This is a genomic window from Shewanella sp. T24-MNA-CIBAN-0130 (assembly GCF_040310185.1).
GTDB classification, from domain to species: Bacteria; Pseudomonadota; Gammaproteobacteria; order Enterobacterales; family Shewanellaceae; genus Shewanella; species Shewanella psychromarinicola.
Genome location: NZ_JBEOPP010000018.1, coordinates 1 through 57671, shown reverse-complemented (window position 1 = coordinate 57671; position 57671 = coordinate 1). Strand labels below are relative to the sequence as shown.

52 protein-coding genes (1 of these 52 running past the window's edge) are annotated in these 57671 nt (G+C 41.3%); 35 read left to right on the top strand and 17 right to left on the bottom strand.

Annotated elements, in window-relative coordinates; all coding sequences use genetic code 11:
- A protein-coding gene (locus AAEZ02_RS09750; protein WP_351088490.1) for a sigma-54 interaction domain-containing protein crosses the window boundary here: on the bottom strand, positions 1-330 show its beginning. Its footprint begins 993 nt before the window's first position; only the first 330 of its 1323 coding nucleotides appear in the window; the start codon lies at positions 328-330; its stop codon lies beyond the left edge, outside the window.
- A gap of 293 nt (positions 331-623) precedes the next feature.
- Between AAEZ02_RS09750 and AAEZ02_RS09745 the strand changes: the two genes are divergently transcribed.
- Positions 624-1274, top strand: coding sequence for a Tll0287-like domain-containing protein (locus AAEZ02_RS09745; RefSeq protein WP_124011456.1), 651 nt, complete (start codon positions 624-626; stop codon positions 1272-1274).
- 267 nt (positions 1275-1541) lie between these two features.
- Complete coding sequence (locus tag AAEZ02_RS09740; protein WP_101031599.1) at positions 1542-2411, top strand: MBL fold metallo-hydrolase; 870 nt, start codon at positions 1542-1544, stop codon at positions 2409-2411.
- Positions 2412-2492: 81 nt separating this feature from the next.
- On the opposite strand, the gene AAEZ02_RS09735 is transcribed toward AAEZ02_RS09740, so the two are convergent.
- The 5 genes from AAEZ02_RS09735 to AAEZ02_RS09715 form a co-directional block, all read right to left on the bottom strand.
- Positions 2493-2897, bottom strand: coding sequence for a rhodanese-like domain-containing protein (locus AAEZ02_RS09735; RefSeq protein WP_124011454.1), 405 nt, complete (start codon positions 2895-2897; stop codon positions 2493-2495).
- A 15-nt stretch (positions 2898-2912) separates the two neighbouring features.
- Positions 2913-3662, bottom strand: coding sequence for a sulfite exporter TauE/SafE family protein (locus AAEZ02_RS09730; protein WP_206191805.1), 750 nt, complete (start codon positions 3660-3662; stop codon positions 2913-2915).
- 17 nt (positions 3663-3679) lie between these two features.
- A complete protein-coding gene (locus tag AAEZ02_RS09725; protein WP_351077688.1) occupies positions 3680-4549 on the bottom strand; it encodes an MBL fold metallo-hydrolase in 870 nt (289 codons plus the stop codon).
- A gap of 57 nt (positions 4550-4606) precedes the next feature.
- On the bottom strand, positions 4607-5248 hold the full coding sequence (locus AAEZ02_RS09720) for a peroxiredoxin (protein ID WP_124011452.1): 642 nt from the start codon (positions 5246-5248) through the stop codon (positions 4607-4609).
- Between the two features lie 671 nt (positions 5249-5919).
- Entirely contained in the window at positions 5920-6516 is a 597-nt protein-coding gene (locus AAEZ02_RS09715) for a response regulator transcription factor (protein ID WP_101031591.1), read from the bottom strand.
- A gap of 178 nt (positions 6517-6694) precedes the next feature.
- Between AAEZ02_RS09715 and AAEZ02_RS09710 the strand changes: the two genes are divergently transcribed.
- From AAEZ02_RS09710 to AAEZ02_RS09690, 5 genes are all read left to right on the top strand, one after another.
- On the top strand, positions 6695-8551 hold the full coding sequence (locus AAEZ02_RS09710; RefSeq protein ID WP_124011451.1) for a sensor histidine kinase: 1857 nt from the start codon (positions 6695-6697) through the stop codon (positions 8549-8551).
- Positions 8552-8801: 250 nt separating this feature from the next.
- Complete coding sequence (phsA, locus tag AAEZ02_RS09705) at positions 8802-11084, top strand: thiosulfate reductase PhsA (RefSeq protein WP_351122887.1); 2283 nt, start codon at positions 8802-8804, stop codon at positions 11082-11084.
- A 28-nt stretch (positions 11085-11112) separates the two neighbouring features.
- Positions 11113-11685 carry a 4Fe-4S dicluster domain-containing protein gene (locus AAEZ02_RS09700; RefSeq protein WP_124011449.1) on the top strand — a complete coding sequence of 191 codons (573 nt, stop codon included), beginning with the start codon at positions 11113-11115 and terminating at the stop codon, positions 11683-11685.
- Positions 11682-12623, top strand: a complete 942-nt coding sequence (gene nrfD, locus AAEZ02_RS09695; protein ID WP_101031583.1) for an NrfD/PsrC family molybdoenzyme membrane anchor subunit — start codon at positions 11682-11684, stop codon at positions 12621-12623. The genes AAEZ02_RS09700 and nrfD overlap by 4 nt, the downstream gene beginning before the upstream one ends.
- Positions 12624-12909: 286 nt before the next feature.
- Positions 12910-13830, top strand: a complete 921-nt coding sequence (locus AAEZ02_RS09690) for a LysR family transcriptional regulator (RefSeq protein ID WP_101031581.1) — start codon at positions 12910-12912, stop codon at positions 13828-13830.
- A gap of 53 nt (positions 13831-13883) precedes the next feature.
- On the opposite strand, the gene AAEZ02_RS09685 is transcribed toward AAEZ02_RS09690, so the two are convergent.
- Complete coding sequence (locus AAEZ02_RS09685) at positions 13884-14804, bottom strand: YjjW family glycine radical enzyme activase (protein ID WP_351122883.1); 921 nt, start codon at positions 14802-14804, stop codon at positions 13884-13886.
- Complete coding sequence (locus tag AAEZ02_RS09680) at positions 14797-16368, bottom strand: YjjI family glycine radical enzyme (RefSeq protein ID WP_351077700.1); 1572 nt, start codon at positions 16366-16368, stop codon at positions 14797-14799. Before AAEZ02_RS09680 ends, AAEZ02_RS09685 begins: the two co-directional genes overlap by 8 nt.
- A 416-nt stretch (positions 16369-16784) precedes the next feature.
- On the opposite strand from AAEZ02_RS09680, the gene AAEZ02_RS09675 reads away from it, so the two are divergent.
- Positions 16785-17537, top strand: coding sequence for a TorF family putative porin (locus AAEZ02_RS09675; protein ID WP_351122880.1), 753 nt, complete (start codon positions 16785-16787; stop codon positions 17535-17537).
- 198 nt (positions 17538-17735) lie between these two features.
- Positions 17736-18461, top strand: coding sequence for a two-component system response regulator TorR (gene torR / locus AAEZ02_RS09670; RefSeq protein WP_101031573.1), 726 nt, complete (start codon positions 17736-17738; stop codon positions 18459-18461).
- Here torR and torT read toward each other — a convergent pair.
- Positions 18458-19522, bottom strand: a complete 1065-nt coding sequence (gene torT / locus AAEZ02_RS09665; RefSeq protein WP_351122877.1) for a TMAO reductase system periplasmic protein TorT — start codon at positions 19520-19522, stop codon at positions 18458-18460. The two genes, torR and torT, sit on opposite strands and share 4 nt — an antisense overlap.
- Before the next feature lie 69 nt (positions 19523-19591).
- On the opposite strand from torT, the gene torS reads away from it, so the two are divergent.
- Positions 19592-22642 carry a TMAO reductase system sensor histidine kinase/response regulator TorS gene (torS, locus tag AAEZ02_RS09660; RefSeq protein ID WP_351122874.1) on the top strand — a complete coding sequence of 1017 codons (3051 nt, stop codon included), beginning with the start codon at positions 19592-19594 and terminating at the stop codon, positions 22640-22642.
- 206 nt (positions 22643-22848) lie between these two features.
- On the opposite strand, the gene torD is transcribed toward torS, so the two are convergent.
- The 5 genes from torD to AAEZ02_RS09635 form a co-directional block, all read right to left on the bottom strand.
- Positions 22849-23490: a molecular chaperone TorD gene (gene torD, locus AAEZ02_RS09655; protein WP_372491434.1), complete on the bottom strand. Its 642-nt coding sequence runs from the start codon at positions 23488-23490 to the stop codon at positions 22849-22851.
- 99 nt (positions 23491-23589) lie between these two features.
- Positions 23590-26082, bottom strand: coding sequence for a trimethylamine-N-oxide reductase TorA (gene torA / locus AAEZ02_RS09650; RefSeq protein WP_124011441.1), 2493 nt, complete (start codon positions 26080-26082; stop codon positions 23590-23592).
- A gap of 12 nt (positions 26083-26094) precedes the next feature.
- A complete protein-coding gene (gene torC, locus AAEZ02_RS09645) occupies positions 26095-27273 on the bottom strand; it encodes a pentaheme c-type cytochrome TorC (RefSeq protein ID WP_124011440.1) in 1179 nt (392 codons plus the stop codon).
- Between the two features lie 40 nt (positions 27274-27313).
- A complete protein-coding gene (gene torE / locus AAEZ02_RS09640; RefSeq protein WP_101031561.1) occupies positions 27314-27484 on the bottom strand; it encodes a trimethylamine N-oxide reductase system protein TorE in 171 nt (56 codons plus the stop codon).
- A gap of 370 nt (positions 27485-27854) precedes the next feature.
- Complete coding sequence (locus tag AAEZ02_RS09635; protein ID WP_124011438.1) at positions 27855-28820, bottom strand: alpha/beta fold hydrolase; 966 nt, start codon at positions 28818-28820, stop codon at positions 27855-27857.
- Between the two features lie 471 nt (positions 28821-29291).
- Between AAEZ02_RS09635 and AAEZ02_RS09630 the strand changes: the two genes are divergently transcribed.
- The 19 genes from AAEZ02_RS09630 (at position 29292) to AAEZ02_RS09540 (ending at position 49440) form a co-directional block, all read left to right on the top strand.
- Positions 29292-29672 (top strand): hypothetical protein, encoded by a 381-nt coding sequence (locus AAEZ02_RS09630; protein ID WP_351122871.1) that lies wholly within the window; start codon positions 29292-29294, stop codon positions 29670-29672.
- 86 nt (positions 29673-29758) lie between these two features.
- Positions 29759-30193 (top strand): DUF2057 family protein, encoded by a 435-nt coding sequence (locus tag AAEZ02_RS09625; protein ID WP_351122868.1) that lies wholly within the window; start codon positions 29759-29761, stop codon positions 30191-30193.
- Between the two features lie 128 nt (positions 30194-30321).
- The gene (locus AAEZ02_RS09620) at positions 30322-30792 is read left to right on the top strand and encodes a MerR family transcriptional regulator (protein ID WP_351122865.1); all 471 of its coding nucleotides are present in this window, start codon (positions 30322-30324) and stop codon (positions 30790-30792) included.
- On the top strand, positions 30792-33038 hold the full coding sequence (locus AAEZ02_RS09615; protein ID WP_351122862.1) for a heavy metal translocating P-type ATPase: 2247 nt from the start codon (positions 30792-30794) through the stop codon (positions 33036-33038). Before AAEZ02_RS09620 ends, AAEZ02_RS09615 begins: the two co-directional genes overlap by 1 nt.
- A gap of 10 nt (positions 33039-33048) precedes the next feature.
- Complete coding sequence (locus tag AAEZ02_RS09610; RefSeq protein WP_101031547.1) at positions 33049-33399, top strand: cupredoxin domain-containing protein; 351 nt, start codon at positions 33049-33051, stop codon at positions 33397-33399.
- Between the two features lie 982 nt (positions 33400-34381).
- Entirely contained in the window at positions 34382-34783 is a 402-nt protein-coding gene (locus AAEZ02_RS09605) for a hypothetical protein (RefSeq protein ID WP_233768526.1), read from the top strand.
- Positions 34780-36159, top strand: coding sequence for a TolC family protein (locus AAEZ02_RS09600; RefSeq protein ID WP_233768525.1), 1380 nt, complete (start codon positions 34780-34782; stop codon positions 36157-36159). The genes AAEZ02_RS09605 and AAEZ02_RS09600 overlap by 4 nt, the downstream gene beginning before the upstream one ends.
- 22 nt (positions 36160-36181) lie before the next feature.
- Entirely contained in the window at positions 36182-37876 is a 1695-nt protein-coding gene (locus AAEZ02_RS09595) for an efflux RND transporter periplasmic adaptor subunit (RefSeq protein WP_351122859.1), read from the top strand.
- Positions 37876-41004, top strand: a complete 3129-nt coding sequence (locus AAEZ02_RS09590; RefSeq protein ID WP_335687721.1) for an efflux RND transporter permease subunit — start codon at positions 37876-37878, stop codon at positions 41002-41004. Before AAEZ02_RS09595 ends, AAEZ02_RS09590 begins: the two co-directional genes overlap by 1 nt.
- 619 nt (positions 41005-41623) lie before the next feature.
- Positions 41624-41989: a hypothetical protein gene (locus AAEZ02_RS09585; protein WP_351122856.1), complete on the top strand. Its 366-nt coding sequence runs from the start codon at positions 41624-41626 to the stop codon at positions 41987-41989.
- A gap of 139 nt (positions 41990-42128) precedes the next feature.
- A complete protein-coding gene (locus AAEZ02_RS09580; RefSeq protein WP_233768523.1) occupies positions 42129-42488 on the top strand; it encodes a DUF411 domain-containing protein in 360 nt (119 codons plus the stop codon).
- Positions 42472-42645 (top strand): DUF411 domain-containing protein, encoded by a 174-nt coding sequence (locus AAEZ02_RS09575; protein ID WP_351122853.1) that lies wholly within the window; start codon positions 42472-42474, stop codon positions 42643-42645. The genes AAEZ02_RS09580 and AAEZ02_RS09575 overlap by 17 nt, the downstream gene beginning before the upstream one ends.
- Entirely contained in the window at positions 42642-44690 is a 2049-nt protein-coding gene (locus tag AAEZ02_RS09570) for a copper resistance system multicopper oxidase (protein ID WP_351122850.1), read from the top strand. The genes AAEZ02_RS09575 and AAEZ02_RS09570 overlap by 4 nt, the downstream gene beginning before the upstream one ends.
- Before the next feature lie 10 nt (positions 44691-44700).
- Positions 44701-45414, top strand: a complete 714-nt coding sequence (locus AAEZ02_RS09565) for a copper resistance protein B (RefSeq protein WP_351122847.1) — start codon at positions 44701-44703, stop codon at positions 45412-45414.
- A 51-nt stretch (positions 45415-45465) separates the two neighbouring features.
- Positions 45466-45888 (top strand): copper resistance CopC family protein, encoded by a 423-nt coding sequence (locus AAEZ02_RS09560; RefSeq protein ID WP_351122844.1) that lies wholly within the window; start codon positions 45466-45468, stop codon positions 45886-45888.
- A 15-nt stretch (positions 45889-45903) separates the two neighbouring features.
- Positions 45904-46800 (top strand): CopD family protein, encoded by an 897-nt coding sequence (locus AAEZ02_RS09555; RefSeq protein ID WP_351077728.1) that lies wholly within the window; start codon positions 45904-45906, stop codon positions 46798-46800.
- Between the two features lie 75 nt (positions 46801-46875).
- Positions 46876-47319, top strand: coding sequence for a YybH family protein (locus AAEZ02_RS09550; protein ID WP_124013753.1), 444 nt, complete (start codon positions 46876-46878; stop codon positions 47317-47319).
- A gap of 229 nt (positions 47320-47548) precedes the next feature.
- A complete protein-coding gene (locus tag AAEZ02_RS09545) occupies positions 47549-48511 on the top strand; it encodes a sensor domain-containing diguanylate cyclase (protein ID WP_351122842.1) in 963 nt (320 codons plus the stop codon).
- Between the two features lie 260 nt (positions 48512-48771).
- The gene (locus AAEZ02_RS09540; protein WP_232772035.1) at positions 48772-49440 is read left to right on the top strand and encodes a glutathione S-transferase; all 669 of its coding nucleotides are present in this window, start codon (positions 48772-48774) and stop codon (positions 49438-49440) included.
- Between the two features lie 348 nt (positions 49441-49788).
- Here the strand turns inward: AAEZ02_RS09540 and AAEZ02_RS09535 are convergent, their stop codons facing one another.
- Positions 49789-50544, bottom strand: a complete 756-nt coding sequence (locus tag AAEZ02_RS09535) for a hypothetical protein (RefSeq protein WP_157822176.1) — start codon at positions 50542-50544, stop codon at positions 49789-49791.
- Between the two features lie 595 nt (positions 50545-51139).
- Here AAEZ02_RS09535 and AAEZ02_RS09530 point away from each other — a divergent pair.
- Genes AAEZ02_RS09530 through AAEZ02_RS09510 form a run of 5 tightly spaced genes read left to right on the top strand, consistent with a single transcriptional unit; the run spans position 51140 to position 54125 of the window.
- Entirely contained in the window at positions 51140-51430 is a 291-nt protein-coding gene (locus AAEZ02_RS09530) for a BufA1 family periplasmic bufferin-type metallophore (protein ID WP_124013738.1), read from the top strand.
- A gap of 1 nt (position 51431) precedes the next feature.
- Positions 51432-52262 (top strand): MNIO family bufferin maturase, encoded by an 831-nt coding sequence (bufB, locus tag AAEZ02_RS09525; protein WP_351077734.1) that lies wholly within the window; start codon positions 51432-51434, stop codon positions 52260-52262.
- Complete coding sequence (locus AAEZ02_RS09520; RefSeq protein WP_351077736.1) at positions 52259-53008, top strand: HvfC/BufC family peptide modification chaperone; 750 nt, start codon at positions 52259-52261, stop codon at positions 53006-53008. The genes bufB and AAEZ02_RS09520 overlap by 4 nt, the downstream gene beginning before the upstream one ends.
- On the top strand, positions 53005-53499 hold the full coding sequence (locus tag AAEZ02_RS09515; RefSeq protein ID WP_233768519.1) for an RNA polymerase sigma factor: 495 nt from the start codon (positions 53005-53007) through the stop codon (positions 53497-53499). Before AAEZ02_RS09520 ends, AAEZ02_RS09515 begins: the two co-directional genes overlap by 4 nt.
- Complete coding sequence (locus AAEZ02_RS09510; protein WP_124013734.1) at positions 53496-54125, top strand: hypothetical protein; 630 nt, start codon at positions 53496-53498, stop codon at positions 54123-54125. The genes AAEZ02_RS09515 and AAEZ02_RS09510 overlap by 4 nt, the downstream gene beginning before the upstream one ends.
- A 396-nt stretch (positions 54126-54521) precedes the next feature.
- Here AAEZ02_RS09510 and focA read toward each other — a convergent pair whose 3' ends face one another.
- Entirely contained in the window at positions 54522-56111 is a 1590-nt protein-coding gene (gene focA, locus AAEZ02_RS09505; RefSeq protein WP_351122839.1) for a formate transporter FocA, read from the bottom strand.
- Between the two features lie 956 nt (positions 56112-57067).
- Between focA and AAEZ02_RS09500 the strand changes: the two genes are divergently transcribed.
- The gene (locus AAEZ02_RS09500) at positions 57068-57229 is read left to right on the top strand and encodes a hypothetical protein (RefSeq protein ID WP_351122836.1); all 162 of its coding nucleotides are present in this window, start codon (positions 57068-57070) and stop codon (positions 57227-57229) included.
- 31 nt (positions 57230-57260) lie between these two features.
- Here the strand turns inward: AAEZ02_RS09500 and AAEZ02_RS09495 are convergent.
- Positions 57261-57671 (bottom strand): IS66 family transposase (locus AAEZ02_RS09495; protein WP_351122833.1); only part of this gene is annotated, 411 nt, incomplete at its 5' end.

The window sequence follows — 57671 nt, the reverse complement described above, 5'->3', positions numbered from 1 at the left end:
TCCCAATACCTTGCCACTGTTATCTTTAATGGGTTTCATTAAAATATCGCAATATGACTTACCGTGTGCAGTGCTATGAATATGCACGGCATTGGCAGCCCTTGCGGTACTCTGGCATTGTTGCAAAGGACACTCTTCACCGTGTTTATCACAAGGCTCATTACTGTGATGAGATATCTGATGGCATTTACTTTGGCCTAATATGACTTGTGTATCATACGTTTCTAAATAGGCTTGATTAACCGCATGTATAACATAATCTGGCGTAATAAATATTGCCGGTTTATCAATCGCGTTTATCATTGATTGCACAACAGTGGTGTTACTCATTTATCACTCTCGCTTACTGTACACATTAATCAGTTAATCTCTAAAGTGACATTATTAGCGCAATATTTGTCACTACAATGCCATATTTGTCAGTTCATAACCTAGCATGTGCCTCTCGCAAATATCAATGAATTTTAAGTGGCTGATTTTATATATTTTAAATTTGTCGGTGTAATATGGCACAAGCTTTGTATTGATCTTGCTATATGTTTTGTGATTGGACTCGGTCATAGGTTTTTTATAACCCTAAAACTCATTGAGATTAAACGATTTTAAATAGAGGAATAACAATAATGCGCTTAACACACAAACACACACAATCATTGATTAAGGCTAGCCAAATGGCCGGCTTAATCATGCTTATGAGCGTCTCGACGGTAGGACAAGCTGAATCATTAACCGAGCAGCAAGTGCTTGAACAACAGGCCAATCAACGAATTGCCGAATTTAGCCAAGCACTGAAAGGTCATTTAAAGACAGCCATTAAGCAAGGTGGATTAACCAACGCAGTGTCGGTGTGCCAAGCGGTAGCACCTGCAATTGCAGCAGAAAACTCAAAAGAGGGCTGGACACTTACCCGGACCAGTTTGCGAGTGCGTAATCCAGCCAATACGCCCGATGCTTGGGAGTTAACACAATTACAGCAATTTGAACGTGTTAATGCTTCAGGACAGCAAGCTGCTGATAAACCCATTGTGGCGAGTGAGTTTATCGTCAAAGATGGCAAAACACAGTTTCGTTATATGAAGGCGATACCAGCGCAACAATTATGCTTAGGTTGTCATGGTAGTAATATTAATCCTGAGCTGAGTACTTTGATTAACAAAACCTATCCTAATGATAAAGCAGTTAACTTTGCCCTCGGTGATATTCGCGGTGCGTTTTCATTACAAAAGGTTATCAATAATCAAGCCGCATCGGTTACAGCAACAACAAAGCCGTAATCAAAGCTGAAGTAATATAAGCGAAAGACCTAGAAGCGAGGACGCTGCGCGGCTTATAGCAAGAGCCTAGGACGCTTCGCTGCTAGGTGCTAAAGCAAACAGCACAGCGACCCATGGGCTGTTTATGGTGGTGGTTTACGTTAACATTATCCTGCCTTTACGATTCCTTATCAGTCATTTACAAAATGATGTTAACCATTATTGCTAATATTGATCTGAGACTTTATCTAACAAATGCATTGGGTATTTTGTTGGGAGTTAATTGTTATGAGTAAAATCCGTATTGATCCTTTTTATCATCATACTAGTCATGCTATTACCTATGTGGTGACCGATCTTGCTACTCGTCAAAGTGCGATTATTGATCCCGTTTTAGACTTCGATATGGCCTCTGGTACTATAAGTACATGTTTTGCCGATAACATCATTGATCATATCGATAAGCATGGATTTGAAATTGAATGGATTTTAGAAACTCATGCACATTGCGATCATATGTCTGCGGCGTGTTATATCAAGACCAAACGCGGGGGAACAACGGGGATTGGTGAGCACATTACTCAAGTCCAGCACACCGTTAAAAGATTGCTAAATCTCGATGAGAGCTTTCAGTGCAATGGCGAGCAGTTTGATCAACTGTTTACCGATAAAGAACTCATTAAATTGGGTCATTTAACTATTCACATTATGCATACACCCGGACATACACCTGCTTGTGTGAGCTATCTCATTGAAGATGTGATATTTGTCGGTGACACATTATCTACGCCAGAATGGGGTACTGTGAATACTGATTTCCCCAATAGCAGCACGACCACCTTGTATCATTCAATTAACAATATATTAGCGTTACCTAATTGTACTCGGGTGTTTATAGGGCATGATCCCCTTGGATACAAACGCCAAGATAATATATTTGAAACATCAGTGATTGCGCAGAAAAGGTATAACTGCGTTGTCGGCGGTAAAGTGACCCTCGCTGAGTTTGTTCAGCGACATCAACAACGCCACATTGATTCTGATATACCGCATCTATTGTTAGCGGCAATCCAAATTAATATTCGAGCAGGTAACATGCCACCAGCAGACCGTAAGGGTAACGCTTACCTTAAAATACCGCTTAACCAGTTGTCATAAATCGATTAGCCATTAGAAATCAGCAATCAGTCATGATTAATGAGCAATAAACCACAACATGCTGGTTTATGTTGGATGCATTTATACCTTATGAGGCACTAACGGAAATTCATCTTGTTGCCATTGCATCATGCCACCAGCGACAGACAATGGTTTGGTAAAGCCCATATTCTGTAATGATGCTGCGGCAAGTGCTGAACGACCACCCGTACGGCAAATAAGGTATATGTCTTTTTGAGCTAACTCAGTTAATGCTAATACCCATTCACAGTGATGACTCACCAAAGGATGTTCATGAATTTTCATCTCTAATACGCCACGAGGAAAATTTATTGCACCTTCTATGTGACCTGTCAGAAACTCTTCATGCTCACGAACATCAATGATCACCACATCTGGTTTACTCATCGCGGTATGTAATTCATGAGTACTCACTTCCCTAATATTCGCTTTGATTTCACTTATGTATTCTTGAGCTGTTTTCATGTGTACCTCGTGATATTAAATGATAGATTTTGATAACATAAATAGCGCCATCATGACTAAAAAGACGGCAAATATTTTTTGTAAAATGGCTTTGGGTAAATATTGGCTTATCCATTGACCTGCAATACTGCCGACAAGCCCGCCGGCAATCATGATGGCGATAACCGACCAATCAAATTCAAGTCCTTTGTTTGACAGCAAGCTGTAATATTTAACAAAGCCCACCAGTGAATTCATGGCAATAATCACCAAGCTGGTGCCTATTGCCAGCCACATTTCAATACCACCGAGCAAAACCAGTGCTGGGACAATTAAAAATCCACCGCCAACGCCAACAAATCCGGTCACGACACCGACAGCTAAACCTTGTGAGAGGATTTTAATGATATTTAGTTCACCCGCTTTACACCTGCTAGATTGATTACGCCACATCATGACGGCGCCAATGAGCATTAGCATGACAAACACCATTAGCTGTATGTCGCTGGTGACAAAGGTGCTGGTCCATGCACCTAAATAAGTACCCGCCATGCCGGGTAAACCAAATAAAAATACATGAGGCCAAGAGACCTTTTTTTGCTTAATAAAACCAATACTACTGATTAAACTTATCGCTCCTACGATGCATAATGATGAAGCAATGGCTAACTCGGCTTGCATACCAATAAGGTATAGCAACACCGGAACCGTAAGAATTGAGCCTCCAGAGCCTAAAACACTTAACACGAAACCAATTAATAATGCGCCAATGATTGCTTGTATCATCTTGATTACTCTTAGGCTTAAAGGATATTAATGGGTATTTTTAAATACACAGTGCCGTTGTCTTCAGCCGCTGGTAGTTGCCCTGCGCGAATGTTGACTTGAATCGCTGGCAATATCAGCCTTGGCATGGTTAATGTCGCGTCTCGTTGTTGACGAAGTGCCACAAAATCTGCTTTTTTCATGCTGTCGTTAACATGGATATTGTGTTTTTTTTGTAGGCTTACTTGGGTTTTAAATTGGTGGTCACGGCCCTCGGTCGGGTAGTCATGACACACATAAATATCGGTGGTTTCAGGAAGGCTGAATAATGTCTGAATTGAATCGTATAAGGTATTGGCATCACCACCAGGGAAATCGCATCTGGCGGTACCCACATCAGGCATAAAAATAGTGTCGCCAACAAAAGCCGCTTGCTCATTAACGATATATGCTAGATCGGCTGGTGTATGGCCCGGTGTGTGCATAATGCGAATCGTCATATCACCCACTTTTAGGCGGTCATTATGTTTAAATAACCGGTCAAATTGGTTGCCATTAGGCAAAAAACCTGGCTCTAGATTAAAAATCGTTTTAAAGGTGTCTTGTACTTGAGTGATGTGTTCACCAATACCAATTTGGCCCGCTATTTTGTCACGCAGAAAACTGGCGGCAGATAAATGGTCTGCATGGGCGTGGGTTTCCAATATCCATTTAACCGTCAATTTCTGGCGGTTAATCCAATGTAAAACACGTTGCACACTGCGGGTATCAGTGCGGCCCGATTTATAATCAAAATCTAAAACAGGGTCAATAATCACTGCATATGAGGTCGCATTATCGGCTACGACATAAGTAAATGTTTCACTGTCTTCATCTAAAAACTCATGCACACTAAACGTCGAATTCATCACAAACCTCCTATATAAATGATGCACAAGGACTCGCGCCCCTGTGCTGGTAAAGGCTTAAAGCGACTTTTTACTAAAGTACCAATCTGTGTATTTAAACCCTTGGCTTAAACGGGCCTTGGCTTCTGCTGTGGTGGCTGGTGGGGGGACTATCACGTCATCACCAGGCTGCCAGTTTTCTGGGGTGGCAACGCCATTGGCGTCACTGGTTTGCAATGCTTTGACTAATCGAACAAATTCATCGATAGAGCGGCCATTACTCATTGGGTAATACACCATGGCACGTAAAATACCCTCAGGATCAATAATGAAGGTCGCGCGGACGGCCGCGGTATCACTCGCACCGGGTTGGATCATGCCGTAGGCTTTAGCCACTTCCATTGATAAGTCGGAAATAATAGGGAAGGTAATTTCAACACCGAAGTTTTCTTCAATATTCCGTACCCAAGCGATGTGTGAATGAATACTGTCGATGGATAAACCTAATAATTCGGTATTAAGCTGGGCAAATTCTTCTGCACGTTGGGCAAAACCGATAAACTCTGTAGTACAAACAGGCGTAAAATCAGCCGGATGAGAGAACAATACTAGCCACTTGCCTTTATAGTCAGTGAGTGAACGCATGCCATGTGTGGTCTTGGTATTAAATGCCGGAGCGGGTCGGTTTAATTGTGGAAAAGAAACAATAGAATCAGTCATGTTATTACTCCAAAAAAGTGGTTAAGTTAATCCAAATCTAATCTATAAAGTAGATTGCGAACATACTTAGTAATAGCAATAGCTGGGCCAACATCAGTCAGATTAAAATAAAAATAACAATACTTATTAAGCTTATGATTATAAACAGTTTAATGTTTTTATATTTAATTTTAACGTCATAGTTTTATTAAGGAAATCATAAATTGTCATTTTATTGTGTCAAATATGACATAAGCGACAAAACTGACTGTGTTAATTGTCGCTGTGGGTCGAAGAGTATTGCTACAAATGCTATTAGTGGTGAATTGAGGCATGAACAAACAAGGCGTATGCGCGAATATCTTCACTAAAGAGAGCCAGAACAAGGTTAGGGCAGCGTGCAAACGACTCAGAACATCATCTGGTGTAACTTAACATCGCATTTTATGAATTAAAGATAGCATCAGCGAAAGAGAGAAAGTATTGCTGATGCTATTGAATATAATTTAATTAAGTCGACAGGGTTATACAAGGACGTTTGTAACGTTATCTCATATTATCCAAAAACTTGATTTAATAGCGCTGTTGGTTTGCTTGTGTTGCGTTATCGATTATTCACGTAGAACAAATAACCTTTAGTAGTGCAGCTTAAATATCCAGTTAAGTAACCACTAAATAATCAATGAAATTTGCTAGTCAACAAGTAAGGGACTGAATTTGGCTAACTCAGCTGCATTACGTACCTGGAGCTTTTTAATTATTTTTGAACGGTGAACCTCTATGGTTCGCAACGATACAAACAGAATATCTGCCATTTTCTTATTGGTTTTTCCATCAATTAATAGATGTAGCACCTGATTTTCTCTTTCGGTTAGGGTGCTGTAACGTTGCCTTAATTGCATTGCTTCAAATGTGTATTTGCTAGTAGCTAATGCTTTCTCTATTGCACTAACAAGCTCTATTCCTTTTACCGGTTTTTGAAAAAAATCACAGGCACCTTGTCTAAATGCCTGAACCGCCATCGGCAGATCACCATGGCCGGTCAGAAAAATAATCCCTAACGGACTTTTACCTTTGACGAGTGTTTGTTGCAATTCTTGGCCGGTGATTTCCGGCATTTTACTGTCAACAATAAGACAGCCTGGCTGAGATATATCACTATTGGCAAGGAATTGATTAGCTGATGGGTATATTTGTAAGTTGAAACCGTATTGCAAAAGCATAAATTGCATTGAATCAAGGATCGCGAGGTCATCATCAACCATAAAAATATTGTTTAAATTCGGCATTTGGCTATAAGTTATTTAAGCATAAGTTAATTGATTATAAATACAGTGTAATCCTTGTTATAGATTGAGCAAATTGTAGATGAGTTTTTTGTGCGACACGCAACTTTTTTGTTTCTATAACTGCATTAAACTAGCCTTTATTGTGCTGTATTGACATTGATTTAGGTGAAGCTTACTGATGCGTTTTGGACTGTTATTATGGTTTATATTGGTTTTTCTGTTGGTTCATTCAACAGCAACGTTTGCACTGTCTGCCAAAATTGCGCCAGTCGCTCAACAGCAAGCTGCAAATGAAGATCCTGTTCAGGTCCATTACCGTGTTGCGGTATTAGCCAACTATGGTGTGGCTAAAAGCATACAACGCTGGCAGCCATTAATGACCTATTTAACCAAAAGAGTAAAAAACGCCAGTTTTGAAGTGGTGCCCTTAGATTTTAATCATATGAATGATCAGTTACTTAATGGTCAGGTGCAATTTGTCGTCACCAATCCTGGGCATTACTTTAATATGAGTAGTGATTTTCCTATTTCGTGGTTAGCCACAATGAAAAGCAATCAGCATAATGGCAGTACTTTTGCGATTGGGGCGACCATTATTGTTCGCAGTGAAAGTCCATATAAGACTCTTGAAGATTTGTCTGGGCATTCCGTGGTGGCCAGTGACCCTAGTGCATTAGGCGGTTATCAAGCCGCAATAGGGTTAATTAATTCCAAGGCTTATTCGACAAATAACTTTTTCGGTAAAGTGACTTTTCTCGGTTTTCCATTAGAGCCGTTAATTTACCAAGTCCGTGATGGCACCGCGGATATTGCCATTACCCCATTCTGTACTTTAGAGCAGATGGTTAGAGATGGCTACATTAATGCTGCCGATTATAGAGTCATCAATGATGTCACACCAGAAGGTTATGAATGTGCAGTGAGTACGCATCTATATCCTAATTGGTCGTTTGCCTCGTCAGATGCTGTGCCATTAAAAGTGAGAACCGATATTACTCGCGCATTGCTTTCAGTCAGTGCGACTCATCAAGCTTCAATTGTGGGTCAAAATCGAGGTTGGGCAGCACCCATTAGCCAATTTCAAGTGGTGAAGTTATTTAAAGAACTTGATATAGAGTCCAATAAAATGCCGGTTTATTTACAAGTTTGGCAATGGATTAAACTGAATCAAAAGTGGGGCTTTGGTTTATTAGGTTTATTTGTTATCGCAACAATTTATCACTTATGGCTGGAATATAGGTTTAGACAAAAGAGTGAAAATTTATTAAGCAGTGAACGACAATTAAAAAACAAAGCATTGCAATTAGAGCGTTTACAAAGTGCAGCCATTTTGGGCGAGATAGGTGCGGGCTTAGCCCACGAGCTTAACCAACCTATTGCTGCGATAACACAATATAGTGAAGGAGGTATGATTGAGCAGGCCAATAATACTGGGGAAGATTCTAAACAGTATCAGTTGCTCGATAAAATACACCAACAGTCGATTCGTGCCGGTGAAATAGTCCATAGAATAAGAGGCTTGTTGCAACGAAAGAACGCTGAAGCGACCGAGTTTTATGTACACGAACAATTAATGATATGCCTAGAGTTACTCGAGCATGAGTTTAAAATTCATAATATTAAACTCAACACTCAACTCACTAGTACTGACATCAAATTAACCGGCGATAAGGTGGGCTTCTGCCAAGTATTAATTAATGTGTTAAAAAATGCTGTTGATGCCATGTCAGAAAGAGGTTTCTCAGCAAAAATCCCTAACCGGATTAGGATTGATTCATATATTGTTGACCATAGATTGAAATTGAAAATTTATGATAACGGTATTGGTTTGAGCTGCTCTGCAGATGATTTTAAAACGAGCTTTTTCTCCACTAAAGAAAACGGTTTAGGCTTAGGTCTCGCCATTTGCAATGATGTCATTATGCAGTTTGGTGGCAAAATAAATTTATCCAAATGTAAAGATGATCCAGATTCAGCTTGGCAAATGGGTTGTCGGGTATTAATCGATATACCGTTAAATAACTCTGCTAATTAGCCTATTAAGAATTCGTCTTCCGCTTTTATATACTCTCGTAATATGTTGCTATCTCTTTAATTGCGCGCTGAAACCGTGATATCAATCAAATGATTATCTTCGATGTGGTTTACCACAATATCCTTAAGTTATTGGTCGGTTAACAATCTGTTTAGCGATGGTGCTTATTAGTTTATAAGTTTTGATAAGTTCCATTAATCATACGTTAACCGTAATAACTTCGCACCTCGTCGAAGGTTAAGAGGCAATCATGATTGAGTTAAATCGGCGTCATTTTTTGAAGGGAGCTGGGGTCAGTGGTGCATCTTGTGCGCTAGCAAGTATTCTTCCTGGTTCACTGGCAGCATTAGAAAAACAACCTCTCAAAGGTGTTTCCTCTGAAGTGGCCAGTATTTGTGAGATGTGTTCCACTCGGTGCCCTATAAAAGCGCGCATAGTTGATGGGAAAAATGTCTTTATTACCGGCAATAAAGAAGCCAAATCATTTGGCGGCAAGGTCTGTGCCAGAGGTGGCGCAGGTCATAGTTTACTTTACGATCCACAGCGGATTGTTAATCCATTGAAGCGTGTTGGTGAACGTGGCGCGGGTGAATGGATTGAGATTTCTTGGGCTGATGCTTATAAAGAAATTGCAACCAAAATGAACCAAATTAAACAACAATATGGTGCAGAAACCATTGCGTTCTCATCTAAGTCTGGTTCGCTTTCTGGTCATATATTTCATCTGGCTGAAGCATTCGGTTCGCCAAACACATTTACCCATGCTTCAACCTGTCCAGGAAGTTATGTGGTGGCCGCTAAGGCGATATTTGGCACCAAAATGAAGCGCGATTTGAGTAATTCTAAATACATTATTAACTTTGGTCATAACCTTTATGAAGGCATCAATATGTCTGAAACCAGAGGAATGATGCAAGCGCAAATGGATAAAGGCGCTAAATTAGTCGTATTCGAACCACGTTTTTCCATTGTGGCCGACAAAGCAGATGAATGGCATGCGATACGTCCTGGTACTGATGTGTCAGTTGCTCTGGCGCTATGTCATGTTTTAATTTATGACAACTTATACGACCGTGATTTTATCGAAAAGTTTGTAGTGGGTTTTGATGAGTTCGCTGCAGAGGTCGAGCAATACACGCCAGAGTGGGCCGAAACTATTTCAGATGTTTCTGCTAGTGCCATTCGCCGTATCGCTCACGAATATGCTAGCCATGCGCCACATGCGGTTGTCGACTTTGGTCATCGCGCTACTTTTACCCCTGAAGAATTCGATATGCGCCGTGCGTTATATGCTGCCAATATATTAATTGGCAACATTGAACGTAAAGGTGGTTTGTACATGGGTAAAAAAGCACCCGGCTACAATAAATTTGCCGGTGAAAATATCGCCCCAGTATTAGCTAAACCGGGTGTTGAAGGTATGCCTAAATCTTCAGCAATTCGTATTGACCAGGTTGAAAAGCAATACGCAATGATGTGGTCTTCAGGGGGGATTTATCAAACCATATTGGATGCAACGTTAGAAGCAAAACCCTATCAACTAAAAGCATGGGTGATGAGCCGCACTAACCCTATGCAGACTCTTACAGACAGGGCCAAAGTAGAGCAAACGCTTAAAGCGTTAGATTTAGTGGTGTCGTGCGATCTTTATATCAGCGAAACCGCAGCCTATGCAGACTATATTTTGCCTGAGTCAACCTACCTTGAACGAGATGAAGAAATACAAGATAAATCAGGCAAAAATCCTGCTTATTATGTGCGCCAACGTGTTGTTGAAACTATTGGGAATACACGCCCAAGCTGGCAAATATTCAAAGAGTTAGGCCAGTCTTTGGGACTTGATAAATTTTATCCTTGGGAAAATATGCAAACGTTGCAATTAATGCAGCTTAATCGTGACCATAGCTTATTGGAAAACATCAAAAAAATGGGTTATGTCAGTTATGGTAAGCCATTGATGCTGCGTGAACCTGAGATGGTTGCAGCGTTCGTTAAGGCTTTTCCAAACGCGAGAAGTGTTGATGAAGATGGCTGCTATGCAACGGCAATGAAGTTCAAAACCCCCAGTGGAAAAATTGAATTAACATCGCAAAAAATAGAAGACATGGCACCTGGCCGAGGCGTGATTAAGCATCGAAATGTGCAACTAAAGCAAGCTGACGAGTTTTATTTTATCCAAGGTAAGGTTGCCGTACATACCAACGGCGCAACACATAATGTGCCAATGCTGGCCAACCTTATGTCTAACAACGCAGTTTGGATCCATCCATTAACCGCTGGACGATTAAATATCCACAGTGGCGATGCCATTCAATTAATCAGCAGTGTTGGCAGTGAAGAAGGAACCGCTTTAGTGACTCCGGGCATTCGCCAAGACACGGTATTTGCATACATGGGCTTTGGCTCTAAAAACAAAGAGCTGGTAAGGGCAACAGGAAAAGGTATCCATTGTGGCAATCTGCTTCCGAATGTCATTGCGCCCATTTGTGGCATGAATTTACATACCACTGGTGTCAAGTTGGTAAAAATTTAGCCGGTAAATAATAGATTTGGAATCTCCTATGAATAAACGATATGTCATGGTGCATGATGAAAACAAATGCATCGGCTGCCAAGCTTGTAATATAGCTTGTCGAAGTGAAAACAACGTACCCGAGGGTGTCACACGCTTGCAGGTTAGGGTGGAAGGGCCTTTTGGTGAAGCTCCTCATCTACATTTTAAATATAATCGCGTGTCCTGCCAGCAATGTGAAAATGCACCGTGTGTAAGTGTTTGCCCAACAGGAGCGGCTTATATTGATGAAAATGGATTAGTGTCAATTCATAATGATAAGTGCGTCGGTTGTCAGTATTGCGTGGCGGCATGTCCCTATAAAGTCCGCTTTATCAATCCAATCACCAAGGCTGCAGACAAGTGTAACTTCTGTAAAGACACTCGCCTAGCCAGAGGTGAGCAACCCGCCTGCGTCACAGCATGTCCAACAGATGCGTTGTATTTTGGTGATGCTAACGATAGTCAAAGTGAGGTTGCACTATTACTTAATACTAAAATAACCTATCAAGAAAAAACTCACTTAGGCACTAAGCCTCGTGTGTATCGTATTCCAACTAAACGAGGAGGGATTGAGTCATGAATAATACATGGGGCGATATGGCGCAATATGATCCGGTGACATGGAACTGGGTTATCGCAGTCTACTTATTTATGGCCGGTTTATCAGCAGGTAGCGTACTCATTGGTATTGGTATGCGTTGGTACAGCCGTGATAAGCAAACTGAAAGTCCAATATTAAAAGCTGCAGCGCTAATTGGACCGGTGGCAATCAGTTTAGGTTTAGCTTGCTTGGTGTTTGATTTAACTAAACCGTTTCATTTCTGGCTGATATTAGTTAATTATAACTTCCAGTCTGTTATGGCAATAGGTGTTGCAGCGTTATTGGCATATTCACCACTGGGTATCGCCTATGCGCTAATCGTGCTTAAGGATGATTTACCTAAGTGGAAGCTGGGTTTCTTATCCGGCATTGCCGATTTGCTAATGCCGTTCCGTAAGATTATTGAAGTATTGCTATTCATCCTTGCTATTGGGGTTGGCGCATATACTGGCTTTTTAATCTCGGCGATGAATGCTTATCCAATGCTCAACACTGCGGTATTACCTGCACTATTTTTAGTGTCGGGATTATCAGCAGGAGCAGCTGCTAACCTTGTGGTGGCGTTATTGATGTTTAACACCGATACCCATAGCCCTGAAGTTGCCAAAATGCACCGCATTGAGTTACCGGTTATCATTGCTGAAATGATGTTTCTAGTGATGCTGTTTAGCGCACTCTATTTCACTGGCGGTTCAGCCGCTACTGCGTTAGCATCGTTAAATACCGGTATTTGGGCAAGCGTGTTTTGGATTGGGGTGGTTGGAATTGGCTTCGCTATTCCATTATTGGCAATGCTATTACCTTCGAGCGCTCGCCACAGTAAAGCCTTAATGTTGACCGTGGCATGTTGTAGTTTGACCGGGGTGTTAGCCCTTCGTCACTTCATTGTCTATGCTGGTCAAAGCTATATTAGTTAGAGAAATACGCTAGCTTAACGTGTAGAAAGTGTGCTTCATTTAACTTCCTCTCGGACTTGTCTGAGAGGAAGTTTTTTATGGGTAATACAAAAACGCTTATTTCAACCGCTATGACTGAAACGTTCGGCTGTTGCTGAAGATCTAACCCGTCTTCTGGATGAAATGTAAACCATATCAGTTAGCAATGTGAAGCGGGTCTTGATTGTGGTTGTGTAGCCTATACTGCAGGCTAATTTACGTTTATATTTTGCAAACAAATGCACCACTTATCAGGGGCAATACGCTAATGGATTTGGCTAAACTTTCCCGTATCAGCATGAAACATTTAATCACTTTACATGTGATGCTTGATACCCTCAGTGTAACCGCCAGTGCAGAACGGTTATGCTTAAGCCCATCGTCGGTCAGTAAAACCTTGAGTCAGTTAAGAGAAAGCCTGAATGATGAATTATTCTATCGACATGGCAACTCACTTATTGCCACCCCCTTAGCGCGAAGGTTAGGCCCAAGCGTGCAGCAAATGATCAATGATATAAACCATATCATGAGCCAAGATGTGTTTACTCCTGCCGATTATCAGGGGCGATTTTCACTCGCCATGCGAGAAAGCACCTTTGAACTGCTGGCCGCCAAAATAAGCGCTCATATTCTCAATTTGGCGCCCAATATCCATTTAGATATTTACAGTAAAGACAATATTGGTTTTGACGGGCTACTAAAGGGCTCGTTAGATTTTATCATTTTACCCCATGACCTAAGTCAACCGACTAATATAGACGAAGACTTAAAATGGGAAACCTTGATAAATGATGAGATGGTTTGCTTAATGAATTCATCACACCCATTAGCTTTGCAGCAAGACATCAGCCTCGATGACTATTTGCATTTTAGTCACATCGGCATCACAGATACCGACCTAAGCACGCCGTATTTTGATATTTTGCTGGCTCAGCAATCCAAAAAGCGCGCCGTACCCATTTCGGTGGCAGACTTTGGCAGTGCAGCGCTAATGTGCCATCACAGTGAACTGCTATTTACGTGCTCGCGCCGCTGGGCGTCAATGGCCAAACAAGCCCAAGGATTGATCATTAAAACATTACCCATAGATTACGGCAAAGTGGCTTATAGTCTTGTTTGGCATCGCCAGAGTATGAACGACCCTGCGCACCGCTGGTTGTATGAGCAAATATTGCTGTGCAGTCGCTAAGCTGAATTAAATGCGCTTAGTTAAATTAATTAAATTGAATGTACTCAGTTACATTAAATGTACAAGGCCGGCAAGGCGATATTGCTTACGCCTCGCTGGGTAAGTTGAGACGCTAAGGCTTCGATATCGGCTTGGGTGCATTGCGGCCATGTCGAAGCAACTTGTCCGACACCGTGATGGTGAAACGCATTTAACTTAACTCGGGTATCGCTGGGTAGCTGCTGTAAATATGTCGCTAGGGAGTTAATCTCCACATCATAATCTGTGATCCCAGGAATGTGTAACAGTCTCACTTCATAAAGCTTATGATGCTGAGCAAGTAACTCAATGGATTTAAATACCGGATGATTATCACGGCCGGTGATGTAATGGTGGGTATCTTGTTGCCATGCTTTTAAATCAACCATAGCGCCATCTAAAAAAGGCAGCAACTTATGCCAACCCGTTGGAGGTAAACTGCCATTGGTGTCGATCATGCAATTAAGATGTGATAAGTGCTCAGATGACTTAATCGCCTTAAACAGCTCAATGACAAAAGGTAATTGCAGGCTGGCTTCACCGCCGCTGACCGTAATACCATCAATAAAATGCCGTTGACTGCTAATGACCTCAAGCATTTGCTCAATGGTATAATTGGACGTTTTGGGCGTTGACTTTTTAGGGCATACCGCAAGACATGTATCACATTGACTGCACAGCGAGCTGTTCCACACTATATGCGACTTCTCCTTTACCACAGCACCTTGCAACGCTATGTCATATGAAAGAGCGTCTTGTGACGCCATGAGTGTCAGTGCTTGCTCAGGGCAATGTTCAACACAATCGCCACAAGCATCACACAAGCTTATCGTGTGAGGATTATGGCAGTTTTTGCATTGATAATTGCAGCCTTGCAGGAAAATTACCAATCTACTGCCAGGCCCATCGACACATGAAAACGGCAATATTTGGCTTACAATGGCGTGTTTACTCATAAACAAGAGGCGACTGTTCGTGAGCAATCACCCGAGCTTGGCGCTGTAATATCCCTGTATTGGTAGCAGCCTCGGCGGCTAAGCCCGTGGTGTTGGTACGCGAGCCACATTGCTTAAACGTCTCAATGTCTGAACGTTTTACCATATAGCCAGTCACGCGGACTAAATCATTATTAGCAACATTGGCGGTAAACTCTCTAAAACCTGAGCTAAGAGCGCCTTTACAGAGTTGGAACATAGCTTGAGGATTAGATTTTACAGTTTCATCTATGGTGAGAATATCGCTAATCCCAGCGGTATAATACTGATGATGTTTCGCTAATGCTTGAATATGGCTAATGGGATCGGGTTCTGTACCATAGGGAATACGAACCCCTGGGGTTACGCCTTTATCCAGACTAATACCGCTTTGAGAATGTAATAATGCTCGGCCTTTGTAGCCATAGGTCACCGGCGTCGATTTGACAATTTTATCTAATGCGGCAGAGATCCTCAGTCCGAGTTCATTTGCTTCAAGCTCGTGTCCATAACCGTTACCGGATTGATTAACACTGTTTGTGGATCCTACGTCGGCTAAACCACGCGTGGGCAAGGCTTGTAAAATATTGACCGCTTCAGCCATACCATAAATCCCAAACATTGGTGCAAACCGTGACTCATCAATGAGCTGTTCTTTAACTAAAAAGCTATCAAAAAAATGTGATTGTTGATGTAAAAAGGCCGAACGCGCTTCAATAAGCTCATACGTGAGCTGACAATAATGAGTTAACGTTTGCTCAAAAAAATCAGCAATGCTGGTGGCTTTTATGGCAACTTGCTTAAGGTTAAGTCGTACTAAGGTGTTGGCGCCGCCAGCTAATGGTAAAGCGTTATAGCAACTGACAATCCCAAAACCACGCTCATCGAACGTTTCGGCATGTAATGGGTAATTAGCAATGTGAGGTTTACTGCACTGACAAATATTGGTGGTGGCGAGCAGTAATAAATCATCTGGGGTGACGGCGGGGTCGTACATAAAGGTTAAATTAGGTGCAATTTGCTGTAACTCGGCATCAATTCGCAATATGGTACGACAAATAATATTATCGGTCGGACCTATATTCACATGCATAAACGCATCGGGTAAGGTTCTATCGAGTAAAATCCAAAAGCGTTTTAGTTTGCGATAGATAGCATCGTCATCAAGCCCTAGGGTAAAAGGCATTAATAACCCATCCAATTGGCCTAAGTACACCGGAATATTGGTCACCGACGGCACATGGTGATAAAGAATGGTTAATGCATTTAAGGCGTCATCAAAGTCTTCTGCGGGCGAAAGCTCTAAATACTCAGATCCTTGTTGAAGGTATTTAGCATAATCGGGTAACACATAACGCGGCTTAAATGGTGCGTGGCCTTCAAACATATCGCAGATAATGCCGTCCGTCATCGCATTATTAACCTGCTCAGATACCGCCACATAAGGCAGGCTGTTTTCAGCTTCTAATGCCAAATAATTCGATTTTTGCTTAGGAGAAAGGTGAGGGTGGCTGACTATTTGAACAATATTATCTTGTAATGCCATGATGAAATTCCACTATTTTTATGAGCAATGATATTAAGACCAATGCTGGTAACCATTGTTGATAACCACCAATCTACTCAGTGGCGGAGGTTTTCAACAGTGAAAATAGCCGAAGCGGCTATTGATAGAATCGAAATCCGATGATGAAGATCACAAGCTACATTCTAGAATGCTTTATTTTTGCGTAAATATATTAATGCAAGGTAAGCCCTATAGGTGTCGACTATTATATTGTTCATCGTCAATGGAATTAAAATCTAATCAACAGAGCCAGAATGCTTTAGGTCATGTTAAATATTGGTATTCATAATTTTTCATATTCGTTACTTATTAGTTCATATCTAAATCAGTAGCCATTCATATATTTTACATATAGTCACTCTATCAACAAGAAAATCCATTTTAGGGTGATAAATATGAACATCAGAACAACTCAATTAGCTCAGTCAATTTTATTAGCTAGCTTAATTCTATCGGCAAGCGCCTTTGCTCATGCCGCAACTGATCAGGATGTCCTTGGTGGCACTATTAACGGTAAATTAACCTTTGCTTCTGACTATGTTTTTCGAGGTGAATCAGAAACCATGGATGGCGAAGTACCGGTGGTACAAGGTACGCTCGGTTGGGGCAATGAGCTTGGTTGGTATGCCGGCATGTTTGCTTCAAATGTTAAATTTGCCGACCCTAATTTAGAAATTGTCACCGCACCTTATATTGGTAAAGCGGGTAAATTTGGCGATAGCACTATCAGTTACGACGTCATGGTTTTCTCTTATCTTTATCCTGGCGCTTCATACTCTAATTATACAGAATTATGGATTAAGGTTGGCAAGCAATTCGGACACGCTAATGTTCAACTAGAAGTGACTCCAACCATCGATGACTGGTTTGGCGTAGAAGGTTGGCAAGGTATTAACTATGCGGTCCATCCGAGCTACGCATTTGATAATGGTGTAAATTTTTCAGCCAGCATCGGTTATCAAGGTTTAGAGGGAGAAGGTGCAGAAGGCTGGGGGCACTGGAACTTGGGTTTAAGTAAAGCCTATGCCGGCATCAATTTCGATGTCCGTTATCATGGCAGTACCATGGATAGCGATCATAAGGTCTATGGCACTCAAACAAAAATCTTTGATGACCGAGTGGTTGTTGGCATCAGCAAAAGGTTTTAAATTAAAAATATAACGTCTTTTATTGTGAATCTGTAAATATAATCGGATCTGGTTCTACATCTTTCCATTGTGTGATCCGGGTCCTTTTTATCAACCAATTTTGCTAGCTAGCACTCATTCCTTGAATATCGTTATAGGCAAATATGAAAAGTTATGAATAATAACGACCATTATTAGCAACACTATTTGGATTGGACGATGGCACATACTGGTTTAACAAATACAGTACTCGTAGTTGACGATGAAGCAGTGATCCGCGCTCGATTAAAAGGTTATTTTGAACGAGAAGGTTATCGTGTGCTTGAAGCTGGAGACGGCGAGCAGATGTGGCAACAATTTGCAAATCAACATGTCGATTTGGTTATGTTAGATATTAATTTACCCGGTACAGATGGTTTAAGCTTGGCACGCGAACTGAGAAGCCGTTCGGACGTAGGCATTATTTTAGTCACGGGTCGTGATGAAACTATTGATAAAATCGTTGGTCTTGAAATGGGTGCTGATGATTATGTGACCAAGCCATTTGAATTAAGAGAATTATTAGTAAGAGTTAAAAATTTGCTGTGGCGAATTTCGTTAGTCAAAAAAGCACAGCAAGACGTTGTAGACCAATTTGAAAAATGTGACGATATCATTGCCTTCGATCAATATATTCTTGAATTAAATAGTCGAAAACTGAGTTATGGTGACGAGGTGATTAAGCTGACTAAAGCTGAGTTCGAATTACTTACCGTCTTTGCATTGCATCCACAGCAAGTACTATCTCGTGAGCGATTAATGCAGCAAACAAGCCATCGTAATGAAGAGGTAAATGATAGAACCATAGATGTCATTATTCGCCGTTTACGAAACAAACTACAGGCAGACCTGTTTGTGACAGTTCACGGAGAAGGTTATTTGTTTGCGACTAAGGTTAAAGATTAGTTTTGTGTTACGCGGTAAATGGGGTAAAAATTTGCAGGGGCTAAGCTGTTATTAAACATATCGAGTTGCACCTTTCCTTGTTCTAACGCCTGTATTTGTGGGCCAATATCACCAAATGATTGTGCTCCCTCAAGTAGTTTTACCATGATATCTATTGCCAACTTACCTTGTAACACCACTTGATCATCACTACTGAAAGCGACTTTATTACGATGCAGTCCGCGCAACGTCGCTGGCGATAAATAACTGCTCACAAGCTTTACTTGGCCAGTTAATTGTTTATGTTGCAATGTTCCTATTGCTGCTTCGATAGCAACTGCACTGCCTAGAATATAATCAGGAATATGGTCGTTAAGCAGATTATGAAGTTGGTCACGATAAAGGTCACGATTATTGTCAGTATGACGAATTGACGAAACCACAATAGGACTATTGGCAATAGCATCTTGAATACCAAGCTCAACCCAATCGCTGCCGCCAACACTTTCTGGGCCTGTGAGTAGAGCGAGTTTTACTGGAGACGATGGAGGTGGTTTTTTTACAGATTTGGCGATAAAGTGGCCAGCTTCCCAGCCCATTTGATACCAATTAACGCCTACACGAGTAGTAATAATCGGGTTATCGAGTCTATTCACTAACGCAATGATGGGCTTATTAATTTGGCCCGGGTATCGGTCAAGTAAATTGGGGGCCACAGCACCGAGTAAGATCGCATCGAACGGCTGATTAAGGCAGTATTCAAGTTGTTTTAGTTGTTGCTCTTTTCTGTAATAGCTACCAGCTTCAAATAATTCTAAATTAATGCCTAATTGGCTGGCTTTTGACACCAAACCGTAATCAATGCCGATCCAATAAGCGTCTTTAAGGTGAGGTACTAAGGCACAGATCCGCCAATGCTTTTTGGCCGAGGTCAGTTGATTATATTGTATCGACTTTACTGTTTGGATTTTGGCATTAAAGGGCGTGCGCTGTTGTAATGTCCAGCTAGAATCGGATGTTGCTTCAGCAAGTAATGGTAATATCCCTAAGCCAGCTATGAGCATATAAATAAGTCGGCACATTATATTGTCTCGATTAAGGTTTCTGAAAAGAATAGCAAAAGAATTTTAATAATTATAACATTTTAAGGAATGACTGTGAGCACTTTATCACTATCAGGCAAGAGCTTAGTGGGTCGCCTTATGTTGGCATTCTGTCTGCTCGGGTTGTTACTATTAATGTTAGTTAGCCTTGGCAGTATTTCGCTTTATTGGGTAAAGCTTGCTGACCAATATCTATATGAAGAGGCATTACCCGCATCACAGGCCGCAAGGCAATTGATGCAGTCTTCTAATGGCTTGCTTGACAATGCCCAAGCACTTGAACGAGTGGAAGAAGAGGCACAACGCGTTTTCCTTGGGCGTAAGTTGTCACTGGAAAGCACTAATTTACTTTCCGCTATTGAACGACTCAATTCGTTAAATCTACAAAATCATGGTGTCGATAAAGATAAGCAATTAGCGCTATTAGCCGGCGAAATTATCCATGACTTATCGGTATTCGGCCGCCAAGTGGGTAAACGTTTAGTGTTGGCGGCTCAATTGAATAATAAAGGAAGCGCACTGGCGGAAGCGGCCAGTAAGAGTGGTGTTTTACTTGAAGCAGAACAAGCGGTGGTCGATTCAACCATTCTGGCTAAGTTGAGTTTAGCTTACCCTCAAGTGATAGGCGCTGAACAAAGTGCCCAACTTTTGGACTCCATCATAGAACAAGACTTGGATGTCCGTGAACGTTTAAACCGAGCTTTGGGATTGATCCATCACATTGCGTTAGTGGGGCAGTTATTACAGTCGCCAGAACAACAACTCGGATTAAATAACGTTCTCGACAGTATGGCTCGAGTACTTTCTCCAACAACTTATACGATTAATACTACTAGCGATAACTTACATAACGGCATCGAAGTGCCTAGCCCTTACACAGGTTCAGGCACGAGTGGGCAAATTGATTTAATGCCTCTGGAATTACTTAAAGGCTTAATTCGAGATCCCGTTAGGGCGACAGAGCTTGAGCACCAACTGATAATGTTAAGGGAAGTAAATGTTGGCTTAAGTTTGCAGCAGCAATATGCGCAATTGCTAACGAAACAAAATGCGCAGCTGTTAACGCTGACGGATAAATTAGGCCAACTGAATAAGTCAGTCGATAGCGCAATGAAAGCACAACAGCTGCAGGCAGAACATGCCCGAAGTAATTTTTTACAGCAATTACTGTGGGCTAAATCAGGGCTGTGGGCGACAGGTATTTTGATGTTAATCATTATGCTGTTGGTCGTTTATCGGGTTATTTATAAAGGCATTGCTTTACGCCTAAGTGAAGCAACTGCAGCATTATCTCAATTAAGTCAGGGCAATACCGAAGTGGTACTTGATCCTCATGGAGACGATGAACTCACCGCGATGGCTGCAGCCATTGAAGCTTTTAAACAAAAAACCGCGCACAATCAAGCACTGCAATCTGAGTTACAACAAACGGCATCAGAATTATTTGCCCATAAAGCCTCACTCGAAAGTACTGTGCAGGCGCGCACACTCGAACTGGCTGAAACCAACCGTCAACTAGACGCTGAAGCCAAAGGGCATTCGACGGCTAGAGAGATGGCAGAGCAAGCTAGCAAGGCAAAATCGCTATTTTTAGCGACTATGAGCCATGAGATCCGTACTCCGTTAAACGGTCTTTTAGGCACCCTGACTTTACTGAGTCACTCGCCATTACCTCCAGCACAGAAACAAATGTTGGCATTATCACAATACAGTGGCACCTTACTGCAAAATGTACTAAACGATATTTTGGATTTTTCTCGTTTGGAGCAAGGTAAATTAACTAACGAGCCTCGAACTGTCGCGCTTTGTGAGTTGCTCGATGAAGTGATGGCTATCATGTTAGCTGGCGCGGGATTGTCAGGTATATCGTTATATTTAGTTCGCGGTGATTTACCCAAATGGATAACGGTAGACGGACCCAAATTGCGCCAAGTGTTGTTTAACTTGCTTGGCAATGCCATTAAATTCACACCAGCAGGAGAGATTACATTACGGGTAAATGTGGTTGATAAACGATTAACTTTTGAAGTGGCAGATACCGGCGTCGGCATAAGTAAAAATGATATGAGTCAATTGTTTATCGCTTATGGTGCGCAGCCTAATCAAGGCAGAACCAGAGGCACAGGCCTTGGGCTCGCTATTTGTAAAGAATTAGTCTCGTTAATGAATGAGGTTAATACTGCCAATCATTCTATTTGGGTTAAGAGTAAAGTAGCTGAAGGTTCCACCTTTGGTTTTAGTTTGCCATTGCACATCTGTGAGCAAGCACATGAGGTTATCTGTGCACAATTACCTAAAGTTGATCCTAAATGTGTACTCGTTATCGAAGACAACAAAGTCAATTCCATGGTGGCCCAAGGGTTTTTAGCACATCTTGGACATCATTCCGTACTGGCTGATAGTTGTGCGCAAGCAAGGGCGTTGTTTAACGTCGATAGTGCTTTGCAGTTTGACGGCATTATGCTTGATATTCAATTAGGCGATGGATCAGGGATTGAGTTATTAGTAGAGTTGAAGCATATCGCTAACGCGGCCCATAAAGACATCAGCATTGCCGCATTTACGGCACAAATTCAAGATGATGACATAAACGAGTATCAAGCCGCAGGCTTTGATGACGTATTAGCCAAACCGCTTAATATGAAGTTTTTAGCCCATTGGATCGGTGATGCAAGTGACAAATCAGCAATGAACAACAGCAACATGAATAAGTTAACCAAGATAGAGAAACATAAAGGCTTGACACAAACTGCCATAGATCAAAAACCATCACGCCGGAATGAAGACAATCAGCCTTTACTCAATGAAAAGCAAATTAATGAAGACTTACAATACCTTGGTAACACTGCTGTTAAAGAGATGTTAGCACTATTTAAAGTCAGTAGTACGGAACACATTAATGCACTCGCAGCTTTACCTGCAGATAGGGCAAAAGCGTTACATGCACTTAAAGGCAGTAGTGCCAGTATCGGCTTTATTCAGTTGAGTCAGTTGTGCAAACAATTAGAAAAAGATGGCATTAGTGCTGATTCATATCCGCTGCTTAAACAGGTGTGGCAAGCATCTATTAATGCACTTGAGTTGAAATTAGCCAGCTAAGTTGTTATAAATCATGGGCCTGGAATGTAGTTCAGTGTGGATAACCGTCACTCTATTTATCCTAAGCTCAAACATTACTTGTGAACTACCCCGAGACTTTCGCTACGCTCGGATCACGGGAATTTCTCGACGGATTAGATAAAAACACCGAGCTTGCTCGGTGTTTTTATCTGGATGAATTATCGCTTAGTCAAATAGATATCCTGTTACTGAGCTCCTTTTAGTGCTTCACAATCAGTTTCAACCCAAGCCAGAGTGAGGTGAGCAATAACAGAATAAAACTTACCAGTATCAACAGAGGTAAGCTTATCTACAAAACGGGGTAGCCAAGCGTGAAGATATTGGCTAATAAAGCTGAGCTGAGTGTTATCATCACTTGCGCAAGCTTGGTGGGCAACATACGCCAAAATAACGGCAATATGGTCTGCCGGTTCAGGGAATTCACTTTGAACAGCCAATTGGCTTTGCTGTAAATAGGTTTGCATTTGCTGATGTTGCTCACCAAACAACAGCACATCATCTTTGACAGCATGGGCATCGTTAAGATACAAACTGGCATAAGGGCTGGCGCTATGCTTTGTACCCACTAAAAATAGGCCACAATAATCGGCAGCAAGCTCTAATAAAGCATGATCAGTATTGACGCTGTTAAGGGTTGAATTAAGCACTGAGTTTATGGTTTCGATGTCTTGACTAAACAAGGGATCACTAGCCAATTGAGTAAAGAATGCCTGCGCCTGACTTGCCGTGAGCGCTTGTAATAGCTGTTGATCTAGCTCCTTTGCAAACAGTGATGAGAGCAGCTTATACACCATAGAACGACCCTGGTTCATTGGCGTGTTATACAATATCTTGTCATTCATCTATGTTATCTCCTGACCTTATTAAGGCCGTTAACTTAAGCGACAAGGATAAATCACTTGGCGCACAGTAATAATACTTACACGTTATAGCTGCGTTTCAATTGGGCCGCTAAATGAACTGACTTCAGGGACTTTACCTTGATATTTTTCGAAGTCGACCAAGCATGTGTACGCGGAGCAAGCTTGGGCAAGTTTCGATGTACCAATATCTTGCGTTAACGTATTAGGGTCGCCATAGCTGCATAATGCACCTATTTCACTGCCGCCTTGCTTGGTACCATCTTTGCCGACAGGGCCATACCAAGCCCCTTCATGAATTCGAATAATGCCACTAGGGAAGTTATCTGATACGACCGCCCCAGCCAATAGCTGGCCTCGGTCGTTAAATACTCGCACAATGTCGCCATCTTTAATGCCACGCTGTTTTGCATCGCTAGGGTTCAAGTACACAGGTTCACGGCCTTTTACGGCGTAAGTTTCTCGATATTGCTGCGACTCACACATTTGTGAATGTAAGCGTTTATCTGGGTGGCAAGATTGCATCCACATCGGGTGCTTATCTGAACCTGGGCCACCATGACTGCGCTCTGATTTTTCTATCCACGTTGGGTGACCGGGGCAGTCTTCGTAGTTAAAACGTGCTATTTTTCGACTGAATATTTCAATCAAACCCGATGGTGTACCCAGTGGGTTTATTTCGGGATCATCTCTAAAATCGGCATGACGTGTCCAAGGTTGGCCTTCACCAAAATGGACATAACCTTGTTTCCAGAAAGTGTCGAAATTTGGCATCTCAAACTTACCGGCATTATCGGCTTTACAGTCGTTATAAAGTTTTTTAATCCAGTCAAACTCCGACATGCCACGGGTATATTCTGTCTCTTTGTTCATTATTTTGGCAAAACGAGTAAATATTTCAAAATCGGACAAGCTATCAAATAATGGTTCAACCATTTTTTGCATCGCTAAAACACCACGGTTAGCGTAGCTGCCATAAACGTCAATGTCATTTCGTTCAAATGTGGTGCAAGCAGGTAAAACAATGTCAGAGAAACGGCAGGTTGCTGTCCAGTTAATGTCGACAGTGACCACACACTCAAGCTTTTGAAATGCTTGCTTCATCTTATTTCTATCTTGATGATGACTCCATGGATTATTACCTGAAAACACCATCATTTTGATATCAGGGTAAGTGACTTTTGAACCGTTGGCATCAATGGTTTTACCCGGTTCTAAAATGGCATCAATCCAACGTGCAACCGGAATGGTGCTACTCGCGCCTTTAAAATCATTGCTGTCGAATAACGGCTTTTGGCCGTCATCAAGATTGCGAGGAAATGCACCCGGGGCGGCAGCACCGGACGCTGGAACACCAATGCTGGAGTAGTGATGGCCGTAGCTGATACCGCCTCCAGGTAACCCTATCTGGCCAATCATAGTGGCAAGCACCGCCGCCATCCAATAAGGTTGTTCACCGTGTTGTTGACGTTGAATACACCAACCCATCATGATTTGAGTACGACCTTGGGTCATTACTTTGGCTAAGTCACGTATAATTTCAGGGCTAACACCAGTAATTTTGCTGGCCCACTCGGGGGTTTTCGCAACGCTATCTGACTCGCCTAAAATATAAGGTACGAATCTGTCAAAACCAAGGCTGTAACCTTCAATAAACTTTTCATCGTGTAACTTACTGGTGATCATTTCATGGGCAATACCCAGCATTAATGCAACGTCAGTTTGTGGGTTAACGTAAAGTTGTTCACATCCTAAGTATTTTTGGGTTTTAGTGACCACCGGGTCGATACTGATCACCCGGATCTTACCTTGTTTCACTTTTTCTTTAAGCTCAGCAAGATAGGCAAATGATTCATGAGTTTCGGCGTTCCAACCCACTTGCAGGTTTTTATAGGGATCATTGGACCACAAAATGATGGTGTTAGATTGCTCAAGGATCAACGGCCATGAAGTACCTTGGGCATAAACTTCTGTTGAGCCTAAAATATAAGGCAAAATAGTTTGGCCAGCACCCGTTGAGTAGTCGCCAATTTTTTTGACAAAGTTACCGTGCATACCAACAGCGCGTTGCATATGACTGGTACATGAATGCAGCTGCCCAGTTGCGCGCCAGCCTGTTTGACCTGCGTGCAGTCCTGATGGACCGTATTGAGTTTGCACCTCATCAAGTGAATCTTTAAACAGGGTTAGGGCTTTATCCCATGTAACACGGACAAAGCGAAAGTCACCGCGCTGGGTCGTATCACTTTTATGACCTTTCAATAAAAAATCTAAGCGCACCATAGGGTAGCGAACCCGCGATGGATTGTAGACTAAGCCTTTAACGCCATTGATCATGTCGGTAGGATATTTGTCTAATTCAAATGGAATGACTTGGTCAATGACCCCATTTTTACGCTTCATTTTGAAAGCACCAAAGTGCGAACCCGTAGTAAGCCAGTCGTCACTTGCTTTAGTGCCCGCAGTTGCCAAAGCATTGAATGACGCCAACACTGATGTACTGCTTAGTCCCACATAAGAAGTCGCCACTAAGCCTTTAAGAAAATCTCTTCTGTTCATGATGATATCCTATTAATGCGCTGACTTATCGAAAGTAGATGAATGCTCTTGTAAGTACTTTTGTACAAGCGCTTGAGTATCTTGATCCATGTTGACGAACGCAATCATGCCTTGAAACATGCCTGGCCAACTATTGGCATCAAAGTGTGCTTCTGCCGGCTGGGTATGGCAAACACTACAACTGCTAGTATAGGTATCCCGTGCATAGTCCCAAAGTGGCTGTAAATCGTTGACAAGATAGTCTGAGTCGGTCCAAATTTTGGCTTCAACACGTTGCCAGGTTAACCCCGTCATCGGATCTTGTTTTTCTTCGAAGACCTCCATTACGCCATCTTCCAACGCCGCAGCTTTTGTGAGTTGAGCAGACAGAATATTAAGACCGAAATCGAAATAAATTACTCGACCAGCACCAATGTTTTTACGCCAACCATTAATACCAACTTGTACACGACTGCCATTGGTTTCAAGTACCGTCACTTTAGTGGCAATGTTTAATGTGCCTGCTTCAACATCTGTATTTTGATTAAAATAAAGCGGTTTGGTCAAGGCGGTAAAGTACTGAGCACCAACAACAAGACCAGTTTCGCCAGATCCGACTTGTGCAATGAGTTCAGGTGCGCGCGCAGTCCCCATATCAGGAAGCTTGTGCGCAATGCCTTTATGGCAATCAACACAACTTTGATTGATCTCAGCGGCTCGTTTCATTTGCTTTTGAGCCAGCTTTGACATGTCACCCCAATTCATAGAGTCGTAGTTATGACAATTTTTGCAGGCTAATGAATCATCCCGATCGAAGCGTTTCCACTCTCGGCTAGCCATTTCTAGGCGTTTTGCTTCAAACTTTTCTTCGGTATTAACCGTTTGCATTAACCAGCCCCACATATCATGAGAAGCTTCAATTTTTCGACCAATTTTACGGCTCCAGTTATGGGGCACGTGACAGTCTGGACAAGTGGCACGAACACCAGAGTGATTTGACCAATGCACGGTTTGCTGCAGTTCTTGGTATGGCTTGCTTTCCATACTGTGGCAGCTGATACAGAATTCTTCTGTGTTGGTCAGTTCTAGTGCAGTATTAAAACCACCCCAGAAAATAATGCCCATCAAAAAAGCCGATAGGCTAATTGTGCCTAAGGTAAGATATTTGGCTGGTTGGTTAAGTGTTCGCCAAATGTTGATAAACCATTTCATAACAGCATCCCTAATAAGATTGACTCATGATTTTCGAGGATTAGTGTGCGACAACGCCACCAAATGCTTGGATCATCCAAATGACAAAACCGTAAGCGCTAATGCTGGTGATTGTGATGATTGGAAAGAGTAAAAAAATGATAAATCCAAGTGCCTTTAACTCCTTAGATTTCACTTTTCTAGGGGGTTCTGCTAAATCTTTTGTTGTCATAATGTGCTCACTTAAATAATTACCTTTGCTGATGCCAGCTATATTAGATAACAATTGTTAATGGCACTCAGACTGTAGATGAATGAACGCAGACAATATGTGAAAGATTATGAACAGACGAGGTGAAGCCAACGAGGAAATAACGACAGTGGATAATTGGAGGGTAGGTGAGCGACAAAAGTGATGCCTAACAAGATAAAATAGCTGTTTTGGTCATATGACCGTGGTTGCCTCTAATATTATCTGAGCCACAATAGCCATGACATATGAATAGTGTCCTTAGAAATTCAGACGCTTAAGAGCGATAACTAACACCGAGAATTAAATCGATTCTGGTAACAGAGAGTGTGAACCATATTGTGCACTTACCCTAAGATTGATCCGGCTTATGTTCTTGCAAGAATTGTTTAACTATTAATACCGTTGATTGCGGATCTTCCTCATGAGGTACATGGCCTAACTCATCAAATACAACCAGCTCGCTGTTGGCTATATCGTGATTAAACTGGGTGCCATACTTAGGCGGAATTAACTTGTCTTTGGCTCCCCATATTATCAATGTTGGTACATCAATGGTGTTAATCTTATCCACCAAAAGTCCTGGTAATGTTTGTTTAAAGCGCGCTTTCAAGGCGTCACGATTACCTTGTCGAAGTGATAGTTCGTAATATCGGTCAACTAATTCATCGCTGACCAAATCAGGGTTACCGTAGACATTCTTAACACTGCGAGCGACCAGTGATTTAGGTAACACATTTTTTAACAACACACTGGTTAGCGGATTTTGTGATAATGTAAATGCCAGTGGTACCGATTCTGGTTCAAAAGGGTATCCACTGGAATCAACCAACACTAATTTCGACACTCTTTGTGGATACCGAACCGCGGTCGCCCAAGATACATAACCCCCTAAAGAGTTACCCGCTAAGACGCATTTTTGTATCTTTAATTCATCGAGCACTGCAGCAACGACATCAGCGTAATGTTCAATGCTGTAATTATTGTCAGGATCGGGCCCAGTCAATCCAAATCCCGGTAAGTCGAAACGAATGACTCTGCGTTGTCCTTTTAATGCGTCTACCCAACCATCCCAAGTATGTAAAGACGCACTCGTGCCATGGATTAACACTATGGGTTCTAGATCAGACTTTGACCCTTCATCTCTTAAGTGAATATTCATCCCTGCAATATTAACAAACTGCGAGGGGGGTTGAGCCCAGCGTTGACTCAGCTCTGCCACTGACTTGTCCGGCGCTTGATTAAGATAAATAAAAATTGCCAGGCAGGCTAAAAGTACCAACAACAGATATAAAAAATATTTCAACAATCCGAACATTTGTGGACCTTATTTTTGTTATAGATCGAATGCTAATAAACATTAACAGCAGTGATCGTTAGGTTACATTGCCATTTAAGACTAAATTGTAAATGAAATAAATCTTTGCTGAGCAGGATCAAATAATGGCAGCCAAATAGTTATAATAATGTTAACTACAGGCTTGCAGCATACACAATGACATTTGTTATCACAATATACCCACGACAAGATGAAATAGGCTGTCTCAAGTGCAAACAATAGAATGTGTTTATAGAAAAGTGTTTATGAACAAGCGTTAGCCTGAGTAATAGCATGATATGACCGTTTTAAGGGCATAGAGGCGATCTCTGATAGTGCTCGTATTGACGTACTACTTACTTCTTTAATAAATAACTAGGCATCATATTATTGATAAGTGTTGCATCAGTCGTATAAATTTAACTACAACATTGTTATAGTAAAAGCCTCTTAGTTTAGTGGACATCATGTATGCTAAAAATTTTGTTAAATATAGCGATTATATTATCACTAGTAGGGCAACTGTTTATGCCTAGCTATGCTATGTCTAACGGAATGTCTAACGAAATGACTATGTCTACTGAAATGACTATGTCAGGCTCGCAATCGAGCAATCAGCACCCATCAACCATGATAGACATCGACTGCGACAATTACGATCACAACGATAACTGTTGTTCAGACAATATAAGTCAATGCATTAGTCATTGTCATGCCATAGCTCATGCTTTTATGTTGTTTTCGGGCGAAGAGTTTACCGCTATACGGTTAACTGGCGCCAAAGTTAGCCTAGCTTTATGGGTATCAACACCTACCACTCTAACAAGTCAAAATCCACCTCCGATAGCGTAATTCTTTATTCAAATTAGTCACCCACATTAATTTATAAAGATTATTGTTGCTGTAATTAACAGCATCAACACTTAACGGAGTTCATCATGAAAAAATTTATTGCTATTTCACTTCTCTCTGTCGTCAGCTCAGTATCAATGGCTGCAACTATCTCATTACCTGACAATTTAATTTTTACTGCGGTCGATGGTAAAACCGTACAAAACAAGAGCCAAATAGACATTGCACCTGGTCAACATTTAATTCAAATACAGTATTATGACGTGTTCAGACCTGGGGTAGATGATACTGATATCATTAAATCAGATGCACTATATTGGATCTATAATCTGGCTAAAGATGAAGATATTCAAGTGAAAACAAAAGAGGTTCTGTCCTCCACCAGTGCAAAGAACTTTATCAAATCACCCCTGATAATATTAGATCGCGCCAATATAAAAGGTGAAACCGTCAAGTTAGTTAATCACGAAGAGTTAATGGCTATCATCATGAAACAACATAGTAAAATGATGCAGCAGTAACCGTTAAATAATAGGGCACTCAAAATGTGCCCTATTATTTTAATATTCAAAACCTGCTTGACCTGTGTGTAAGACATAGGTTTATAGTCAAACTATCGTAACGATTAACGTTTACTTTAGGAGGCCGTATGAAAGTGAATCAACTTGCTAATGAATTAGGTATCACCGCCGACACAGTGCGCTTTTACACTCGTGTCGGATTACTTAATCCAAATAAATCTCCTGTTAATGGTTATAAAATATATGACCATAAAAATAAGTCTCGAATGCAATTTATCTTAAGTGCTCGCACGCTTGGCTTTTCCGTTGAAGAAATCAAAGTGATTTTTTCCAAGACCGATCATGGCGAAAGTGCATGTCAACTTGTACGAGCGCTAGTAAAACAAAAATTGGCTGAAACAGAAAAACAATTTAATGAAATGGTCAAATTAAGAACTAGGCTTTCACAGGCCGTTGAAGAATGGTCAACCATGCCAGACAACTTGCCCACAGGAAATATGGTTTGTAATTTAATTGAGGCGACAAATCAAGCGGAAAGCACCACAGTAACCGCTACTCAGCAGGACAAGATGAAATTAACGTCAAAGGAGGTTAAGTAATGAATCAAAAAACAAACTCGCCTATGCAACTCAATATCCTCGGCGCCGGTTGCGCCAGTTGTGTTGGCAAAATTGAAAAAGCGATTAAAGCCGTGGACGGTGTTGATTCGGCAGACATGAATTTTGCCGACAGAACGGTACTTGTTACTGGTCAAGCTTCTGCTGAGTTGATTATAAAAGCGGTAGAAAGTGCCGGTTACAACGCGACACAAATACAGGCTGATTCAGCAGAAGATGCCATGGATGAAAAAGAACAGGCCGATTTACACTATTATAAAAGTTTATTGCGCCATACCATTATTGCGTTGTCTGTTGGTATTCCACTGATGATTTACGGACTTTTCATCGGTGAAATGACGGTATCAACCCTATCTGAGCAAGTGGTGTGGGGACTGGTCGGTGTGGTTACTCTGGCCATTATGCTGATATCTGGTAGGCATTTTTATATCGGCGCATGGAAATCATTTTTAAACCATAACGCTAATATGGATACCCTTATTGCATTAGGTACGGGTACGGCTTGGATATATTCAATGCTTATTGTTGGATTTCCTGAATGGTTCCCCGAGATGGCAAGGCATGTTTACTTTGAAGCTACCGCAATGATTATTGGTTTAATTAATTTAGGCTTGGCGCTAGAAGTTAAAGCGCGCGGTAAAACCTCTGAAGCCATTAAGCGTCTTATTGGCCTGCAAGCCAAAACAGCTAGAGTTATCCGAGATGGAAAAGATGTCGATATCGATATTGCCAATGTATTACTCAACGATCACGTTAGAGTACGTCCAGGCGAAAAAATTCCAGTAGATGGTGTGGTTCTTGACGGTAAAAGTACCATTGATGAGTCAATGTTAACCGGTGAACCAATGCCCGTTGAAAAAAGAGTTGATGACAATGTCGTCACTGGTACCTTAAATAAGTCAGGCTCAATCATATTTAAAGCCACTCGAGTCGGTAAAGATACGGCATTGGCGCAAATCATCAATATGGTCAAGCGCGCACAAAACTCTAAACCACCAATTGGCCGTTTGGCTGATGTGATATCGGCTTACTTTGTGCCAGCCATTATGATCATCGCCATTGTTAGTGCCATGGTGTGGTTTAACTTTGGACCAGAGCCATCGACCGTATTTGCAATTGTTTCCGCAACAACGGTATTAATTATTGCTTGTCCTTGCGCGCTAGGGTTAGCCACGCCAATGTCTGTAATGGTAGGCGTGGGTAAGGCCGCTGAATCGGGCGTGCTTATTCGTAACGGTGAAGCATTGCAAACAGCGTCAAAAATCACTGCAATGATTTTAGATAAAACGGGCACCATTACCGAAGGTAAACCCCAAGTCACCGATATTATTCTCGTCAATACCGACAGCGAAGAGCAGGTATTATCATTGGCTGCTGGGATTGAAAGTCACTCAGAACACCCACTAGCGCAAGCCATTGTTGAAAGTGCCAATGCCAGAGCAATTGAAATGACTAAAACAGAGCACTTTAATGCCATTTCGGGTAAAGGTGTTGAAGCCACGGTGGATGGGGAAATATTACTGTTTGGTAATCAAAAACTGATGCAAGACAAAAATATTGATATTGGTTTTAATGAAGCTAAGGCCCAAGTATTAGCAGAAGAGGCTAAAACACCTATGTATTTGGCGCTTGCAGGGCAGCTGCTTGCCATTATAGCCGTATCAGATCCTATAAAACCGGATTCGGTGGCTGCTATCGCGAGACTTAAACGTAATGGCATTAAAGTGATTATGTTAACTGGTGATAATAAAGCGACCGCAGCTGCAGTGGCTAAAAAAGTGGGTATTGATGACTTTTTCGCCGAAGTGATGCCTGAAGATAAAGCCAATAAAGTGGCCGAACTTCAACGTCACAATGAAGTGGTTGGTATGACAGGTGATGGGATTAACGACGCGCCAGCGTTGGCGTTAGCCGATGTTGGGTTCGCGATTGGTACGGGCACCGATGTCGCGATAGAAAGTGCCGATATCACCTTAATGCGCGGTTCACTTCATGGATTAGCCGATGCCATTGCTATTAGTAAAGCAACGCTGCGCAACATTAAACAAAACTTGTTTGGGGCATTTATTTATAACGCTGCGGGTATTCCCTTAGCGGCAGGAGTGCTTTATCCGGTATTTGGTATTTTGTTAAATCCAGTGATTGCAGGTGCTGCCATGGCTTTCTCATCGCTTACCGTAGTGAGTAACGCGAATCGATTACGTTTATTTAAAGCTAAAGAACACTAAGAGGCCCAATATGATTATTAATTTACTTTGTCTCGCGCTAATCGGTTTCATTGTTTGGTGGTTTTGGTTATACAAACCGTCAAATGAAGCCAGCGTTGATGCCACCACATCGATTCTGGTTAAAGATGGTGTGTATTCGCCAGCAAGAATTAATATTGCCGCCAATACACCGACTGAAATAACCTTTTTACGCCAAGATAAATCGGGGTGTTCAGCCACGGTATTGCTACCCGACTTAGAGATTAGTCAGGATTTGGCGTTGGATAAACCGACCACGATAGCATTACCTGCACTGGAAAAGGGCGAGTATCCGTTTCATTGTCAGATGCAAATGTATAAAGGGGTGTTGGTCGTTGAATAATCATATGGAGTCGACATTCATCCCTTAAGAGAAGGTGTTGTAATGATGAAAACAACAAAACCAGTCACTTATATCTAGTTGATTTTAGCCGTATGCCCATCACTGAGGCGGTTGGTATTCAAAGGGTCTCGTCGACCTTATAAATTGGCTACGGCGTTGGCATAAACCACCGCCAAGGTCTACAGTCAAACTGAGGTGAGATCTTTATAGATGCGTTTTATGCTGTAAATTACCGGTTGGCACCCCAGTCGATGAATAAACACGCATTCGGCTATGGGGAAAACTATAGATGTATTTAATATCAAACGTTTACATTGCATACATAAGTCATTCCTACTTGATTTGTTACTTATAAATGTGACCTAGGTCAGGTTGTTTAACGTTAAAATTCATTACAATTAGCTAAGATGATTTACGCTAGTTGAGTGTAAATTATTATCAGTAATATTGGAGTTATATTTTGGTTGGTAAGCGATTTATCACAGTAATCTTTATCTTGATGACATTTGTCAGCCAAGCTTTTGCGTCTGTGATTTTGCCATGTCCCTCTAATATGAACTCAATGCTAAGTACATCTAATGTCATTACGACCGATACCAGCACTACTGCGACTAACGCTTGCCATCATCAATTAATGTCTGACACTGATTTAGTTAACAAAACAACCAGTGATACTTTTGATTGTTGCGATAATCAATGTGACTGTCCTATTGGTAGTTGCTTTTCAATTGCGCTAGAAATGATGACAATTCAATCAGTAACGCTCTCTAATGTGAGTCGTTTTATACCTAGTTTGACTCAACATACCATCCCACAATTCAACGTTTCTTTATATCGCCCTCCTATAGTTATTAGTTAGCTAGGAATGGTTTGATCAATTTCTGATCTCCTTCCTTCTCATTTATCTTTTTTAAAATAAATTAACGAGATATTACCTTTTTTCGAATTAAATTCGAATATAGGTAACTAATTTGGAGGCTTTATGTCTTTAATTTCCAAAAGGCTGGGTGGCATTTACGCCCCAAATTTTTTCATAGCAATGCTGTTACCGCTATTAAAAATAAAAAAGGGATTGAGCGTCGTTATCGCTCTTGTCATAACGCTATTTCAAAATATAACTCTGTTTTTCATGCATATGTCCCGGCAAAGTTTATCTAGCAAATTTTGCAAGAAGCTTATGCTGACTATGTGTTTGGCTTGTCAGTTCCCGCAATGCCAATGGCAACGTCAGCAATGGACATTGGCGATAAAGTTAGGCCATATCAAGTTTGATTACTTAAAAATGATGGTGCTAGCGAAGTTTATGTTGCTGACAATTAAAGCAAGAAGCTGTGTCAGTGAGTATAAATTTGCGGTCAATTCAAGTAAGGAGCAATACCAGTGATTAAAAGTAAAAATCATAGCAAAGGGTGGGTAATGGTTGGCTTGGGGCTATTAACCATGAGTAGCTTGACTGTTTTTGCAGAGCCGTTATCTCAAAAGGCTGAAATACTTTCTTTTGAGCAAGCGATTAGCGTTGCACAAAAGAACGACCCTTGGCTAAAAGGAAATCGTCATCAACAAAGTGCTATTGAATCTTTAAGTATTGCTGCTGATACATTGCCTGATCCAAAAATTTCTGTTGGTTTGGTTAATATGCCTACCGATAGTTTTAATTTTAATCAAGAAGGTATGACGCAATTTAAAGTCGGTATTAGCCAAGTGATCCCTCGAGGTGACACTCTGGAACTCACCAGTCGTCAATTAAAGATCAAAAGCCAAGGGTATCCCTTTCAACGAGAAAACAGAGAAGCGCAAGTTGCGTTAACCGTGGGGCAATTATGGCTTGATGCTTATCGTGTACAACAAAGTGTTGTCTTAATTGAAAAAGATCGTTCGTTATTTTTACAATTAGTAGACATTACCGAGGCGAGTTATTCAGCTGCTTTAGGGCGAACCCGACAAACCGACATTGTTCGTGCGCAGTTAGAATTGACTAATCTAGATGCACGTTTGGATGTGTTAGCACAAGAGAAAAATAAATTTGAAGGACAATTGTCACAATGGTTATCCGATTATTTATCAGGGCTTGATGATCCGCTATCGACTCATTTAGCACTGCATGACATTAATTTAGGCAAACAGATCCCACAAATGGATTTGCAACAGAGTGAGCTAGTTTATGCTGATAAATGGCACAAACCTGAACAATTAATAAGCTATTTTGCTCAGCACCCTGCGGTTATCGCTTTAAATAAAAGAATTGAAGCGACTAAAACAGGCATTGCGTTAGCGAAACAGAAATACAAACCTGAATGGGGTGTTAACGCAGGCTTTGGTTCTCGCGGTGACGATCCTACCGGTAATAGTCGTGCTGATTTAATGTCTGTAGGGGTAACGTTTGACTTACCATTTTTCACGCAAAACAAGCAAGATCAAGATGTTAAATCAGCAATATCACAAACTGAATCGATAAAAACTGAAAAGCTATTATTACTTCGTCAGTTGCTTAGTAACTATTCGACGGCCAAAGGGCGTTTGTTACGACTTAATGATCAACAACGGCTTTATCGAGAAAAATTATTACCACAAATGTATGAACAAGCAGAAGCTTCTTTAACCGCTTATACCAATGATGACGGTGATTTTTCTGAGGTTGTTCGAGCTCATATCGAAGTACTCAATGCTGAAATTAGAATTTTAACCTTAGATGTAGCACAACAAAAAATTCTATTAGAATTAAATTATTTATTTATTGGTGCAAATAAAGCGACCCGATAAATTGCCAAATACGGAGAAAGACATGAGTTCAAGTAATAAATCCCAAATGAAGGGTGTAGTGATCGGTGCCGTAATTGGTGCTGTTGTAACATTAGGTGCCTATACTGCATTTGCGCCATCGGATCAGGCTAGTTCTGCGGGGGGTGAAAGTAGTGAACCTGCGAAGGAAAAACCTTTGTATTGGGTCGCGCCAATGGATGCTGATTATAAAAGTGATAAACCGGGTAAGTCGCCAATGGGTATGGAGCTGATCCCTTATTATGGCAATACTGGTTCTGGCCCTGATGAAGGAAAAGGCACCATTCGTATTTCCCCTGATGTTATTAATAACTTAGGGGTACGTACTGTCAATGCAGCATACCAACCATTGCATATGCAAATCGATACTGTGGGTTATGTTGCCTGGGATCAAGATGCTTTAGTCCATATTCACCCGCGAGTAGAGGGCTGGGTTGAAAAACTTTACGTTAAAGCAATTGGTGACCCGGTTAAAAAAGGTCAACCTCTATATGATATTTATTCGCCTGAATTAGTAAATGCCCAAGAAGAATTATTATTGGCATTAGATCGCAGCAACCAACGTTTGATCACCGCCGCGGAAAATCGTTTAGTTTCGTTACAGATCCCGAAATCAGCCATTATTCAATTAAAGAAAACCAAAAAAGTCCAACAGAATATTACTTTTTATGCGCCACAACAGGGTGTCGTGAAAAACTTAAAAATTCGTGAAGGTTTCTTTATCCAACCAGGCTCAACCATGATGTCGATTGGCGATTTAGCTGAGGTATGGGTTGAAGCGGAAGTATTTGAGCGCCAATCCGGACAAATAAAAATCGGTACTCCTGTAACCATGACGTTAGATTATTTGCCGAGTAAAGAATATAACCTTAATGTCGATTATATTTACCCAACCTTAGACCCTAAAACACGCACAATGAAAGTAAGGATCCGTGTAGACAATAAAAATGGCGACTTTAAACCCGATATGTTTGCACAAATTAGTCTGCACACCTCGGGTGATGAAAGTGCGCTATTAATTCCCAAAGAAGCCTTAGTGCGAACTGGGCACCAAGATCGGGTGGTATTAGCACTAGGTCAAGGTAGCTTTAAAGCCATTGAAGTTAACGTTGGCCGTTTTGATAGAGATAATGTGGAAATATTATCAGGCTTAGCCGCCGGTGAAAAAGTGGTTACCTCTGCACAATTCTTACTCGATTCAGAATCAAGCAAAACCTCTGACTTTAAGCGTATTAACCATGAACAAGCTAGCAAGGCTAGTAAGGACATGGCTGTTAAGGACATGGAAGGTATGGATAATGGCTCAATGGCAGGTATGGATCATAGCTCAAAGGAAGGTATGGATAATGGCTCAATGGCAGGTATGAATCATAGCTCAATGGAAGGTATGGATCATAGCTCAATGGCCGGTAAGGATATGAAAAAACAGATACCTTCAGCCATGGTTAACGGTACCGTTAAATCAGTTATGGTTGCACACCGAATGGTGAATGTTGACCGAGAAGCTATTGTCGATTGGGATCGTCCTGCCGCTAATGTTGATTATATTGTCAGCGAAGATGTCGATATGACGTTATTTACCGAAGGTGCTTACGTGATGTTTACCTTTGAAATTCGAGAGGGTGACTTTGTTATTGTTAGCGCCATGGCAATGGCGGCACCTGAAGGTTCAGTTAACGAACAAGGCGAGGGTCAATAATGATAGCTAATATTATTCGCTGGTCTATTGCAAATAGATTTTTTGTGATGCTAGGCACATTGGTCATTATGGGGTTTGGCATATATTCAGTCAAAAACACCCCGATAGATGCCTTACCGGATCTGTCCGCTGTGCAAGTTATTGTCAAAACATCTTTTCCAGGCCAAGCGCCACAAGTGGTAGAAGATCAAGTCACTTATCCGTTAACAACGGCAATGTTGTCGGTGCCGGGTGCGGAAACGGTTCGAGGTTATTCATTCTTTGGTGACTCATATGTGTATGTTATTTTTGATGATGATACCGATATGTATTGGGCGCGTTCTCGGGTGCTTGAATATTTAAGCCAAGTAGCGCCAGATTTACCGGCGGCGGCTCGTCCACAACTAGGACCTGATGCCACCGGTGTAGGTTGGGTTTATTTATACTCGTTAGTGGATAGAACAGGTAAACATGATTTAAGCCAATTACGCTCTTTACAAGACTGGTTTTTAAAGTATGAACTACAAACGGTAGCGGGTGTTTCTGAAGTTAGTACTCTTGGCGGTATGGTTAAACAATACCAAGTACAAGTTAATCCGGATAAATTACGTGCCTTTGGTTTTTCGCTTTCTCATATTCAAAAAGCTATTAAACGTGGTAACCAAGAAATTGGTGCTTCGGTAATTGAAATGGCAGAAGCTGAATATATGCTGCGCGCTACCGGTTATATTGAAAGCGTTAAAGATTTAGAGAGTATTCCCTTAGGTGTTAACGATGATGGTACGCCAATATTGCTCAAAGATGTGGCAGACATTGGTACTGGTCCACAAATGCGCCGTGGTATTGCCGAACTTAATGGTGAAGGCGAAGTCGTTGGCGGCATTGTGGTCATGCGTTTTGGCGAAAATGCACAAGATGTTATCAACCGTGTTAAAGCAAAGCTTGAGAAATTAAAAAATGGTTTGCCTGAAGGGGTCGAAATTGTCCCCGTGTATGATCGTTCTTCATTGATCGAACGCGCAGTTAATAATTTAGGTTTTAAATTACTGGAAGAATTTGCAGTAGTTGCACTGGTTTGTATGGTGTTTTTATTTCATGTGCGCTCAGCATTAGTGGCCATTGTTAGTTTACCTATCGGTATTTTAATGGCCTTTATTGTTATGCATGCCCAAGGATTAAACGCCAATATTATGTCATTAGGGGGTATTGCCATTGCGATCGGTGCGATGGTTGATGGTGCTATTGTAATGATAGAAAATATGCATAAACATATGGAACGAACACCGCTCACTAAACAAAACCGATGGCAAATTGTAGCAGATTCGGCTGCGGAAGTTGGGCCAGCATTATTTTTCAGTTTGTTGATTATCACAGTCAGTTTTATGCCAATATTTACCTTAGAAGCACAAGAAGGTAAAATGTTTGCTCCATTAGCCTTTACTAAAACGTATGCGATGGCGGCTTCAGCGATTTTAGCTATTACCTTAGTGCCAGTATTAATGGGTTACTTTATTCGCGGTAAAGTGTTACCTGAGCATAAAAACCCGATAAATAGATTCTTGACTGCCATTTATATGCCGGCATTAAAAACCGTTTTGAATTTCCCTAAAACAGCCATATTTATTGCGCTGTTATTACTGGGTGTTGGTGCGTATCCGCTTGATAAAATTGGCAGTGAATTTATCCCTCCATTAGATGAAGGTGATATAATGTATATGCCAACCACCTATCCATCATTATCTATTGGTCAAGCACGGCAGTTACTACAGCAAACCGATAAGTTGATTAAAACGGTACCCGAAGTTAAAACCGTATTTGGTAAAATTGGTCGTGCCGAAACGGCAACAGACCCGGCACCGCTTACTATGATCGAAACCTTTATCCAATTAAAGCCGCATGAGGCGTGGCGAGAAGGCATGACGACAGCAAAATTGATCAAAGAGTTTGATGCTTTAGTTAAATTGCCAGGGTTAACCAATGCTTGGGTGATGCCGATTAAAACTCGTATCGATATGTTAGCAACGGGTATTAAAACCCCCGTGGGTATTAAAGTGGCTGGCGCTGATTTAAATGTTATTCAAGGCATAGGTAAACAGCTTGAAGAAATTTTAGCAAAGGTTCCTGGTACTGCCTCGGTTTATTCTGAGCGTGTTTCGGGTGGTCGCTATGTAAAAGTTGATATCCAACGAGAAAAAGCAGCGCGTTACGGTTTAAATATTGCTGATATTCAGCAAGTTGTTGCAACCGCTATTGGCGGCATGAATATATCACAGACCGTTGAAGGATTAGAGCGATATCCTATTAACCTACGTTATCCGCAAGATTACCGTAATTCACCTGAAAAATTAGCCGCTATGCCAATAGTCACACCCAGTGGCCAACGAATTCCGCTAGGTGATGTTGCCAACGTGTATGTTGAAGATGGCCCTCCAGCCATTAAAACTGAAAATGCCCGTTTAAATGGTTGGTCGTATGTTGACATTGAAGGCATTGATATCGGGACTTATGTTGAAAATGCACAAAAAGTGGTTAATGAAAAATTAGTATTGCCAGCAGGTTACTCAATCAAATGGGCGGGTCAATATGAATATATGCAACGTGCAAAAGCGAAATTAATGTATGTAGTACCGTTAACCTTAGCGCTTATCGTTTTCTTGCTTTACTTAAATTTCCGAAATGTAATTGAAGTATTGATGATTATGGGTACTTTGCCAATGGCAATGATCGGCAGTGTTTGGTTAATGTACATTGAAGGTTATAATTTTTCGGTGGCAGTCAGTGTTGGTTTTATCGCCCTGGCGGGGGTCACGGTTGAGATCGGGGTAATTATGTTAGTTTACCTAAATCTTTCGTACCGAGAGATGTTAAAAGATCACCAGGAAAAAGGGTTATCTACTAATCGTGATGATGTCTTTAAAGCGGTATTAGAGGGTGCAGCTTTGCGTATTCGCCCTATTATGATGACCGCGGCGGCCATTATTGCCGGCTTACTACCGATTTTATATGGTACAGGCACTGGTTCTAAGGTAATGAGTCGTATCGCTGCTCCTATGGTGGGCGGTATGGTAAGTTCGGTAATTTTAACCTTGTTAATACTGCCCGCGTTATTTTTCTTGTGGCGTGCTTCAGGATTAAAAAAAGCAGACTAGTGTAGGTGGGGGGTTAACCCCCACTTGGTTAAGATGTTAATAAATAACAGTCAATACCCGTCTACAATATTTTATAGGGGGGTATTTATTTACGTTATACCCAAGTGAATTTTAAAATACGTTGAGTTTATTTGGCTATAAAAATATTAAGGGCAAGGGCAAGGGCAAGGGCAAGGGAAATAGATGAGTGTCGGTCTCTTGAACAGATCATATAAGGACTGGCCTAACGCCAATATAGCTTTGGCTATCGGCTATCCAGCCACTCTTTCATACTATTTATCTGAGCCTTGCAAAATGTTATTCAAGCTCACGATGCCGGTCCTTGTTAGGTGATGAGTAGAATTGCCGCTCCAATGGTGGGCTGAATGGTCAGTGCAATAATACTGACTCTATTAATTGTTACTGTTGTGTTTTTTTATGGCGTCGTTATCAATTAAGCCATAAGCAAGGGTATTTTTTTGTTATACTCATCGTAATATAAATTATTGATTAAATTGATATTAAACTAATGTCGGCATATTGTGTTTGTAACGATTTTAATGATTATATTGAATAAGTTTACATTGCTTAAGCTAGCACGTTTCACTATGATCAATACAAAGTAATTGGAGAATCTATTTTGCATAAAGCTCGCTTAATCATGATGTTTGTCTTACTGACGTTTGTCGGTCAGACTTTTGCGTCTGTGATTGTGCCAGGTAATATGCCAATGAGCTCAATGACTTCTTCGAATATGCCTGTAGATAATGGCAATCCATGCCACGATGTTAGTATGCAAGTGGCTATGACAAGTGATAATGCTGATGATGATTGCTGCGCCCAAGCTTGTCATTGCACTGTCGGTTCATGCTTATCTGTTGGTTTAATGATGGCAATGCCAACCCTTAAATCTGAAGTCAACTTATTCAATTCTACTGCTATGTTTACCTCAGAACTTATGCCTCAGTATCGATCTTCTTTATATCGTCCTCCTATATTTGCCTAACATAGGCACAGTTATATCTTTTTATTGCTAACTGTCCTAACCAATCATGTGTTTTATATTTGTTTAACTATTATCGGTTAACAAACTGACATTGAACCGTGTTGTTTAATGTTACGAAATTTGATTTGGAGGCAATATTATGTCTGCTACATATCACAACTTAGTCGTGTTTTATCGTGTTATTGGATCTATTCTTATGATGCAAATAATGGGATTAACGTTATCTGTCCAGGCTGCGGAACTCGACACCACAGCCCCATTACTCACTGTCTATAAAGATGCCAATTGTGGCTGCTGTGAGAAATGGCTGACTCATATTAGTGAGCGCGGATTTAGTGTTAACGCCCACAATATTGACAACCTTTATGAGTTTAAACAATCAAAGGGTATTCCTACATCTATGCAATCTTGTCATACCGCAGTGTCATCTCAAGGTTATGTGTTTGAAGGCCATATTCCGGCAAAATTTATTAGTCGTTTTTTTGGCAACACCACCTAAAGATGCTATCGGCCTAACCGTGCCGGCTATGCCTGTGGGCAGTCCTGGTATGGAGTACCAAGATAAATTTATGCCATACGACGTTTTACTGATGAAAACCGATGGCAGTAGCCAAGTTTACGCCCAAGTGAATACTCTTGAGGAGTCTGTAAAATGAAATCTCAATATATGATAAAGCCAATTATTCAAACCATAGATAATGAACCTAACAATAGCCGACGTCGGTTTGTGTTTGGGGCTTCCGCCATGCTGGCCTTGATGTCGATCCCTTTTCCTAAAAATGCCTTTGCCAATGCGTTGAGCCAATCTTTGACTCAACTCTCTGGCAAAGTGTTCGACTTATCAATTGACTATAAAATGGTTAATTTTACCGGAAAATCTGCTCGTGCCACGGTGGTAAATCAATTACTACCGGCTCCGTTATTGCGTTGGAAAGAAGGCGAGACGGTCACATTAAGAGTGAAGAATAATCTGGACCATGATAGCTCTATTCACTGGCACGGTATTATTTTACCTACCGAAATGGACGGTGTCCCAGGTTTTAGTTTTGATGGTATTAAACCGGGTGAAACATTCGAATATCAATTTACCGTTCACCAAAGCGGCACATATTGGTATCACAGTCATTCAGGATACCAAGAACAAACGGGTTTATACGGTGCCATAGTGATCGATCCTGCCACACCCGATCCGGTCATATATGACCGTGAATATGTGGTGATGCTGTCTGATTGGTCAGATGAAGAACCTGAAAACATTTATGCCAAATTAAAAAAACAAGCTGATTATTATAATTATCGTGAACGTACGGTAATGGATTTTTTCTCTGACGTTAATAAAAATGGTTTAGCCAATACCTGGAACGCACGTTCAATGTGGAATAACGCGCGCATGAGTGACCGAGATATTTCTGATGTTACCGGTTCAACTTATACCTACCTAATGAACGGAAATCCTCCAGAACAAGGCTGGCAAGCGTTGTTTCAACAAGGCGAAAAGGTGCGCTTACGCTTTATTAATAGTGCTGCGATGACCATATTTGATGTGCGTATACCGGGTATTAAAATGACGGTTGTCGCCAGTGATGGTCAGAACATTCAGCCTGTTTCTGTGGATGAATTTCGAATTGGCGTCGCCGAAACCTATGATGTGGTCGTTGAACCAGAGGTCGATAATGCTTACTGTATTTTTGCTCAAAGTATTGACCGGACGGGCTTTACTATAGGTAATCTCACCTCAAACCCCAGTCTATATGCCTCTATCCCCAAAATGGACCCTGCACCAATACTTGGACATAGTGATATGGGCATGGATATGAGTGGTATGGATCATAGCAAAATGGCCATGGATGCGGGTGATATGCAAGGCATGGATCATAGCAAGATGGCCATGGATGCAGGTGATATGCAAGCCATGGATCACAGCAAAATGGGCATGGATGCAGGTGATATGCAAGCCATGGATCACAGCAAAATGGGCATGGATGCGGGTGATATGCAAGGCATGGATCACAGCAAGATGGCAAAGGATGCAGGTGATATGCAAGGCATGGATCATAGCAAGATGGCAAAGGATGCAGGTGATATGCAAGGCATGGATCATAGCAACATGGCCATGGGCGCTGGCAAAACTGCCTTGTCAGACTTAGGACTTGCTGGCTTTGGCAGTAACAATGAAATTAAACACATTGATACCGAATTTGGTCCACAAGTGGATATGCGAGCCGATGCGCCCCAAAGTGGCTTACAGGATCCCGGCATTGGATTACGTGACCATCAACAGCAGTTAAACCGCAAAGTTTTAACCTACGCCGATATTAAAGGCTTACATCCTACTTACGACACGCGCCAACCCAGTCGTGAAATTCAACTGCATTTAACTGGCAATATGAACCGTTATATGTGGTCCTTTAATGGGGTGAAGTTTATGGACGCCGCGCCATTAGAGTTTGAGTACGGTGAAAGACTGCGGATCACTTTAGTTAACGACACTATGATGACTCATCCTATTCACCTACATGGTATGTGGAGTGAGTTAGAGACTGGCGATCCTGATTTCATCCCACGTAAACACACTATATTAGTTCAGCCAGGCTCTAAAATTAGTTACTTAGTTACAGCGGATGCGATAGGGCAATGGGCATACCACTGTCACCTGTTATTCCACATGCCAGGCATGTTCAGAAGAGTGGTCGTTAAATAGGGGAATCAATATGAATAAAGTTAATTTAATTGTCTTTGGGCTATTGAGCCTTAGTAGCACATTCGCCAGCTCATTTGTGTATGCCGGTGGTAATGATGACCCCTTATTAGCCAAAGTGATGCTTGACCAACTTGAGAGAGGGGTTGATCCACAAGACGCAACACAATTTTCTGCACAAGCTTGGCTAGGTTACGACTTAAATAAACTGTGGCTAAAAACCGAAGGCGAATATTTAAATAGTGACGAACAAGACCTTGAAATTCAAGCCCTTTACAGTCGGCCTATTGCGCCATATTGGGATATACAGCTAGGTGTTAAAACCGATATTAAACCATCGCCTACCCGTAATTGGGCCGTCATTGGTGTTCAAGGTTTAGCGCCGTATTTTTTTGATATTGATGCTGCCTTGTTTGTTAGTGAAGAAGGCCGTACGGCCATGCGCTTGAGTGCAGAATATGAACTGTTAATTACTCAACAACTGATACTCAGTCCAGAAATTGAAGTGAACTTATTTGCTAAAAATGACGCAGAGCTTGGGATCGGTTCTGGCGTATCAGACGTGAGCGCAGGGCTACGACTGAGATACGAAATAATTCGAGAATTTGCTCCATATATAGGTGTTGATTGGCGCCAAAAGTTCGGAAATACAGCAGATTACGCTCGAAATGAAGGGGACGATACACAAGAAACACAGTTGGTTATTGGGTTTAAAGCTTGGTTTTAAGCCATTATTTAAGTACGTTTTTTCGATAGTTAAAACACAAAAGGAAATATTATGAAGTTATTTAACAGCGCTTTAGTTGCAACCGGTCTATTTTTGAGCGGATCCGCATTGGCTCATGTCGGGTTGAGCGATTCTATGCCCGCTAACGGAGCCATGGTGAGTCAGGCCCCAACAACACTTGAACTGACCTTTACTGCTCCCGTGCGTTTGGTCAAGTTGACAATGCAAGATGAAAAGCAGCAAAGCATACCACTAACATTACCATCAAGCGCGACCAGCCAAGAGGCGTTTTCATTCGCCCTACCAGCATTGAGCGCAACTAACTATACGGTAAATTGGATGATCATGGGTGACGATGGCCATAAGATGAAAGGCAACATGAGCTTTATGCTGCACAATGCTGGCATGAACACTCACAGTGCAACACCTATGTCGATGGATCACGACACAAAAGAGCATACTGAACATCAATAATTGGATACGTAAATCATGATATTAACCGTATTTGAAATATCGGTATTGATGTCAAAATGGGTTATATATCTTAGTGTTGCCGCCGTTATTGGCGGCACATTGATGCAACATCTCATTAAGGCTCAACCTAATCTCAGAATTAGCGTTGCTAAATATATCGGTTTAGGTGCCGCTTTTGGATTGTTGGCCGTTGGTATAAATTATTTTGCTCAAGTCGGTTCTTTTGCTGAAACAGGATTGATGGGAATGTTTGATGCGCAGATGCATGCTTTCCTATGGCCAACTCAAGTAGGTGACACAGTCTTTTGGCGTTTAATTGGTTTTGGTTCAATGCTATTAGCAAGCTGCAGGATGTTGAGTAAAAACAATAATATTAGACATTTGTCGGTTGCAATATCTATCATCAGCACCCTGTTAATTGCTATCACGTTCACTTTTATTGGACACAGTGCAGAACTGGGATTGATTGCCCAAGGGTTGATACTGATACATGTATTAGTTGTAGCAAGTTGGATAGGGGCTTTTTATCCGTTATGGAAACTATGCAATATCGATGACAACATCGTCATACAAAATGTCATGGATACATTTGGTCGTATAGGCATAGGGATTGTCATTCTAGTGTTGCTTTCAGGCATGGGAATGGTGTGGATGTTGTTTGATAGTCCCACTGAATTACTCAGTTCAGATTATGGTATAGCGGTCACCATCAAGCTAAGTTTAGTCGCTATAATTTTGCTTATTGCGGCTTGGCATAAATTTATTTTAGTGCCGAATTTAACTATTTTTACAGCACCACTCGCCAAACGAAAGCTACAAAAATCGATTGGATTAGAAGCATTAGTTGCCCTGATTATATTAGCCACAACAGCAATACTTTCGAGCGTGCTAGGTCCTATTAGCCTTGGATAATCGCTATAAATTAACAGAGAGATAATAATGAAAAATAGACCTGTAACAATATTATTAACGGGCTTGATATTACTTATATCGACAGGGAACAGCAACTTAACGTTTGCCCATGGTGATGAAACTCACGCCATTGAGAAAAGTGAGTTTGTCGGTGTTGATTCAGCTGCGGGTAAGGTCGTTAAACAGTTTCATAATGCCTTACAAACAGGGAATGAAACCCTTATTAGGCAATCATTAGCTGAAAACGTCCAAATTTTTGAGGGCGGCAAAGTAGAACGATCACTTGCTGATTACGCCAGTCATCACATGCATGCCGATATGGCTTACTTAAAAAGTTTATCGATTACGCTCAAAGAACATCGAGTTACCATAACGGGTGACATCGCTATTTCAACTGCAATCAGTCACGCACAAGGAGAATATAAAGGCAAAAGTGTTGACTCAATAACCATGGAAACCCTGGTATTAGTCAAACAAGTTGATGGTAGTTGGAAAATTACCCACGTGCACTGGTCGTAAAGGTACAGATTTCATTATGTAGATAAAGGATTATCTTGAGCTACTTTGTCGGTGCTCCCAAGCAAACCACAATGACTCATATCATGCTGAGGCATGATACTTTATGGAAAAGGACTTCCAATTTTTACTATTGATTTATAGTGACCTAATGTAAATGCGTTGGGATAATTATTCGCGTACGAATTTACTGATATACTTAAATTGAGTATACAAAATTAAGCGGATCACTATGATTAAACCAGAAGTTCCAAAGAATGAAGCAGAGCGATTACATGCGTTGAGAGCATTAAAAATTCTTGATTCTTCGCACGAAGAGCGTTTTGATCGTGTTACTCGTATGGCTAAACGTATGTTTAACGTATCCATTTCACTTGTTAGCTTTGTTGACGAAGATCGCCAATGGTTTAAATCCAAGCAGGGAATTGATGCTTCCGAAACGCCTCGCGATATATCCTTTTGTGGACATGCCATTAATCAAGATGGATTATTTATCATTCCAGACGCCTCAAAAGATGAACGTTTTTTTGACAATCCTCTTGTTACAGATGCTCCAAACATTCGATTCTATGCCGGTTATCCTTTAAATCTTAGGCAAGGAATAAATATAGGTACTTTATGTCTTATTGATTCTAAACCTAAAATCCTTAATGAAGAAGACCAGCAGTTGCTTAAAGACTTAGGGACTATGATTGAGCAAGAAATTGAATCTATTCAACTTGCTACGTTGGATGAATTAACCTTGATTTCTAATAGGCGCGGTTTTTTGACTCTGGTTAATCATAGTTTAAAAATGTGTCGACGTAATAAAGTGCCAATGTCATTTATATTATTTGACCTAAACAGATTTAAGGCCATTAATGATGAGTATGGCCACCATGAAGGCGATTTTGTCTTAACCACGTTTGCAAACATAATGCTTGATTCATTCCGTGAATGTGACGTGATCGGTAGGCTGGGTGGAGACGAGTTTGTTGCGATGCTCAGTGACTCTGACGGGGTAAAGGCTGATTTAGCGTTAGCGCGATTTTCTGCCGCGGTGAAAAGGGTAAATGAAACCTTAAATAAGCCATACCAAATTGAGTACAGTGCAGGTGTAATGCATTTTGAACATGATACGGATAAGTCAATAGAAGAGATGATCCAAGATGCGGATGCAGCAATGTACGAAAACAAAAGAGGTAAGGTTGGATAGATTGATAGGGGCTCGTGACGATAAAACATATTTTATTGAACAATGATGTCTAGTCAATTTTATAAGCTCAGCAGACGAACCAACATCATTAATATGAAATGATATTGCTCTGCTGATCAGTCGAGTGCTGATCAGTCAATATTTAGTTCCAGGGTTATATCGTGACGTTAGAAATTTAATAGGGGGTGAGGCTATTATGCGTATATTTTGCTAATGAATATCGTTAAAGTAAATAATTCCAATCGGCGAATTGAGCGACGATGAACGAAAAAATGGCATTACCTGTACTCTATTCTTTAAGAAATTGCCCCTACGCGATGCGGGCTAGATTGGCCATTTATGCATCTGGCCAACAAGTTCAGCTGCGCGACTTAGTGTTAAGTAATAAACCGGCTGAGATGCTGAACCTTTCGCCCAAAGGTACAGTCCCTGTTTTAGTCACCGCAGATAACCTCGTCATTGATGAAAGTCTATCCATCATGCAGTGGGCATTTTCGCAAACAGACCCTGATGATTATCTTAATAAAGCAGCGCCGAACGCTATTACTGATATGTTGGCTGTTATTGCGCGATTTGATAATGAGTTTAAGGGACATTTAGAACAGTATCGCTGCGCTAAACGTTACCATGAGCCGTCACTCATCAAAGTTAGGCAGCAGTGTGAACGATACCTTGCTGATTTAGAGTCACGCCTTTGCCTGCACCCATATTTAATGTCTGACACCCCCAGTTTAACTGATTTGGCATTAATGCCTTTTATTCGTCAGTTTGCCCGAGTAGAGCGGCAATGGTATTTACAATCTCCCTATCCCAAATTGCGCCAGTGGCTTAATCACTATTTACAGAGTCGAATGTTCAGCAAGGTAATGGCGCAATATCCAATGTGGTTAGACTCAAAAGAAGACGTTGTTTTTGGAGACAGTCTGTAGCGTTGGCTCGGTCATTTAATCAGGGCTCTATTGTTACAGACTCGTTATCAATGTCTTTGATATTGCCCAATCTATTTTGAATTGCAAAGTAAACGGATTTTGCAAGATAATGAATTAACATTTGCCTTTAGCCCGATTAACCATTTCATATCTTCAAACTTGGCAATAAATTGGATGTCAGCTAAAACGGTGATGAAGGATGGCAAGTGTTTGAAATCTAGACTTTTGGATTAGAATAATGAACTGATGCGATCAACTCAATCTGTATACAACAGGCAGTATAATGATGAAGGGTATAATGCATATTTCATTGTTGAAGACCCCACCTGAGTGGGGTCTGCGATTCTCCTACATGGAAAGATCTTCACGCCATTCGTACAAGGCGTAGTGAGTCGACTCAAAATGGGATGCCCAGCGTTCTAAAGTCTGTTTGGCTTTATCTTCGCTACCCAAATGCATTGCCAACATTTTGGCAAAACCAGTCTCAGGAGGTTCCATCTCGGCATAACTTTTATAAGGCACGGCTAACATAAGCACGCTGGCGCCACCAACACTAGACTCCCACGACCATGAATAAGGCCATTTTTGTACTTTTGCCGCCTCACTCAATATTTTTTTGTCTTCTTCCATTGCGCGCCAGTGACCTTGCTTCACCGTATAGTGCGTTACCCCCACATATTTATAGGTTAACTCATCTGCCCATTTACTATTGTCCATGTCCATCATCGAAAAATAGTGTTCATATTTATCGACTAATTTATCGACATTTTTTTGCCAATCGGTCATGGGATCTTTATCTTCACTCCACTGGCGATATTCGTCAAAACCTTGCCAGCCAAAGCAGCAAGAACGAATAACGTAACGGTCTAACTCATCTCCTAACACAGGCACATAAACGCGCCAGCTGCGAGGATCATTGAGTTCAGCTCGACGTGCCACATGTTTTTTGAAGGCCTGTTCAAATTCCATAGACTTTCCGTCTTTGGGCGTCATTATCCAAGAATCTGACAAGCTTTCTTTGGCCCACGCCAAAGGAGGCAGCAGCATGCCCCCTACGATGAGGGCGATGAATAGAGATGGAAACCATCTTTTCTGTATATTCATTTGTTGGTTCCTTAAGAAGTTAATAACAGCAAAGCGAGTATCAATACGCAGCAGATTACAACTTTTGAAACGTATCCTGTCGATTAAAGATAGCAGGTTGAAAAATGACCAGCCGGAGTGAGTTAGACTAAATTAATATAATCATGCTGAATTATGGAGGGATTGGTTATATGCTTTAATGTTATTGACCTATATGTTCTTAAGGACTGGTAGCGGAAATACGTTAGCCAAATTAGTTGCCACTTTTACCATTATTATTAATTTTTTAGCCGCGTTGTTAGGCCAAAATTCGCAAAAAAAGTCAGCGAGCTCGCACAATTAAGTCCATTAATTAATGGACGCTACTAGGCTGTTATTGAGTCGCACTAAAAATCAAATATATCGGTCATGGCACGGCTGTTTAATCCAGAACAGGCGATAGTGCTAGGATAATTTCCTGAGTTTACAAGATACGCATAGGAAGCTATTTATAAAGAGTAGCGATAACTCGTTGTAAATTAAAAATTCACAAATGCAATCAAAAACGGTTATCAAACGTCTGACTAATTGAAAGCAATATATTTTTGTATTGCTCACCGTGAAAGGGAAAACTCAAATGAATAAACAAGCAAGAGTAGCGAGCTCAATAGCAGGTATCTTAGCTTTAGGCATGTCAGTGACGGCGAATGCCGTTCCGGATCAACCTAAACAATGGGAAAAATGCGCAGGTATTGCAAAAGAAGGTAAAAATGACTGCGGTTCATTAGACGGCAAACATGGTTGTTCAGGCCAATCAACGGTTACTAATTCGGTTCAGGAATGGGTTTATGTACCCGAAGGAACGTGTGAAAAGATCACTGGCGGAATAGTGGCTAAAATAAAACCGGCTAAAACAGAAAAATCATAACATGATGCAATTACCAAAGGCTGCTGGCGTTGGACTAAGAACACCTCATTTAGATGTTGTAATAAGTGAGCGTCCAGTTATGCCTTGGTTCGAATTATTGGCTGACAATTGGCTAGCTAGTGGTGGTTTAGATAGTTACGTTTTGGCGCAAATCTCAGAGCGATATCCAATTGCATTACATGGCGTGAATTTATCGCTTGGTAGTCTCGACCCCTTGGATTTTGACTATCTTGGTAAAATTAAAGCACTCATATCAAAAACCGGTGCGTGCCACTATTCTGAACATTGCAGCTTTTCCGGTGTTGCCACATTACGCACTCCGGATTTATTACCAATGCCTTATACCCAAGAAGCTTGCGAGCATTTGTGTAACCGTATTCAAGTCGTTGAGGATTTTTTAGAACAAACCATCCTACTTGAAAATGTATCTGGGTATATCGAATGTCAACAGAGCATCATGACTGAAGGCGAGTTTATTTGCCAGGTTGTTCAGCAAGCTAATTGTGACTTATTACTTGATGTAAACAATCTATACGTAAACAGTGTTAATCATCAATTTGATCCGATCAGTTACTTACAACAATTACCTATAAACCGAATAAAGGAAATACATTTAGCCGGTTTTGAACGTAAAGACGGATTTTTACTCGATGGGCACAGTAGCCCAGTATCCAACGAAGTATGGGCATTATACAAGAAAGCTCTGGCATTAACGGGCCCGACACCAACACTCATTGAGTGGGATAACAATATCCCGGTTTGGTCGGTACTTATGTCCGAAAGAAACAAAGCTCAGTTATTGCTCGAAACAACCCCAAAGGTGCATGCATGACATTACAAGTATGGCAAGAGCAGCTAACTAGGTATGTGCAACCGAAAACGGACAATGCCCTGCAAGCTTCGCCTCAAATATTGACATCGACTTATGCTCAAAAACGCATGGAAACCTATCGTGGTAATTACACCTCGGGACTCGTGAATATGTTGTTTATTAGCTACCCTCAGGTTGCTAAGCTAGTCGGAAATAGTTGTTTTACCCAATTGGCGACCGATTTTGTTAAACAAACATCTTTTACGCAAGATAACATTGACCAATATGGGAATACCTTCCCTGATTTTATAGAATATTGCCTTACTCATCATAAAACACTAGCTTCAGTGCCGTATCTTGCCGATGTCGCACGATTAGATTGGATATGCATCCAGAGCTACTATGCAAAGCCGCGAGAGATTTTTCAGTTTGATGCCTTTGGACAACTATCGCAACAACAACAATTATTGTGTAAATTTAACTTGGTTGATGACATCAACCCACTTATCTCCGTGTGGCCACTAGTTGATTTGTGGCGATTTTATGACCAAGACTTGCCACTGGCTTCTATTTCTAAGGGACGAGGCGATCCTCTCGTTGTGCAACGGCCACAATACAAGCCCATGGTTTCCGCTATTACCAAAGATGATTTTTTATTACTTAAAGATATCGCCCAAGGTATTGCTCTAGATGATATTTCACAGCGTGATGAAACTGCCTTGCCGCGTTATATTGAGCAAGGCTGGATTGGTGGATTTTACCTATGACGATGCAACTGAGTCATGATGAATTACAACTGCTTTACCGCTATTGTTTGGCCCTAACAAATCACAATGCAGATGCTCATGATCTGTTGCAAAGTGCATTAGAAAAATGGGTAAAAAAAACCAGTGAGCAAACTTTAGGAATGGGTTACTTGAGGCGCATTATTCGTAACCAATTTATTGATGATTGCCGTCGTAAGAATAAGATCGTTTTTGCTGAGTTCAATGAAAATATCACCACCTTAGAATCTACGACTTCGTTCGAGCAAATCCTGATAGATAGTGACGATATAGAGCATTTACTTAAGAGTTTTAATGTGGCTGAGCGTGAAACACTTTTCCTTTCGGCGGTAATGGGATATACCGCCACTGAAATAGCTGAACAAACAAATGAGCCACGAAGTACGATACTTTCTAGGTTACACAGAATAAAGAAAAAAGCGGTCGTCATTGCAGATAAAAGCCTGCCCCCACAACAAGGAGAAAGCAAATGAAAAAATCCTTGAAGCAAGCAACAAAAGATCACTACAACCAGCAAAATTTAAGTGCGGCGCAGCTTGGCTCATTGAACGCGATATTATCCACATCAGAAAATAACAGTGAGAGAAATATAGATAGTCAATTATTTACGATTAAACATAGTAAGAAGCAGAGCCGTTGGCTAGCAATAGCCGCGACGTTTTTATTGGGAATAGCGGTCACTTTTTATATGCAGATTGAAAATTCGACTTATGGTGTGCAATTAGCGCAAGAAGTTGTGGCAAATCATGTTCGTTTACGACCGCTAGAAGTAAAAAGCGATAGTTTTGCAATAGTGAGTTCTTATTTTACTGAACTCGACTTTAATCCGGTTCAATCAGCAGCGACCGAGCTGAGCGGCATGACAATGTTGGGAGGACGATATTGCTCTATAAAAAGCGAGATTGCAGCGCAACTTCGCTATCAAGATAAACAAGGTAACATGTTAACACTCTACCAAGTCGGCTTTGACGCCGAAAAATTTGGTGATATTCCGGCTAAAGAAAGTGGCGAAAAACCAACAACATATAACGTTAAAGGTTTTCACGTAACACTATGGACTGAGAATGGATTGTTGATGGCCTTAGTGCAGCCACTATAAACAAGGTTAGTTTCCAAAATTGGTTTGAGGAATGTGAAGTTGTTAAAAGAAGGCCGTTGAGTGACTTTTCGATCAGCCTAAATACTGTGTCGTATTGAGTACCCGGCAAATCATTGAAGGTGAACATTCAATTCAATTCCAGTTATATACCGCGATGTAGAATATTACACTAAATGCATCACCAACGTTGCCAATCCAGTCTCAGACTTTACTGCTCGTTGACATCAAGACCCGCTAATCTATTTTGCATATAAAAAGGCTAGCGATAACGCTAGCCTTTTATTGGTATACCTAACCTCAACTCGGGGCAAGATAAGTAAACAACTGTTTTAGAAGCCTTTATTATCCAAAACTAAAGCTGCCTAGGCAAAGTGTTAGCTCGATCTTGTTACCATACTATGCTACTGATTGTTGCTCAACAGGATGTGAAATACCATCGTGCTTTGGGCTATAAAGCTTCGAGAACATCTGCATCAGCGCTTCGCGACGGATAACCCCACATAAACGACCATGCTCAACCACTGGGTAATTACTTGGTACCGTCGCAGATGCATCACGCAAGCGCTCTTCATAGCTCTGGTAGCCACCGCTGATATACATGCCCGAATCCGTCACAGGAAATAGTTTTTTCTTATCAACCACCATAAACTCAAGCAGTTGAGCAATTTTATCTGTAGGTGCCACGGTGAGCATCTTGGTTTGCATGATATCTTTCACTGAAATCGGCAAATCGGAAGCAAACTCCTCAGACCAAAGTGAGCGAATTAGATCTTGTTCCGACACAAATCCTAATAGCAGATTATCATTGTCGACCACTGGCGCACTGCGAAGGTTGTCTTTCGCTAACAGCGTAAGCGCCTGATAAATAGTAGTATCAACTGAAAGGGTGGTCGGTGAGTTGTCCATTAATTCACTAACGATAAGTTTTTGGATTTTATTTTTCATGGCTAAGTCCTCTTGACTTGGTTGATATTGAGTTTGTGAAGCATTACTTGAGTGTTGAAACTGTTCTGATATTGACTCGTTTTGTGCGTGACCTTGTGTAATAGGATTAATGTGTAGCGATGGCACCTCGTCAGTTACTTTTGCATTGGTGTTATCTATCCAAAAATAACCTAGGCCTACAAATACCGCGCCCCCTAGAATGTTGCCCAGCGTCACCGGAATAAGGTTATGAAGTACAAAATTACTAATAGTAAGGTCCGCAAAAACTTGTGGCATGACTCCCAAAGCAATGAAGTATTCATTCCCCGCAAAGTTTTGAATGGCAATTCCGAGCGGCACCATAAATAAGTTGGCAATACTATGCTCAAAGCCGCTGGACACGAACATCGCCACCGGCAATATAAGCAGTAACGATTTAGCTAAAGCGTCTTTGCAACTAAAGGTCATCCAGACACCTAGGCACACGAGCAAGTTACATAAGGTTCCAAGGGCAAAAGCCTGACTCCAATCATGGTGGATCTTGTGTTGTGCAACATGTAGTGCATTGAGCCCCCATTCATTACCATCCATGGCATACATTTTCGACATCATTACCAATCCCAGTATCAGCATTGCGCCACAGAGATTGCCAAAATACACGCGCATCCAGCAACCAAGCAACTGCTTGATCGTAACCCGTTTTTGTGCCCAGGCAATGGCGCTTAATACGGTACTGGTAAATAGTTCGCCACCAAGGACAACAACGAAAATGAGTCCTAGGCTAAAAGCGATACCACCACTAAATCTGACTAAGCCCCAAGAGCTCTGTGCTGAACCCGTCGTAACCGTAAGATAAAAGACAAATGCCAGCGCAATGAATGCACCTGCAAATACAGAGAGAGCAAATGACTGTCCAAAGTGCTTAGTGACTTTAGCTTGTCCATATTCAGCCGCTTTTTCAAAAGGACTCATAACAGCTGATTTATCAACCACGGCGAGATGACTTATCTGCCTTGCAGTTAATAGTTGTGGGTTCGCCCCTTGGGCGTCAGCCCCTCTCATAACGCCTTCCACAACGTATTACTGACGCCAAAGGGAGGGGGGTTCACATATGCTATATACATTGATAACTCCTTGAATGTGTTTGTTGAGTTGTTAGTGCCAGTTCAGAATACAGAATAAAATGCAAACAAATATTGAGACTTTTTTAGGTAATGTATCAATTAAATTGATAGCGCAATTGACACTGTTTTGGCTTTTTGGGCTAGGCCAATTCGACAAATGCTCATGAATGAAAATACATACGCTGACTTCACAGTAATGATAGATATGAGACCACACGCGCCCTCAAACCTAGCCATACAGTGAAAACAAAAAATTGATACTAGGTATCAATTTTTCAGGCCGCAGAAGGGGAGTTGATTTTAAGAGAATTTAATAAATAAAAATATTGTGCGTGCTTAACATCCAAACGGCCTAAATGGCATATCATTCACCTGTTATTGCAACATTAACGCTGGTTCCGCCAGTGTCAGAAATCAACAAATTAGGAAAAAGTTGTAAAACCGAATGATAAAACCCGAAACCATAAGGGTGGATCATTAATTGATTTGAAACGATAAGACTGGATCATAATAAGACATAATCCCTAAACGCAAACTGGTAAATAAATAGGCCTATTAGTGCCAAAATAGAAGTCACCCCTAAAACCTGAGATCACGCCAGTATTTAAGGACGTAGTTAATCTGCTATCTTGCGGCTCACCGCGTCGTGTTAAATACCCTTGGCCAGATCGAGCTTGTAAAGTAGCGATAACAGGATGAGTCGCCGCAACAGTGCTGATTTCCAATTAATTGCGATAGTTTTTTGGACTCCAATAACATCTAATTCCGATTAAATGGTTTGAATATCGAATTTTATAATCAAGGTCACACTGTATAATTTGTTTTTTGATTCAAAAGGCAAAATGATTGAATATGTCGCCATATTAAGAAATACGATTATATTTTGGAAAGTTAATGATTCGCTTAGTAGATATTCGCATTCGCCCTAAGATAATGAGCATGCTGGTGATCTTTGCTGTGGTCCCAATGATTGCCACAGCCATTTTCAGTGCGCGGTTAGCGTCAGACGCCTTAATTGAAAAATCTTTTCAAGAATTAAATGCAATACAATCGTAAGCGGTCAATTAAGCGGTGGAGCCCGATATCATCAAGCTTTTAGATCGGCATGCCAAGGTAATAAATCACTTAAATCAGCAAATTTATCCCGTTGTGGCAGTTCCGTGAAAAGTTTTTGGAAGTAAAAGTACGGGTTAATATCGTTGGCACGGCAAGTCATCACCAAGCTATAAAGTGCAGCACTGGCTTTTGCACCATTTACCGATTGGCAGAACATCCAGTTTTTCCGCCCCGTCGTAAACGGCCTGATATCGCGTTCAGTGACATTATTATCAATGCCTAATTCACCTGATTCAAGGTAACGCCTCAGTTTTTCCCACTGATTCAATGTGTACTTGATTGCTACCCCAATTTTACTTTTGGGCAGGACTGTTTTCTCGCTTTTTTCTAACCATTCATGCAACGATGTTAAGATTGGCTCAGCCTTTTCCTGCCGGAGTGA

Coding starts and splice junctions, on each gene's coding strand:
- AAEZ02_RS09690 (WP_101031581.1), top strand. CDS start 12,910: ATGGATTTGGCTAAACTTTCCCGTATCAGCATGAAACATTTAATCACT.
- AAEZ02_RS09540 (WP_232772035.1), top strand. CDS start 48,772: ATGAACGAAAAAATGGCATTACCTGTACTCTATTCTTTAAGAAATTGC.
- AAEZ02_RS09520 (WP_351077736.1), top strand. CDS start 52,259: ATGACATTACAAGTATGGCAAGAGCAGCTAACTAGGTATGTGCAACCG.
- AAEZ02_RS09555 (WP_351077728.1), top strand. CDS start 45,904: ATGATATTAACCGTATTTGAAATATCGGTATTGATGTCAAAATGGGTT.
- AAEZ02_RS09675 (WP_351122880.1), top strand. CDS start 16,785: ATGAACATCAGAACAACTCAATTAGCTCAGTCAATTTTATTAGCTAGC.
- AAEZ02_RS09590 (WP_335687721.1), top strand. CDS start 37,876: ATGATAGCTAATATTATTCGCTGGTCTATTGCAAATAGATTTTTTGTG.
- torA (WP_124011441.1), bottom strand. CDS start 26,082: ATGAACAGAAGAGATTTTCTTAAAGGCTTAGTGGCGACTTCTTATGTG.
- AAEZ02_RS09595 (WP_351122859.1), top strand. CDS start 36,182: ATGAGTTCAAGTAATAAATCCCAAATGAAGGGTGTAGTGATCGGTGCC.
- torT (WP_351122877.1), bottom strand. CDS start 19,522: ATGTGCCGACTTATTTATATGCTCATAGCTGGCTTAGGGATATTACCA.
- AAEZ02_RS09535 (WP_157822176.1), bottom strand. CDS start 50,544: ATGAATATACAGAAAAGATGGTTTCCATCTCTATTCATCGCCCTCATC.
- AAEZ02_RS09530 (WP_124013738.1), top strand. CDS start 51,140: ATGAATAAACAAGCAAGAGTAGCGAGCTCAATAGCAGGTATCTTAGCT.
- torC (WP_124011440.1), bottom strand. CDS start 27,273: ATGAAATGGTTTATCAACATTTGGCGAACACTTAACCAACCAGCCAAA.
- AAEZ02_RS09740 (WP_101031599.1), top strand. CDS start 1,542: ATGAGTAAAATCCGTATTGATCCTTTTTATCATCATACTAGTCATGCT.
- AAEZ02_RS09725 (WP_351077688.1), bottom strand. CDS start 4,549: ATGAATTCGACGTTTAGTGTGCATGAGTTTTTAGATGAAGACAGTGAA.
- nrfD (WP_101031583.1), top strand. CDS start 11,682: ATGAATAATACATGGGGCGATATGGCGCAATATGATCCGGTGACATGG.
- AAEZ02_RS09630 (WP_351122871.1), top strand. CDS start 29,292: ATGCTAAAAATTTTGTTAAATATAGCGATTATATTATCACTAGTAGGG.
- AAEZ02_RS09730 (WP_206191805.1), bottom strand. CDS start 3,662: ATGATACAAGCAATCATTGGCGCATTATTAATTGGTTTCGTGTTAAGT.
- AAEZ02_RS09710 (WP_124011451.1), top strand. CDS start 6,695: ATGCGTTTTGGACTGTTATTATGGTTTATATTGGTTTTTCTGTTGGTT.
- AAEZ02_RS09700 (WP_124011449.1), top strand. CDS start 11,113: ATGAATAAACGATATGTCATGGTGCATGATGAAAACAAATGCATCGGC.
- AAEZ02_RS09735 (WP_124011454.1), bottom strand. CDS start 2,897: ATGAAAACAGCTCAAGAATACATAAGTGAAATCAAAGCGAATATTAGG.
- AAEZ02_RS09635 (WP_124011438.1), bottom strand. CDS start 28,820: ATGTTCGGATTGTTGAAATATTTTTTATATCTGTTGTTGGTACTTTTA.
- AAEZ02_RS09565 (WP_351122847.1), top strand. CDS start 44,701: ATGAATAAAGTTAATTTAATTGTCTTTGGGCTATTGAGCCTTAGTAGC.
- AAEZ02_RS09685 (WP_351122883.1), bottom strand. CDS start 14,804: ATGAGTAAACACGCCATTGTAAGCCAAATATTGCCGTTTTCATGTGTC.
- AAEZ02_RS09500 (WP_351122836.1), top strand. CDS start 57,068: ATGATTCGCTTAGTAGATATTCGCATTCGCCCTAAGATAATGAGCATG.
- AAEZ02_RS09605 (WP_233768526.1), top strand. CDS start 34,382: ATGTCTTTAATTTCCAAAAGGCTGGGTGGCATTTACGCCCCAAATTTT.
- AAEZ02_RS09570 (WP_351122850.1), top strand. CDS start 42,642: ATGAAATCTCAATATATGATAAAGCCAATTATTCAAACCATAGATAAT.
- torR (WP_101031573.1), top strand. CDS start 17,736: ATGGCACATACTGGTTTAACAAATACAGTACTCGTAGTTGACGATGAA.
- AAEZ02_RS09745 (WP_124011456.1), top strand. CDS start 624: ATGCGCTTAACACACAAACACACACAATCATTGATTAAGGCTAGCCAA.
- bufB (WP_351077734.1), top strand. CDS start 51,432: ATGATGCAATTACCAAAGGCTGCTGGCGTTGGACTAAGAACACCTCAT.
- AAEZ02_RS09515 (WP_233768519.1), top strand. CDS start 53,005: ATGACGATGCAACTGAGTCATGATGAATTACAACTGCTTTACCGCTAT.
- AAEZ02_RS09720 (WP_124011452.1), bottom strand. CDS start 5,248: ATGACTGATTCTATTGTTTCTTTTCCACAATTAAACCGACCCGCTCCG.
- torE (WP_101031561.1), bottom strand. CDS start 27,484: ATGACAACAAAAGATTTAGCAGAACCCCCTAGAAAAGTGAAATCTAAG.
- AAEZ02_RS09680 (WP_351077700.1), bottom strand. CDS start 16,368: ATGGCATTACAAGATAATATTGTTCAAATAGTCAGCCACCCTCACCTT.
- focA (WP_351122839.1), bottom strand. CDS start 56,111: ATGAGAGGGGCTGACGCCCAAGGGGCGAACCCACAACTATTAACTGCA.
- AAEZ02_RS09715 (WP_101031591.1), bottom strand. CDS start 6,516: ATGCCGAATTTAAACAATATTTTTATGGTTGATGATGACCTCGCGATC.
- AAEZ02_RS09610 (WP_101031547.1), top strand. CDS start 33,049: ATGATTATTAATTTACTTTGTCTCGCGCTAATCGGTTTCATTGTTTGG.
- AAEZ02_RS09510 (WP_124013734.1), top strand. CDS start 53,496: ATGAAAAAATCCTTGAAGCAAGCAACAAAAGATCACTACAACCAGCAA.
- AAEZ02_RS09615 (WP_351122862.1), top strand. CDS start 30,792: ATGAATCAAAAAACAAACTCGCCTATGCAACTCAATATCCTCGGCGCC.
- AAEZ02_RS09560 (WP_351122844.1), top strand. CDS start 45,466: ATGAAGTTATTTAACAGCGCTTTAGTTGCAACCGGTCTATTTTTGAGC.
- AAEZ02_RS09545 (WP_351122842.1), top strand. CDS start 47,549: ATGATTAAACCAGAAGTTCCAAAGAATGAAGCAGAGCGATTACATGCG.
- phsA (WP_351122887.1), top strand. CDS start 8,802: ATGATTGAGTTAAATCGGCGTCATTTTTTGAAGGGAGCTGGGGTCAGT.
- AAEZ02_RS09580 (WP_233768523.1), top strand. CDS start 42,129: ATGTCTGCTACATATCACAACTTAGTCGTGTTTTATCGTGTTATTGGA.
- AAEZ02_RS09620 (WP_351122865.1), top strand. CDS start 30,322: ATGAAAGTGAATCAACTTGCTAATGAATTAGGTATCACCGCCGACACA.
- torS (WP_351122874.1), top strand. CDS start 19,592: ATGACTGTGAGCACTTTATCACTATCAGGCAAGAGCTTAGTGGGTCGC.
- AAEZ02_RS09625 (WP_351122868.1), top strand. CDS start 29,759: ATGAAAAAATTTATTGCTATTTCACTTCTCTCTGTCGTCAGCTCAGTA.